The sequence below is a fragment of the Agrobacterium sp. D14 genome, assembly GCF_001526505.1.
GTDB lineage: Bacteria > Pseudomonadota > Alphaproteobacteria > Rhizobiales > Rhizobiaceae > Agrobacterium > Agrobacterium leguminum.
In genome coordinates this window covers 1-55946 of the sequence record NZ_ASXX01000010.1, presented here as the reverse complement: position 1 = coordinate 55946, position 55946 = coordinate 1, and the positions used below count along the sequence as shown (strand labels likewise).

55 protein-coding genes and 1 tRNA gene (1 of these 56 running past the window's edge) are annotated in these 55946 nt (G+C 59.3%); 23 read left to right on the top strand and 33 right to left on the bottom strand.

Translation table 11 applies throughout. The features are described 5' to 3' along the window. Positions 1-681: the 3' portion of a sulfite exporter TauE/SafE family protein gene (locus L901_RS08625; protein ID WP_059755587.1), read on the top strand. 126 nt of this gene lie to the left of the window's left edge; the window shows 681 of its 807 coding nt (coding positions 127-807); its start codon lies off the left edge, out of view; the stop codon is at positions 679-681. Positions 682-693: 12 nt separating this feature from the next. Here the strand turns inward: L901_RS08625 and arsH are convergent, their stop codons facing one another. Genes arsH through L901_RS08595 form a run of 6 tightly spaced genes read right to left on the bottom strand, consistent with a single transcriptional unit; the run spans position 694 to position 4215 of the window. Continuing rightward, a complete protein-coding gene (arsH, locus tag L901_RS08620) occupies positions 694-1470 on the bottom strand; it encodes an arsenical resistance protein ArsH (RefSeq protein WP_059755584.1) in 777 nt (258 codons plus the stop codon). Then, positions 1397-1819, bottom strand: a complete 423-nt coding sequence (gene arsC / locus L901_RS08615) for an arsenate reductase (glutaredoxin) (protein ID WP_059755583.1) — start codon at positions 1817-1819, stop codon at positions 1397-1399. Before arsC ends, arsH begins: the two co-directional genes overlap by 74 nt. A gap of 2 nt (positions 1820-1821) precedes the next feature. Then, complete coding sequence (gene arsB / locus L901_RS08610) at positions 1822-2880, bottom strand: ACR3 family arsenite efflux transporter (RefSeq protein ID WP_059755581.1); 1059 nt, start codon at positions 2878-2880, stop codon at positions 1822-1824. A 1-nt stretch (position 2881) separates the two neighbouring features. Then, the gene (locus L901_RS08605; RefSeq protein WP_059755579.1) at positions 2882-3409 is read right to left on the bottom strand and encodes an arsenate reductase ArsC; all 528 of its coding nucleotides are present in this window, start codon (positions 3407-3409) and stop codon (positions 2882-2884) included. Positions 3410-3424: 15 nt separating this feature from the next. Beyond that, positions 3425-3865 (bottom strand): arsenic resistance N-acetyltransferase ArsN2, encoded by a 441-nt coding sequence (arsN2, locus tag L901_RS08600; RefSeq protein WP_059755575.1) that lies wholly within the window; start codon positions 3863-3865, stop codon positions 3425-3427. Then, the gene (locus L901_RS08595; protein ID WP_059755572.1) at positions 3862-4215 is read right to left on the bottom strand and encodes a helix-turn-helix transcriptional regulator; all 354 of its coding nucleotides are present in this window, start codon (positions 4213-4215) and stop codon (positions 3862-3864) included. The genes arsN2 and L901_RS08595 overlap by 4 nt, the downstream gene beginning before the upstream one ends. Before the next feature lie 233 nt (positions 4216-4448). Here L901_RS08595 and L901_RS08590 point away from each other — a divergent pair, with 233 nt between their 5' ends. After that, positions 4449-5066, top strand: a complete 618-nt coding sequence (locus tag L901_RS08590; protein WP_059755570.1) for a hypothetical protein — start codon at positions 4449-4451, stop codon at positions 5064-5066. Positions 5067-5110: 44 nt separating this feature from the next. After that, positions 5111-7081, top strand: coding sequence for an AAA family ATPase (locus L901_RS08585; RefSeq protein WP_059755568.1), 1971 nt, complete (start codon positions 5111-5113; stop codon positions 7079-7081). On the opposite strand, the gene L901_RS26975 is transcribed toward L901_RS08585, so the two are convergent. Next, the gene (locus L901_RS26975) at positions 7037-7612 is read right to left on the bottom strand and encodes a type II toxin-antitoxin system VapC family toxin (protein WP_065656321.1); all 576 of its coding nucleotides are present in this window, start codon (positions 7610-7612) and stop codon (positions 7037-7039) included. The genes L901_RS08585 and L901_RS26975 overlap by 45 nt on opposite strands. Before the next feature lie 509 nt (positions 7613-8121). Between L901_RS26975 and L901_RS08570 the strand changes: the two genes are divergently transcribed. Together L901_RS08570 and L901_RS26970 are read left to right on the top strand one after the other, a co-directional pair. Next, entirely contained in the window at positions 8122-13686 is a 5565-nt protein-coding gene (locus L901_RS08570; RefSeq protein ID WP_059755559.1) for a DUF3320 domain-containing protein, read from the top strand. Between the two features lie 209 nt (positions 13687-13895). Then, the gene (locus L901_RS26970) at positions 13896-14408 is read left to right on the top strand and encodes a hypothetical protein (RefSeq protein WP_147401530.1); all 513 of its coding nucleotides are present in this window, start codon (positions 13896-13898) and stop codon (positions 14406-14408) included. Here the strand turns inward: L901_RS26970 and L901_RS26965 are convergent. The 5 genes from L901_RS26965 to L901_RS08550 all read right to left on the bottom strand — a co-directional run bounded on the left by L901_RS26965 (position 14390) and on the right by L901_RS08550 (position 18743). Continuing rightward, positions 14390-15118, bottom strand: a complete 729-nt coding sequence (locus tag L901_RS26965; RefSeq protein ID WP_147401532.1) for a hypothetical protein — start codon at positions 15116-15118, stop codon at positions 14390-14392. The genes L901_RS26970 and L901_RS26965 overlap by 19 nt on opposite strands. 343 nt (positions 15119-15461) lie before the next feature. After that, positions 15462-16025 (bottom strand): hypothetical protein, encoded by a 564-nt coding sequence (locus tag L901_RS08560; protein ID WP_059755553.1) that lies wholly within the window; start codon positions 16023-16025, stop codon positions 15462-15464. Positions 16026-16274: 249 nt separating this feature from the next. Next, positions 16275-16922, bottom strand: a complete 648-nt coding sequence (locus L901_RS08555; RefSeq protein ID WP_059755851.1) for a DUF2161 domain-containing phosphodiesterase — start codon at positions 16920-16922, stop codon at positions 16275-16277. A gap of 248 nt (positions 16923-17170) precedes the next feature. Next, positions 17171-17267 (bottom strand) — tRNA-OTHER (locus tag L901_RS26960). 312 nt (positions 17268-17579) lie between these two features. Continuing rightward, positions 17580-18743 (bottom strand): M20 aminoacylase family protein, encoded by a 1164-nt coding sequence (locus L901_RS08550; RefSeq protein WP_059755551.1) that lies wholly within the window; start codon positions 18741-18743, stop codon positions 17580-17582. Between the two features lie 224 nt (positions 18744-18967). Here L901_RS08550 and L901_RS08545 point away from each other — a divergent pair, with 224 nt between their 5' ends. Beyond that, positions 18968-20023, top strand: a complete 1056-nt coding sequence (locus L901_RS08545) for a D-alanyl-D-alanine carboxypeptidase family protein (protein ID WP_052025775.1) — start codon at positions 18968-18970, stop codon at positions 20021-20023. Positions 20024-20215: 192 nt separating this feature from the next. Beyond that, positions 20216-21361 carry a GTP-binding protein gene (locus L901_RS08540; RefSeq protein WP_059755549.1) on the top strand — a complete coding sequence of 382 codons (1146 nt, stop codon included), beginning with the start codon at positions 20216-20218 and terminating at the stop codon, positions 21359-21361. Between the two features lie 243 nt (positions 21362-21604). On the opposite strand, the gene L901_RS08535 is transcribed toward L901_RS08540, so the two are convergent. The 5 genes from L901_RS08535 to L901_RS08515 all read right to left on the bottom strand — a co-directional run bounded on the left by L901_RS08535 (position 21605) and on the right by L901_RS08515 (position 25508). Further along, positions 21605-21841 carry a sulfurtransferase TusA family protein gene (locus L901_RS08535; protein WP_059755545.1) on the bottom strand — a complete coding sequence of 79 codons (237 nt, stop codon included), beginning with the start codon at positions 21839-21841 and terminating at the stop codon, positions 21605-21607. Next, positions 21838-23136, bottom strand: coding sequence for a murein L,D-transpeptidase family protein (locus tag L901_RS08530; protein WP_059755542.1), 1299 nt, complete (start codon positions 23134-23136; stop codon positions 21838-21840). The genes L901_RS08535 and L901_RS08530 overlap by 4 nt, the downstream gene beginning before the upstream one ends. A 190-nt stretch (positions 23137-23326) precedes the next feature. Next, on the bottom strand, positions 23327-24280 hold the full coding sequence (locus tag L901_RS08525; protein ID WP_059755539.1) for an acetyl-CoA carboxylase carboxyltransferase subunit alpha: 954 nt from the start codon (positions 24278-24280) through the stop codon (positions 23327-23329). Positions 24281-24342: 62 nt separating this feature from the next. After that, entirely contained in the window at positions 24343-25338 is a 996-nt protein-coding gene (xerD, locus tag L901_RS08520) for a site-specific tyrosine recombinase XerD (RefSeq protein ID WP_059755536.1), read from the bottom strand. Continuing rightward, positions 25335-25508, bottom strand: a complete 174-nt coding sequence (locus tag L901_RS08515) for a hypothetical protein (protein ID WP_035239639.1) — start codon at positions 25506-25508, stop codon at positions 25335-25337. The genes xerD and L901_RS08515 overlap by 4 nt, the downstream gene beginning before the upstream one ends. A gap of 188 nt (positions 25509-25696) precedes the next feature. Here L901_RS08515 and L901_RS08510 point away from each other — a divergent pair, with 188 nt between their 5' ends. Both L901_RS08510 and aroB read left to right on the top strand, forming a co-directional pair. Beyond that, positions 25697-26278 (top strand): shikimate kinase, encoded by a 582-nt coding sequence (locus tag L901_RS08510; protein ID WP_035262338.1) that lies wholly within the window; start codon positions 25697-25699, stop codon positions 26276-26278. Between the two features lie 5 nt (positions 26279-26283). Further along, on the top strand, positions 26284-27417 hold the full coding sequence (gene aroB / locus L901_RS08505; protein ID WP_059755533.1) for a 3-dehydroquinate synthase: 1134 nt from the start codon (positions 26284-26286) through the stop codon (positions 27415-27417). A 224-nt stretch (positions 27418-27641) separates the two neighbouring features. Here the strand turns inward: aroB and L901_RS08500 are convergent, their stop codons facing one another. After that, positions 27642-27923: a BolA family transcriptional regulator gene (locus L901_RS08500; protein WP_059755531.1), complete on the bottom strand. Its 282-nt coding sequence runs from the start codon at positions 27921-27923 to the stop codon at positions 27642-27644. A 114-nt stretch (positions 27924-28037) separates the two neighbouring features. Between L901_RS08500 and L901_RS08495 the strand changes: the two genes are divergently transcribed. The 4 genes from L901_RS08495 (at position 28038) to L901_RS08480 (ending at position 32758) form a co-directional block, all read left to right on the top strand. Beyond that, positions 28038-28673, top strand: a complete 636-nt coding sequence (locus L901_RS08495; protein WP_059755848.1) for a J domain-containing protein — start codon at positions 28038-28040, stop codon at positions 28671-28673. Between the two features lie 68 nt (positions 28674-28741). After that, positions 28742-29731, top strand: coding sequence for a cobaltochelatase subunit CobS (gene cobS / locus L901_RS08490; protein ID WP_004445672.1), 990 nt, complete (start codon positions 28742-28744; stop codon positions 29729-29731). A 107-nt stretch (positions 29732-29838) separates the two neighbouring features. Next, positions 29839-31743 carry a cobaltochelatase subunit CobT gene (gene cobT / locus L901_RS08485; RefSeq protein WP_059755528.1) on the top strand — a complete coding sequence of 635 codons (1905 nt, stop codon included), beginning with the start codon at positions 29839-29841 and terminating at the stop codon, positions 31741-31743. Between the two features lie 37 nt (positions 31744-31780). Then, a complete protein-coding gene (locus L901_RS08480; RefSeq protein WP_059755525.1) occupies positions 31781-32758 on the top strand; it encodes an esterase-like activity of phytase family protein in 978 nt (325 codons plus the stop codon). Between the two features lie 2 nt (positions 32759-32760). On the opposite strand, the gene L901_RS08475 is transcribed toward L901_RS08480, so the two are convergent. From L901_RS08475 to rpmB, 3 genes are all read right to left on the bottom strand, one after another. Next, positions 32761-33099 (bottom strand): pentapeptide repeat-containing protein, encoded by a 339-nt coding sequence (locus tag L901_RS08475; RefSeq protein WP_026364030.1) that lies wholly within the window; start codon positions 33097-33099, stop codon positions 32761-32763. Positions 33100-33189: 90 nt separating this feature from the next. After that, positions 33190-33834: a queuosine precursor transporter gene (locus L901_RS08470; protein WP_059755523.1), complete on the bottom strand. Its 645-nt coding sequence runs from the start codon at positions 33832-33834 to the stop codon at positions 33190-33192. A 162-nt stretch (positions 33835-33996) separates the two neighbouring features. Beyond that, on the bottom strand, positions 33997-34287 hold the full coding sequence (rpmB, locus tag L901_RS08465) for a 50S ribosomal protein L28 (RefSeq protein WP_003509888.1): 291 nt from the start codon (positions 34285-34287) through the stop codon (positions 33997-33999). A gap of 252 nt (positions 34288-34539) precedes the next feature. Here rpmB and L901_RS08460 point away from each other — a divergent pair, with 252 nt between their 5' ends. Next, positions 34540-35313, top strand: a complete 774-nt coding sequence (locus L901_RS08460) for a DUF3108 domain-containing protein (protein WP_059755520.1) — start codon at positions 34540-34542, stop codon at positions 35311-35313. A gap of 5 nt (positions 35314-35318) precedes the next feature. On the opposite strand, the gene L901_RS08455 is transcribed toward L901_RS08460, so the two are convergent. Further along, the gene (locus tag L901_RS08455) at positions 35319-35759 is read right to left on the bottom strand and encodes a cupin domain-containing protein (RefSeq protein ID WP_059755519.1); all 441 of its coding nucleotides are present in this window, start codon (positions 35757-35759) and stop codon (positions 35319-35321) included. After that, on the bottom strand, positions 35759-36529 hold the full coding sequence (gloB, locus tag L901_RS08450) for a hydroxyacylglutathione hydrolase (RefSeq protein WP_003523305.1): 771 nt from the start codon (positions 36527-36529) through the stop codon (positions 35759-35761). Before gloB ends, L901_RS08455 begins: the two co-directional genes overlap by 1 nt. A gap of 106 nt (positions 36530-36635) precedes the next feature. Here gloB and L901_RS08445 point away from each other — a divergent pair, with 106 nt between their 5' ends. The 3 genes from L901_RS08445 to L901_RS08435 all read left to right on the top strand — a co-directional run bounded on the left by L901_RS08445 (position 36636) and on the right by L901_RS08435 (position 39517). Beyond that, positions 36636-37397, top strand: coding sequence for a class I SAM-dependent methyltransferase (locus tag L901_RS08445; protein WP_003523306.1), 762 nt, complete (start codon positions 36636-36638; stop codon positions 37395-37397). Positions 37398-37481: 84 nt separating this feature from the next. Next, entirely contained in the window at positions 37482-38588 is a 1107-nt protein-coding gene (gene hisC / locus L901_RS08440) for a histidinol-phosphate transaminase (protein WP_059755516.1), read from the top strand. Further along, on the top strand, positions 38588-39517 hold the full coding sequence (locus L901_RS08435; RefSeq protein WP_059755513.1) for a prephenate/arogenate dehydrogenase family protein: 930 nt from the start codon (positions 38588-38590) through the stop codon (positions 39515-39517). Before hisC ends, L901_RS08435 begins: the two co-directional genes overlap by 1 nt. A 171-nt stretch (positions 39518-39688) precedes the next feature. On the opposite strand, the gene L901_RS08430 is transcribed toward L901_RS08435, so the two are convergent. Then, positions 39689-40690: a DUF2125 domain-containing protein gene (locus L901_RS08430; protein WP_020808960.1), complete on the bottom strand. Its 1002-nt coding sequence runs from the start codon at positions 40688-40690 to the stop codon at positions 39689-39691. Positions 40691-40739: 49 nt separating this feature from the next. Between L901_RS08430 and L901_RS08425 the strand changes: the two genes are divergently transcribed. Next, positions 40740-41291, top strand: coding sequence for a gamma-glutamylcyclotransferase (locus L901_RS08425; RefSeq protein ID WP_059755846.1), 552 nt, complete (start codon positions 40740-40742; stop codon positions 41289-41291). Here L901_RS08425 and L901_RS08420 read toward each other — a convergent pair. The 4 genes from L901_RS08420 to ftsE form a co-directional block, all read right to left on the bottom strand. Next, a complete protein-coding gene (locus L901_RS08420) occupies positions 41264-42061 on the bottom strand; it encodes a 1-acyl-sn-glycerol-3-phosphate acyltransferase (RefSeq protein WP_059755511.1) in 798 nt (265 codons plus the stop codon). The two genes, L901_RS08425 and L901_RS08420, sit on opposite strands and share 28 nt — an antisense overlap. A gap of 115 nt (positions 42062-42176) precedes the next feature. Further along, positions 42177-42893, bottom strand: coding sequence for a YdcF family protein (locus tag L901_RS08415; protein ID WP_059755508.1), 717 nt, complete (start codon positions 42891-42893; stop codon positions 42177-42179). A gap of 128 nt (positions 42894-43021) precedes the next feature. Beyond that, complete coding sequence (locus L901_RS08410; protein ID WP_059755506.1) at positions 43022-44029, bottom strand: ABC transporter permease; 1008 nt, start codon at positions 44027-44029, stop codon at positions 43022-43024. Then, positions 44022-44681 carry a cell division ATP-binding protein FtsE gene (gene ftsE / locus L901_RS08405; RefSeq protein WP_003497447.1) on the bottom strand — a complete coding sequence of 220 codons (660 nt, stop codon included), beginning with the start codon at positions 44679-44681 and terminating at the stop codon, positions 44022-44024. The genes L901_RS08410 and ftsE overlap by 8 nt, the downstream gene beginning before the upstream one ends. 195 nt (positions 44682-44876) lie before the next feature. Here ftsE and L901_RS08400 point away from each other — a divergent pair, with 195 nt between their 5' ends. The 3 genes from L901_RS08400 to L901_RS08390 all read left to right on the top strand — a co-directional run bounded on the left by L901_RS08400 (position 44877) and on the right by L901_RS08390 (position 46669). Continuing rightward, positions 44877-45554: a DUF3426 domain-containing protein gene (locus L901_RS08400; RefSeq protein ID WP_245289626.1), complete on the top strand. Its 678-nt coding sequence runs from the start codon at positions 44877-44879 to the stop codon at positions 45552-45554. Between the two features lie 70 nt (positions 45555-45624). After that, positions 45625-46167 (top strand): hypoxanthine phosphoribosyltransferase, encoded by a 543-nt coding sequence (gene hpt, locus L901_RS08395; RefSeq protein WP_035222581.1) that lies wholly within the window; start codon positions 45625-45627, stop codon positions 46165-46167. Positions 46168-46309: 142 nt separating this feature from the next. Next, a complete protein-coding gene (locus L901_RS08390) occupies positions 46310-46669 on the top strand; it encodes a response regulator (RefSeq protein ID WP_003497441.1) in 360 nt (119 codons plus the stop codon). A gap of 262 nt (positions 46670-46931) precedes the next feature. Here L901_RS08390 and L901_RS08385 read toward each other — a convergent pair whose 3' ends face one another. The 4 genes from L901_RS08385 to argH all read right to left on the bottom strand — a co-directional run bounded on the left by L901_RS08385 (position 46932) and on the right by argH (position 52778). Continuing rightward, positions 46932-49619, bottom strand: coding sequence for a TIGR02302 family protein (locus L901_RS08385; RefSeq protein WP_059755504.1), 2688 nt, complete (start codon positions 49617-49619; stop codon positions 46932-46934). 178 nt (positions 49620-49797) lie between these two features. Continuing rightward, positions 49798-51066: a diaminopimelate decarboxylase gene (gene lysA, locus L901_RS08380; RefSeq protein ID WP_059755501.1), complete on the bottom strand. Its 1269-nt coding sequence runs from the start codon at positions 51064-51066 to the stop codon at positions 49798-49800. Between the two features lie 13 nt (positions 51067-51079). Next, entirely contained in the window at positions 51080-51283 is a 204-nt protein-coding gene (locus L901_RS08375) for a lipoprotein (RefSeq protein WP_003497438.1), read from the bottom strand. Between the two features lie 94 nt (positions 51284-51377). Beyond that, positions 51378-52778 (bottom strand): argininosuccinate lyase, encoded by a 1401-nt coding sequence (gene argH, locus L901_RS08370; RefSeq protein WP_059755498.1) that lies wholly within the window; start codon positions 52776-52778, stop codon positions 51378-51380. 24 nt (positions 52779-52802) lie between these two features. On the opposite strand from argH, the gene L901_RS08365 reads away from it, so the two are divergent. After that, complete coding sequence (locus L901_RS08365) at positions 52803-53471, top strand: TlpA disulfide reductase family protein (RefSeq protein ID WP_059755494.1); 669 nt, start codon at positions 52803-52805, stop codon at positions 53469-53471. A gap of 136 nt (positions 53472-53607) precedes the next feature. Beyond that, positions 53608-54855, top strand: coding sequence for an MgtC/SapB family protein (locus tag L901_RS08360; protein WP_059755841.1), 1248 nt, complete (start codon positions 53608-53610; stop codon positions 54853-54855). 18 nt (positions 54856-54873) lie between these two features. Here the strand turns inward: L901_RS08360 and L901_RS08355 are convergent, their stop codons facing one another. Next, the gene (locus tag L901_RS08355; protein ID WP_003523331.1) at positions 54874-55755 is read right to left on the bottom strand and encodes a 3-hydroxybutyryl-CoA dehydrogenase; all 882 of its coding nucleotides are present in this window, start codon (positions 55753-55755) and stop codon (positions 54874-54876) included. Between the last annotated feature and the right edge of the window lie 191 nt (positions 55756-55946).

The window sequence follows — 55946 nt, the reverse complement described above, 5'->3', positions numbered from 1 at the left end:
ATCGGCGCATTCAACTTCGCGGCTCTCGAGGCGGTGATCCTGAACAAAGCAATGAGCCTTGTCGTAGTGTCTTCCGCCCTGCCGTTTCGAGCCGGCACGATCCCTTTCAGCCAGATCGCATCGAATTGGCCGATCGTGCTGAACCTTCTTGCAGGGAGCCTGATCGGTGCTTGGTTCGGCGCAGGATGGGCCACCCGATTGAAATCGGAGACCCTCTACAGGGTGATAGCCCTTCTTCTCGTCGCAATCGCCGTCGTGCTGGTGCTTGGCCACGGCACCTCGGTCGGCCAACCGCTGCTGACGGGAAGCTGGCAGATTGTCGCGGGAATATCCGTCGGCTTCGTGATAGGCATCGTTGCGTCGCTGCTGGGCGTCGCCGGGGGCGAGTTGCTCATTCCGACGTTGGTTCTGCTCTTCGGCGCGGACATCAAGCTCGCCGGGAGCCTTTCACTGGCGGTGAGTCTTCCCACAATGCTGGTGGGCTTTACCCGCTACAGCCGCGACCAGAGCTTTTCGGTTCTGGGCTGCAACAGGGTATTCGTTCTCGTAATGGCCGCGGGATCAATCGTGGGGACGTTTGTGGGCGGCCTACTCCTCGGCATCGTCCCGAATTCTGTCCTTCTTCCCGCGCTCGCCGTGATCTTGTTGCTGTCAGCCGTGAAGGTTTGGCGACACGGCTGACAGCATTCATCCCTAGATCGATTTGAGCTGGACGCGCTTTTCGAGTTCGGCCGCCTGTTCCTTCCGCTCACTGTATCGGTCTGTCAGGTGGGCCGAGGCGTCCCTTGTCAGCAGCGTAAACTTCACCAGCTCCTCGCAGACGTCCACGACGCGGTCGTAATAGGAGGAAGGCTTCATCCTGCCGTCGGCGTCGAACTCCTGGTAGGCCTTGGCGACGGACGACTGGTTCGGGATCGTGATCATCCGCATCCAGCGGCCCAGCACGCGCATCTGGTTCAGCGCGTTGAAGGACTGGCTGCCACCGGAGACTTCCATGATCGCCAGCGTCTTGCCTTGCGTCGGCCGGATCGATCCGAGCGACAAGGGAATCCAGTCGATCTGCGCCTTCATGATGCCCGTCATCGCACCGTGGCGCTCGGGGCTAACCCAAACCTGGCCTTCCGACCATTGCGACAGCTCGCGTAGCTCCTGCACTTTCGGATGGCTGACCGGAGCCTCGTCGGGAAGCGGCAGTCCCCTCGGATCAAACATCCGCACCTCGCACCCCAACCGCTCGAGCAGACGTCTGGCTTCATGCGCGAGCAGCCGGCTGTAGGACACCTCCCGGAGCGAGCCGTAGAGGATTAGCATACGCGGCTTGTGAGTCGAAAACGCTGGACGCAACGCGTCGAGGTCAGTTTGGCGAAGATGCCGCTCCTGCAAAGCGGGAAGGGTCTCAGACAATGCGCTTTCCCTCCTGGTCGAGGACCTGCTCGCCGTCTTCCTTGAAGAACGCTCCCTTGAAGCCATCCGGCAGGATGTCGAGGACGACCTCGGAGGGTCGTGCAAGTTTGGTGCCGAGCGGTGTCACGACGAACGGACGATTGATGAGGATAGGGTTCTTCAGCATGGCGTCGAGCAGCTCATTGTCCGTCAGTTCCAGATCGTCGAGACCCAATTCAGCGTAAGGCGTGCCCTTCTCGCGGATCGCCTGTCGGACTGTCAGCCCAGCATCGGAGATCATCCTTGCCAACTCGTTGCGCGACGGCGGCGTCTTGAGATACTCGATGACGGCCGGTTCGATCCCGGCTGCGCGGATCATCTCCAGCGTGTTGCGGGACGTGCCGCAGGCGGGGTTGTGATAGATGGTGGCGTCCATTGTCATGTCCTTTCAGTGATGGTGTTCCGGGAGACAGCGGGAGCTGCCTCGTACCAGCCCTTGGTGCGGTTCACGGCCCAGACGACCGTGAGCATCACGGGGACCTCGATGAGTACGCCGACGACTGTCGCCAGCGCCGCGCCGGACTGGAAGCCGAACAGGCTGATGGCAGCCGCGACCGCGAGTTCGAAGAAGTTGCTAGCCCCGATCAATGCCGAAGGCCCGGCGACGCAATGGCGCTCCCCCGACATCCGGTTCAGGAGATAGGCCAGCCCGGAGTTAAAGTAGACCTGGATCAGGATCGGGACGGCCAAGAGAGCAATAATTGTCGGCTGCGCGATGATCTGCTCACCCTGGAAGCCGAAGAGGAGAACGAGCGTAGCGAGCAGGGCGACAAGCGAAAGCGGTTGCAGCTTCGCCAGCATGGCGTCCAGCGCCTTCGTCGTGCCGTCGGTGGTCAGCCGCCCTCTCAGGACCTGGGCGATGATGACCGGGACCACGATATAGAGGACGACCGACAGAAGGAGCGTGTCCCAGGGCACGGTGATGGCCGACAGCCCGAGCAGCAGCCCGACAATCGGCGCGAAGGCGACGACCATGATCGCATCGTTGAGGGCGACCTGGGAGAGCGTGAATAGCGGTTCGCCGCGCGTCAGGTTGCTCCAGACGAACACCATCGCGGTACAGGGGGCGGCCGCGAGGATGATCAGGCCAGCGATATAGGAGTCGATCTGGTCGGCCGGCAGATAGGGACGGAAGAGCCATCCGATGAACAGCCATCCCAGCAGCGCCATGGAGAACGGTTTGATGGCCCAGTTGATGAACAGGGTTACACCGATGCCGCGCCAATACGTGCCCACCTGCACCAGCGAGCGGAAATCGATCTTGATGAGCATTGGGATGATCATCAGCCAGATCAGGACGGCGACGGGCAGGTTCACCTTCGCGACCTCAGCCGCACCAATGATCTGGAATACATCGGGCATCAGATGGCCAAGGGCGACGCCAACGACGATGCAGAGGAACACCCAGATGGTCAGATAGCGTTCGAAGGTAGACATCTCATTCGGCCTTTGCGGACTTGGCGGAAGCGCCTTCGAGCGAACCGATCCGGCGGACGTGCTGCTCGAGCGCCAGGCGATCGATGGAAGCCAGAGGCAGATTGATGAAGGCCATGATGCGGTTCTTGAGGAAGCGCGCGGCCTGTGCAAACGCCCGCTGGATTTCGACTTCGGAACCCTCGACGGCTGCGGGGTCTTCGACACCCCAATGTGCAGTCATCGGATGTCCGATCCAGACCGGGCAAGCCTCGCCGTGCGCGCTGTCACAGACGGTAAAGATGAAGTCCATTTCGGGCGCGCCCGGCTGTGCGAAAACGTCCCAGCTCTTCGACGAGAAGCCAGTCGCCGGATAGCCGAGGACGTCCAGTTCCTTCAGGGCATGTGGATTGACTTCGCCCTTAGGCTGGCTGCCCGCGGAAAACGCCTGGAAGCGCCCGCCGCCCTCTTTGTTGAGGATGGATTCGGCGAGAATAGAACGTGCGGAGTTGCCCGTGCACAAGAAGAGCACGTTGTAAGTCTTGTCAGTCATGGTCGTTTTCCGTGGTTAGGTCGGAGTTCTGTTGAATTGCATGATCGTTGCCGATGCCGGGCAGATGCCCGACAACTGACGGGTCGCGAGAACGGCGGGCGGCACATCTGCGCGCTCGACCACAGCGAAGCCAAGGCTTTCGAAGAACGGTGCGGCGGAGGTCGTCGCCAGAAAGACCGCCGAATTTACTTTGACGGCCTTCAGCGTTTCCCTGGTTAGCGATGTTCCAAACGCCTTGCCGCGACGCTCAGGCAATATGACTATCGATCTGAGAAGCACGTCGTCGCCGCACGCCTCGATGCCAGCATAACCAACCGTGCCGCCATCTGATGAAACCGCCCTGAAAAACGAGCGCCCAGTGTCTTCGAGGTCTTCGGTTGGAAGACCGGAAGCCGACAGCGCCAGTTTCAGTTCGAGATCGCTCCCCGTGACTGGCTCCAGCCTAATGTTGCTCATGACACTTGCACCCCGGGAATGCAGCAGGGCGTGAGTTCGGCGATCAGCGGTGCGCAGAGGTCGGTTGAGCCGCCGCAGCAATCTTTTAAAAGGAAGAGAGTCAGATTACGTAGCCCCTCCAGATCGGCTCGATAGATGATCGAGCGGCTTTGCCTCTCATTTGTCACGAGGCCCGCTCGCGTCAGTGTGGCGAGATGAGCGGACATGGTATTTTGCGGAATGTCGAGAAGTCGTGCGAGTTCGCCAGCCGGTACGCCATCTGGCTCATGCCTGACAAGGAGCCGGAATGTATCCATCCTGGTGGATTGTGCGAGGGCAGCAAGCGCCGTAATTGCTGAATCTTTTTCCATATATCTACAATGCTGGATATATGGATTTTTGTCAAGGCCTTTAAACTACGATCTTCTGAAGTGCTTTCGTCTTATATTTTTGCCTAAGTCATTGCTGGAAGTTGACATTATCAAATCTGTTCTCTAATTGTTCACACATGAAAAATCTTACCCGCCTCATACGAATAGGTTGATCTCCGCCCGCCGTGACATTCGCGGCGACGAGCAACTGTGTTTTGTTGAGGTTTTAGAAAATGGGTATCGCACAGCGCGCGAAGTCGCTCCGCGCAAGCCGTCATTCTGCTTCCATCCGTACGCTCTATCCAATGGCCACCGTTAAATGCGATGGCCCCCCAGTCTTCCGATCACAGGCGGCGCGTGATGCTGCCTGCCTGTTTGACGTTAACCCATCAATCACGTCATGGCACTGCATGCCACTCTCGCTCGATTACGGTGGTGGCGTCCACGTCCCTGATTTTGGTATTCTCGACGATGATGGCGGGCGCTTGTTAGTCGATGCGTCCGACAGGGTGATGCTGGTCGACGTAGGCAGGATCGAGGCCGCAGCCCAAAACCATGGCGTCAGATATCGACGTCTGGTGACCGATGAAGTCTACGATGGCCCGCGTCTTCAGAATGCCAAAGACCTGCTTCGGTATGGCGGTACGGTTCTAGCGCTCGGTGACCGTTTGCGATTACTCGCCGTCTTGGAAGAGCACGGCAATCTGACTGTCGCCGAATGCCTGACAGTTTTTACCGAAACCAAGCCAGTTGCCGGACTGGCCCAGATGATCTTGCGCGGTTTCGTCGAAGTCGATCTCGATACGGAATTACTCGGCCCCGAGACAATGGTGCGGCGGATACGGACCTGACCGCCCGTAATCGTCATCATCATTCCCCGTGTTCCGAGGCATACATGCAGTCTTATAGCGATAACCTGATCGCCAATCGCGATCCGTTCCATAGCTCGAAGTACGAGCTTACCCTGCCGACCCATCTAGCCATCATCGCAATGTCGAGATCGATCCGCCAGTTCCTGAAAAGGCGATCGTCGTTCGTCGCGGTTTTCGTCATGCCGCCGAAGGCAGACATCCATGCCTACAAGATGGCCGCGAAATGGTTGCTTGAGGGGACTGTGCCGGTTGGCGGCGAACACGGGAACAACTACGTTCTGTTCGTCGGTGAAGAAACTGAAGTTGCCGACGAGTTCGCTGGCTTCAGGAAATTGAGAGAACTCAAGCGGGCGATCATTCTTCTCCATGACGATGAGCTTCTATCGGATGAGGTCCGCATTGCGGCCGATATCGTTGTTCGTTTGCCGTTACCGGCTCCAAACGATTACCGAATTGCGGGACAGCGAATGGGTTTCGGGACTATCACGAATGCCGATGCCGATTTTTTGGCGAAGCAATCTCCCAAACGGGTCGAACTCGGTTGGCGGCGCGGACGATCCATGGCAGTCAGCATTGGGCGTCTCCGTCGGTATCCACATATCGAAAAAGGAAAGCCCTTCTCCGACCCGTCGTCGGCGGGACCGACACTGCACGACCTGTCCGGATATGGTGAGGCCAAAGCCTGGGGTCTCGAACTTGCCGAGGACATCACGGCATGGAAAGCGGGAGTTCTCACCTGGGATGATGTCGATTGCGGCGTCCTGCTTTCCGGCCCTCCGGGGTCGGGTAAGACATCTTACGCGGCTGCGTTGGCGAGGACCTGCGACGTACCGCTCGTATTGGGTTCCGCAGCCCGTTGGCAGGCAACCGGTCACCTCGGTGATATGCTCAAAGCCATGCGGAAAGCGTTCTCCGAAGCCGCAAGACAGGCACCTTCGATCCTGCTGATTGACGAGTTCGACAGTTTTACCAGCCGCGATGATCGGACCGGTAGCAACGACAACTATCATCGTCAGGTCGTCAACGCGCTCCTGGAATTGTTAGATGGCACCCAGTCGCATGAAGGCGTCATCGTCATCGGCGCAACGAACTATCCAGACATCATTGATCCGGCGCTTCTTCGAGCGGGTCGGCTTGAACGCCACTTTTCCATTTCGCTTCCGGATGAGGACGCGCGTCACGGCATCTTCCGTTTCTATCTCCGGGGAGACCTTGCCGACGAAGTGCTGGATGGTGTCGTGACGGCAAGCGACGGTTGGTCTGGTGCGGACATCGAACGGTGCGTCCGGGATGCACGACGTAACGCGCGACGGACGAAGCGACCAATTGCCCTCGTTGATCTCATCGCCGCAGTGCCGCAAGTGATGCCGGTTCCGTTGGCGGTACAGCGTTGCGTCGCCGCGCACGAGCTCGGCCATGCCATCGTCGGTGTTCTACTGGAGGCCGACGCGCTGGTGTCAGTCTCGATCCAGAGAACCATCCGGGTCGGCAGTCGATCACAATCTCTGGGGCACACGGCGTTCGAGGAGCGACTGTTCAGTCGAAGGACTTCGACGTATTTTCGAAACAAGATCGCCACGCTTCTGGGTGGTATCGCGGCCGAAGAAGTGTTGTTCGGGGAATTCGGTAGTGGTGCTGGTGGCGATCCATCGGCCGACCTCAATCGGGCAACTGATCTAGCGACGATGATGGAAACTAGGTGGGGTCTTGGGAAAACGCTGTCTGTCGAACCTGGCGACAGTCCACGTGAATTGTCTGCATTCCGTCACCGCCGCAAGGCTCTCAGCAAATCAGTCGAGGCGACATTGCAGGTGGAGTTTCGGCGGGCGAAATCCCTGCTCGAAGAACATAGGGATGCCCTTCTCGATCTTCATGTCGGTCTTCTGCGGGAGGGCAGTTTGGCCGCCGCGGTGGTCAGAGCTGCCGTAGAAAGGAGCGAGAGCTTCGGTCTATCTCATAAAGCCAAAACCGCTGGATACGAACTCGGGCAATGAACGCGGCGTCATTCCGTAATCGTCGTCGGGTATCACAGCGTGGCATGGAACGTGCCATTGAACTTCAACGGGGTGAAAAACGCCCGGCAACGGAAAGTACCTGTCTACCAGGACGAAGTCTTTCACATTAAATGTGGCTATAGGCATCTGATGGGCGATCGACAGGGCCGCGAACAGGAGATCATGCCCAATCTTATCCCTCTTCTGCTCCGGGCTAGGGACATAGAGATGGCGAAGCGGACCGACGGTCGTCATTTCGGCATAAAGGTCAGCAGCCTTGGACGTAAGTTCAGCGAACTGGAAGTCCACGGAAAGAATGTCATCGATCCAATTTTGGAGTCGCATTGCTTTTTGTGGATCGTGTTTCAAGGCCAGATGGGCACCTCGCCTCAACTCTGCTATAGCGGGAAACGAGATGGCGAGTGAATCTGCTCCCATGGCTCTCATCCAGGCACGTAACCCTGGCGGAGGTCGTTGCAAACCGGCATTGCTCAGGATGTTCGTATCCATCAGAAAAATGAGGTCTGCCATTTCGAAACCCTCGGATGCAGGTGAAAGCACCAAGGGTCGTAATCGGCATGTGCCGGTTTTTGGTAAAAATTGGGTTGAAAAATATCATAGTCGATAATTGGAGGAAGGGGACGATGTCACGAAACTGGACCATCGATGAGGCATCTGCCGACCTGTCGAGTCTACTTGAAGCGGCACGGACGTCGTCGCAATATATTGTTGCTCCCAATGGCAGGTTTGAGGTGTCGTTCAGGCAAACTGGAGGCAAATCCCTAGATAATATCCTGGATAAGGAAGGGCCGCTGAAACCGGGAGATATCGCACCTCAAGTGTAGTCTAGGCCGAAGGTGCTTGCATAGCATTTTTTCGGGCATCACGCCTTGGTGCCTTCAATATCAGATTTGCGCCGGCGGCCTCTGACATGCTGTGAAAAAGTCAGAGGAATACTGCAAGTTGTTATCGTCTTTCCGGTATTGCTACTAGACGTTCTAAATCGATTGTGCATTCTCACTGGAAGCAGGGGGCATGCCATGACAAATTTGATTTCTGACACAGACCAAAACGCTGAGAATTCGGTTTTCCAGAGCTCGCTTTCAGTTGAGGCCAAGATTGAGCGGGCACGAACTGAATTGCTTGACTTTTCGGCGCGTAATCGCCTGCTGAATGTCCCCCGGTTCTCAAAAAGCGCGAAGACCGTCGATATCGTCGACGAGCGTTCCTCTGAGGTCTTCCGTATTCTTGTGAGCGAAGGCAAGGCGATGACCTTTCTCGCAGGCGCAAAGGGCCGCGACTCCAAAAACGGGGAGGGCTCGGAAGACCTGATCGAACTCGCGCTGCCTGAGGACGATGACAGAGATGAGAACGGTCGCCTCGTAAGGCATGGTGACACCAAACTCCAGACAAGGATGACTCCGAACGCGCTTCAGAAGCGCCTCCTCGATCTATATTTCGACGCGAGGACCCTTGAGGAAGAGCAGGGGGTTAACATCCTCTATCTCGGACTCGGCACGTTAAAATGGATCGATCCAAACAACTCCGAGAACATCCGATACGCCCCTCTCATCCTTGTTCCGGTTATGCTGGAGCGCGGCAGCGCAGCCGAGCGGTTCAAACTGAAAGCGCGGCAGGAGGACTATGCTTCCAACTTGTCACTCGAAGGTTTTCTGGATCGCGTCCACAAGATCACGATGCCGGCGTTTGAAGCAACCGATCAATTTTCCTTTGACGATTACGCCGCGCAGGTAGCTGCGGCGATCTCCATTAAGCCGAATTGGTCTGTCCAACCCGACGACATCGTCCTTGGCTTCTTTTCATTCGCAAAATTTCTGATGTACCGCGACCTCGACCCAAGCCTTTGGCCGCAGAACGCCAAGTTCACCGATCGCCCACTTATCACCTCCCTGGTTTCGAACGGTTTCACCACGGGTGAGGAGTTATTGTCTGAGGACGCGAATATCGACGCGCACATATCTCCGAGTGAGATGACGCACATCGTCGACGCGGATAGTTCACAGACAGCAGCGATCCACGAAGTCCGCAGGGGACGCGACCTCGTTATTCAGGGGCCTCCGGGAACCGGCAAGTCCCAGACCATTGCAAACATTATCGCTGCTGCGGTGGCAGATGGTAAGACTGTCCTCTTCGTGGCTGAAAAGATGGCCGCTCTTGAGGTTGTCAAACGTCGCCTTGATAACGCCGGAGTGGGAGACGCCTGCCTTGAGTTGCATTCGAACAAGGCGAACAAGCGTGCTCTTCTCATGGAGCTTCAGCACACCTGGGAACTGGGTGCTCCCCGGGGCGAGTCCGCGGACGCGCTGAACAGGAGCCTGGTGGACGCGCGTGATAGCCTGAATAGTCACCCCGCGCGTCTCCACGAAAAGTACCAACCGTACGGTCTGACGCCGTTTCAGGTGATTGGGCATCTGTCGCGGTTGCGACGGATCGGAATGCCGCCATCGGACATTGAGCTTGCAGATGCAGTCAACTGGACGCCTGACTATCGCGAGCGGGTTGTCGCGCTGTTGACTGAACTTGCGCAGCGTATCGATGATATCGGGCTTCCTTCGACCCATCCCTGGCACGGCGTCGGCCTTACAGGAATTACTCCTCTCGATCTCGAACGATTAGTCGTGAGATTAAATGACGCCAAAACTTTTTCCGAGCGTGTAAGCGACGGGATGAGATCAGTCACGGATGCGCTGGAAACTGAACCTTCGAAAACCTTCACGGCATTTGCTGCAAGCGTGAAGGTTGCTGAACGCCTGGCAACGAGACCTGAAGCCGCGGACTATGAGGCGCTTGGAAATGGCGTGTGGTTAGATGCGTTACCCGGCGTAGATCGCCTGATCAAAGACGGTGCTGAATATAGCCGGCTCGCCGCGGAAGTTGATAAAACGATGGTTGCAGCCGCTTGGGATGCTGATCCGGCTTCACTAATTAGCATATTCCGGCGTCTACCTTCGGATTTCCCGCAGCCAGGGTTTGGGACCATCGCTCAATTGAACGGGCTAATCCCGCGCTTTTTAAGCGCTGCGATGTCGTTGGGAACGACGCTCGGGGTGAAGGCATCACCGACTCTCGGATCAATTTCACGATTGGTTACGATTGGCGAACGCGTTGCCGAAGCACCTGATGTCAGCCCAGACGCTTTCGTAGCCGCAATCTGGGAACGGGGGTTGGAACAGGCGGGTGATCTCGCCGAGGCGGTAGCAACCTACCGCAATATCCAGACGGAATTGGCGGGAAAAATCGCCGACCAAGCCTGGGATATGGATTTCGGGGCCATCCGCACCGCGGTAGCAATGCACGGGGACCGTCTCCTCAAATTCCTCAGCGGCGATTGGAGAAGAGCGAAGGCGCTGCTAAAAACTGTGATGCCGGAGACGCCGCCCGCAGAAACCGTCCGCATTCTCGATCTCCTTCAGAAGGGTAAAGACGCCCGCAATACGATCAGAGAGGGTGACGGTCTTGGACGCTCGGCATTTGGAGCCGACTGGCGTGGCGAGAAATCTGATCCACGTCCACTTGAGAGCCTGGTCCTTTGGATGAGAAGCCTACGAGGTGTGGGATCGGAAGCTCGGGCGATCGCGGGTAGGCTGACAGATAAATCAGCGGTGGCGTCTCGTTGTGAGCAGGTCCGGGCTTTGCTTGATGAAACCCGTCGAGTGCTTCTTTCTCTTTGGACAGATATGGGGTCGGGTAATGCCGAATTTTTCGGTGGTTCGTCGGACGTCGACGAGATATCTTTGCTCCAGGCCGCGCCTGCAATTACCGATCTGACGAATGCGGATGCGGCGTTTTCGGATTTGCTTCATCTGCCGCTTACCGATGCCGCAGCCCGGGTGAAAGCCCTTGGGACCCTCGCGACGGCGCAGCGTTGCAAGCAAACGCTGGAAACCAGCGGCGTCATTGGCGTCGCTGCGTTCGGATCACTTTGGTCAGGAGCTACGTCAAACTGGCCGAAACTCTCTCAAATCTATGCTTGGTCGACCTCAAACGCTGACATTCGCAGGTTGGCGTCTCGGGTCAATGACCCAAGTTCGATCTACGCTCATGCTAAAGAAGCCTCCGCCCTCGGAAGAGAGTTCCTCGATCGGATGACCGAACTCTTGGCGATTCTGAAATCGGATACCGAGACGCTGTTCGGCGTGGGCGTGGTAGCTGATGCTCCACTTGATGAAATGATCCGAAAGCTAGGCGATTGGATTGCCAACGAGGAGCAGCTTTCGAAGTTTGCGGCGTTTAATGGCCGAGCAAATGAGGCCGCAGAGGCCGGGGTTGCGGAGATCGTTGCTCGTCTGGAGGATGGACGTCTAACAACGGCGAACGTCATTCCGTACTTTGAAATGGCTTACTACGAGGCGTTGCTCAGGGACCAGCACGACAGGACGCCGGAACTCGCGCGTTTCGACGGAGAAGTACACAATCGCCTCGTCGCCGATTTTGCCAACCTTGATCTCGGTCGTATGAAGCACTCGAAGCTGGAGGTCGTCCGCGCCCACCACCGCAAGATTCCTTCTGTCAGCGGTATCGGGCCAGTAGGTGTCCTACGCGGTGAAATGGCCCGCCGTCGAAACCATATGCCGATCCGGCAACTGATGCAGCGGGCGTCTCCCGCAATTCAGGCGCTCAAGCCCGTCTTCATGATGAGCCCGCTTTCCATTGCGCAGTTTCTTCCCCCAGGTGTCATTGAGTTCGACCTTCTCGTGATGGACGAGGCAAGTCAGATACAGCCCGTTGATGCATTGGGTGCTGTTGCGCGTGCGAGACAGGTTGTGGTCGTCGGCGACGAGCGTCAGCTTCCGCCAACGATGTTCTTCTCGAAAATGACATCCGACGGATCGGAACAAGATGACGAAGATGACGGCGCAAAGGTGTCGGATATCGAAAGTATCCTCGGGCTGTTCTCCGCGCGAGGTCTTCCGAGCCGTATGCTGCGGTGGCACTACCGTAGCCGCCACCAATCGCTGATCGCAGTGTCGAACAGCCAGTTCTATGAGAACAAGCTTTTCATCGTACCCAGCCCTTATACGGCGGAGGCCGGTATGGGGCTACGCTTCCACCACGTCCCAGGTGGCGTGTTCGAGGACAGCGTGAACAAGGTCGAGGCGAAGGTGGTTGCCGAAGCTATCATCAGGCATGCGCTCGAGACACCACATCTCTCGTTAGGCGTAGCCGCATTTTCGATAAAGCAGCGTCGAGAAATCCAGGACCAACTGGAACTGCTTCGTCGTCTCAATCCGGAAACGGAGCCCTTTTTTCATTCACATCCGACAGAACCCTTCTTTGTCAAAAACCTCGAGAACGTGCAGGGCGACGAGCGCGACGTCATCCTAATCTCGGTGGCTTACGCGAAGAATGCCCAGGGCTACATGAGCATGCGCTTCGGTCCGCTTGGCGCAGAGGGTGGCGAACGCCGGCTCAACGTGCTCATCAGCCGTGCAAAGCAGCGCTGTGAGGTCTACGCCTCGATTGCGGACGAGGATATCGATCTCGAGCGCGGTAAGGGTAAAGGTGTGTTCGCATTCAAGCTGTTCCTTCACTATGCGCGTACGGGGCGGCTATCAATGGCTGCTCGGGCTGACCGCGGAATGGATAGTGTGTTTGAAGAGCAGGTCATGGCCGCACTTCAGGACAGGGGTTATCAGGTCCATCCGCAAGTCGGTATCGCCGGGTTCTTCATCGATCTGGCGGTTGCAGATGATCAAGTGCCGGGTCGCTATCTTGTGGGGATCGAGTGCGACGGTGCGTCGTATCACAGCGCGCGATCGGCCCGCGAGCGTGACCGCCTACGTCAGGCGGTACTTGAGGACCACGGTTGGAATATTCACCGTATCTGGAGTACCGATTGGTTCCAGCGACCTAAGGCGGAACTCGAACGGCTTATTGAAACAATAGAGCGAGCAAAAGCCGATGCGATTGCGGGAGGTAGTGGTCCGGCAGCGAGGAAGCGTGCTGTGCCTGTTGAGGTCGTTACAATTGATCGAGCGGACGTTACTGAAATAGGGCTGCAGGAGGTGGGTTCGGCTGTAGACGTCAACACTCCCTACGAAGAAGTCTCTTTGTACGTCAATACGTCTTCGGAACTGCATGAAGCCCCTCTGTCGGTGTTAGGGACGCTGGTGAAAAATACGGTAAGAACTGAGAGCCCAATCCACAGCGGTGAAGTCATCACCCGTATCCGCACCGCGTGGGGTCTGCAGCGGGCAGGTGGGCGAATTGAAGCGCATGTCAATCAAGCTATCAAGCTTTTGGTTGACCGTAGAGAAGTCGTTCGGTCCGGTGATTTTCTTCTTGAACCCGATTCCGAAATCAGACTACGTGATCGTAGCTCTGTTTCCTCTGCTAGCCTTCGTCGGCTTGAGTTGCTTCCCCCGATGGAAATCGATCACGGTCTCAAAGCGATTATTGATCAAAGTCTCGGTGGTACCGAGGAGCAGGCAATCAACGCTGTTGCTCGTGGACTCGGCTTCAAGGCGACAAGCGCGCAACTCCGGGAGATCATTCGCGGGCGCATTGAGGTCCTCGTTACACAAGGCGAGCTTGAAATGGGGGATGGAATGTTGGTGCCTGTGCAGAAGAATCTGGCTGGGTGATCGACGACGAATACACGCGTTGGCATTGTAGAAGACGCGACGCAAGTTAGCTCATCGGCGCTCAGCTCTTTGACCGGCTGTCTTGTGCGTATGGCGCATAGGACAAAAAGTGCACAAGCTTTTATTGTCTGATGAGCGACGCTTTGTCTCTTGCAAGGATTTCCGGGAACAATGTTTCCGAAAAAGTTCAAGCACGACGAGTTTAATCCATGTGTTCGGGGAAATCAGAAGAACGTGATGTTGGTCGATATTTCAAAGAGTCTGCTTGCTTGTCATGCCGCTCCCTCTTCGTCACGCCCGCACTACGATGGGTTGAACAAGGCCCCACTGGTGGCCCCGAAGCGCTCTGCTTATTGGACAGTAACGCCGCCAATCAGGGTTTTTGGTACGGCTATGTTTGTCGCCACCCCAAGCGGCTGACTTTTGTCAGTGTCATCGTCTTCACAACTGCATTCGTCGATGCTTTTGAAGATGCCATTCTGTTTGCACGGTTCGATTACTGGGTAAGAAAAAGACTGAAGTACGACCCTTGTTCCGCGGACGGATTTTCCGAAATTTACCGCGAGAACGCAGATTTTGCTGCCGCTGTATCCGCTCTTGAAGAAATGGCACTAGCTAGGCAACTAAATTCTCCACCCGGTGATCCAGATTTAAGGATAGTTGATGTTTTCGGGATGACGTCCTTCAAAGACCAGGACGGTGTTTATCCGATATGTCCATGAAATTGCTGCAACCGGGCGGCTAGCGCGTCCGCAACCCAAACTCCTCTCCCCTCTGCCTGGTGAATGAATGTCTCTTCAGTTACCATTAATCTTGGGGTTCGGGTTTCGCGCCCGCTGTCGGAGAAGTATTTTACCAGTTCGCTAGTACGTGCATGTTCCCAAATCATTTCAGCCGGTCCGCGTGGCTTGACGAAGCCGAAATGGAAGCTGAAGTTTGGGGCCTCAAATTGCGCAAGCGTCATGAGTATGAACGGAACACACCATAAAGGCAGGTCGGAGTACGCCCATATTCTGCGACGGTCTGCGCGCTCGATTATCCGACCAAAGAGTTCTACAGGCAATTGGCCCGGTCCCCCTGCTACTCTGTGCATGAATTGATAGGCTAGCCGGATGTTCGGTTCGGCGAAAAATTGGTCACGTAGTGCTTGTCCGTGGGCTTCGTCAAATCTCCTTGGCGTTACGCCAACGAAACGCCGTGCTTGTCGTCTCGCAGCAGGGCAATCGTCATAGGGGTCAGCCCCGATAGGAAAATTTGGATGATGGAAGCATGACGGGATGCCAGGATTGTGGACCCCATGTGGATCGACTGCCTCTTGACATTGTTCGCAGTACGGCAAAATTCCTTGTTCGCGAAAATTTGGTCCAGCAAGCTGGTGAAACTCATCAGCTGTTACTCGGCGATCCGTTCCGTTGTAGAGGGCGTATTCCATGCTGTCTCCTGTCGCGCTCCCTTAAATTGCAAGAAACATTAAACGCACGTTTAAGAAATTGATCTGCCTCATACTGAATGGCAAATCGCGGTTCGCCGTTGTTCAAAAAAATTACCGGAGACTTCAGGTGATCACGTTGCTATTCCCGCAGCCGTTCGGCTATCGAAACTGTGGGCACCTAAATAATAACACCGCCGGTGTTTTGTTAAGGTTTGCCGGCCATAAACACTTCTCAAGGCGAGCATGCGCTTGCGCGATGCCCGCCTTGAAGATCATCAGCCATTCCAGTGGCTGCTGATCGGATATTGATGACTAAATTGGATTGGGCGGTCTAGCGGTTTGGTTAGGCCGCCCGTCTTTCAGGCGTTTGTCGACCATCCAAAGATTGGCGCAACTGCGTCCTGACCTGTTTCCAATCGACAGCGCGGCATTCAATTGTAGCCGATCTCCAGCTCTCGTCTTTTAGGTCGAATATGCCGGGTAGGCTGAAATAGCGATCAATCTGCAGGAAGGTATCGATTCCAAAGCCTGCAAGCGGAAGCTCGTATGTAATCGCCGCCGCCGCGATTGACACATGGTATCCGAAACCAGGATGTGCTGCCCGCGGTTGAGGGAGCCAAATATTCTTCAGTTCGCGGCACTCGAGCATGGCCGCGACTAATTTTGCCTTCTCCTGCTCTCGGCCAGATACGAGGGGCCAACTGCTGCTGACTGAGGAAAGCCATTCGCGAAGCTCGGCTGCCTTCTGAGGATTCGTCCTTGACGTCCTAAGGATTCCGCGTTGAACGTCAATCAGGGTTTCGGGCGAGAACACGAATGTGTTCGTAGCAATGAATTCCAAGACGTGGGGCTTTTGGCGCGGTTTAGAAACCTCGCTTACAAGGCAGGTCGTTGCCAGATATTTCAATGGCTTGCTCCATTTTTTCGCAGTCAACGTTGACTGCGAAAGCGAAGATGCCCGAAAGAGGCCGGTTAATTATTAACAGTCCGGAATTTCTTGCCGAACTCTTGATTTTTTTGATCACGAAGTGTGGCCGTCGAAGAATGGCGTGCGGGAGGGCTCTGTTCCAGAGATTGGTAAACGAATGATGTCATCCCACACGATTTTATACCGCCTTGGTATCTTGGTCCCATCAACAGCGATTAATTCGCCAATTCATATCGGCCAACGCATCAACGCTTCGCGGCCCGCGTCGGTCAGGCCATAGATGCCTCGGTCAATCCGCTCGAACCAGCCATACACATTCGAGAGCAATATCTTGCCCGCATCGGGGGCGTTCGATCTCACGTCGCGAACGCGAAGCGGCCCTTCGGTCAAGGCTCTCGCACATCCAAGTGCCTGCTGGCGATATGCCGTCATGAGAGGCGTACGCGTGCTACCGCCGAGGACGGGATCACCCCTGCGTCTCTGGTGTTCGCGTACAAGCCGCGAGCGTCGTTTGGGATTTGTCCGCGGCATCGGGGATACCGAACTCACGATGACGTCGACATGGCCGCCTTCCGAGACGGCGAGCATTCCTATCCCCAGCCGTCGGCAAAGATCGCGATAACGCTTGTCTGTTTCCCGTCCTTTACCGCGGGTAGACATTTTCGCTGCGATCCACACCTCGTCCGATATCGATGCTCGATCAACCGCCTGGAGGATCAACTCGAGGTTAAACGCCAGCTTCAGTTCGCAAACCAGGATGACGGATGGATCGTCGTCACGTATGCCCACGAGGTCGCAACCCCCGATCTCCCCCTTCACCGTATAGCCGGCCTTTTCAAGAAAGGCTTTCACAGGTTGATAAAGGGAGGTTTCCATGGCGGCACTCAGAAAAAGAATCGTCTGCCGACAATACATGGAAGACCACTCGGGATCACCATTCACCTTGGCATCGCCGATTCTGGGCCAAATGGAACGTAGCTAGAGAGGTACTTGGCCGAATTGTGCCCTTTCTCGATTGAGGACAAACCTATCGGAGCATTTCGACCCGACCAAGAGAAATAGCGACAAACCTACGGAGCGCAATCATCATCTATCCTATTGTTTTTAAATATATTTCAGGAAAATGGCGTCCACGAGAGGATTCGAACCTCCGACCCCAGGATTCATACCGCTTCGGCTTTCGCCGCCGTCCCGCCGTTTGCCGGCAAGACGTTCGTGGTCTGGACTGTCCCTTCACCATGGGCCTTGCGGCCTTTAGGTGCTGCCCATCCAGTCTCTACACCTTCACCGGATTTCTCCGGAGCTTGGCTCGGGATTGGCATGCTGGAAGACCAGCGAAGCTTTCCCCGACTTTGAGCAGATCGATTGCGTCGTTTCCGGGCGCAACCCCCAATTTGTCTTAGGAATCCTGTGCTCTATCCTGCTGAGCTACGTGGACACTGAATTGCTCTTTAACCTGACGATGCCTGCGGATCAACCGCGTTCTTCATCGCGGTCGATCTCTTCCTCGGCTTTCTTCGCGTCAGTCGGCAATCAGTTCGGCAGGCGCTGTTCGGCCAGTTTCACCCAGTAGGAAATGCCGTAAGCGATGGCCTCGTCGTTGAAATCATAGCCCGGATTGTGAAGCCCGGCCGAATCGCCGTTGCCGATGAAGATGAAGCAGCCCGGTCTTTCCTTCAGCATGAAGGAGAAATCCTCTCCCGCCATGGAAGGATCGACATCGGGGTCGACATTCGGTTCGCCTGCCACATCGCGGGCAACACGGATGGCGTGGTCGGTCTCGGCGGCGTGGTTGAAGGTTACCGGGCAATAACGCTCATAGACGACTTCCGCTTCCGCGCCGTTGGCAAGGGCAATACCTTCCGCCATCTGCTTGATGCGATCCTGCGCCAGATCGCGCACCGTTTCATCGAGGCTGCGCACCGTGCCGGCGATCAATGCCTCGTTGGGGATGATGTTGTGGCTGGAACCGGCCTGAAAGCGGGTGACGGAGACGACCACCGAACGGATGGGGTCGGCATTGCGTGAGGCGATCATCTGCAGATTGCCGACGATCTGCGCGCCGATGGTGATGGGATCGACGGTGCGGTGCGGCTGCGCCGCATGGCCGCCACGGCCCTTGACGGTGATCGAGAATTTGTCCGGTGCCGCCATGATGCCGCCCTTGCGGATGGCGAAGGCGCCAAGCGGAATTCCCGGCATGTTGTGCATGCCATAGACCTCGTCAATGCCGAAACGCTCCATCAGGCCGTCGTCGACCATGGCAAGCGCGCCGGCACCCCCTTCTTCCGCCGGCTGGAAGATGACGGCAATGGAGCCGGCGAAGTTGCGGGTCTCGGTAAGATATTTGGCCGCGCCAAGCAGCATGGCTGTGTGGCCGTCATGGCCGCAGGCATGCATGGCGCCCGCGGTTTTGGAGGCCCAGGGCTTGCCGGTTTCCTCTAAAATTGGGAGAGCGTCCATATCCGCGCGAAAGCCGATGGTGCGATTGCCCGGAAGATTGCCCCTGATGATGCCGACCACACCCGTGCGGCCGAGACCGGTCACGATTTCGTCAACGCCGAAAGATTTCAGCTTCTCCGCAACGAAGGCCGCGGTGTTGTCGACATCATACAAAATCTCGGGATTTTCATGCAGGTGACGCCGCCATTCGCTGACTTCCTGCTGGAGTTCGGCGGCTCTGTTCAAAATCGGCATTCGTTCATTCCTGGGTTCATCGGTGCGGGGTGTCGTAAAATCCTATCCTCCGTGGTGGATAGTGCGCCGCATAATTGACGTAATCAATGTACTTTGCCATTGCTAGGACATATATGGTGAATATTGCCATTCCCCGACCGAAGACGGGAATTCGAGGACAAGCCTTGCCACAGATATTTAAATCGCCAAACGCCGCCAGACGGCTCTCCGCAGCCGTTGCCATCATGACCGCAGGCCTCGTTGCCGCAGCACCCGTGGCAAACGCCAATCCGAAAATGGTGGTCGATGTCAAAACCGGCAAGGTGATTTCCCATCAGGAAGCCTTCCGCAAGTGGTATCCCGCTTCGCTCACCAAGCTGATGACCGCCTATATCGCCTTTTCGCAGATGAAGGCCGGAAAGATCAGCCCGCAGACGGAAGTAGTGATGAGCAAGAAGGCCGCCGATCAGCCGGCCTCGAAAATGTATTTCAAGCCCGGTCAGAAGCTGACGATGGATAGCGCTTTGAAGCTGCTGCTCATCAAATCCGCCAATGACATCGCCGTGGCGATCGCCGAGACCATCGGCGGCACCAGCGACAATTTCGTGGCGCAGATGAATGCGCAGGCGCAGCGGCTGGGCATGAGTTCCACCCGTTACATCAACGCCAATGGCCTGCCCGGCAAGGGACAATATACGACCGCCCGGGATCTGGCGCTGCTGGCGCTGATCATCAAGCGCGAGTTTCCGGAATATGCCCATTATTTCTCGCTGGAAGGCGTCAGCACCGGCAAGAAGAACTACGCCAATTTCAACATGCTGGTCGGCCGTTTCGATGGCGCGGATGGCATGAAGACCGGCTTCATCTGTGCCTCCGGCTTCAACCAGGTGTCGTCGGCCGTGCGCAATGGCCGCTCGGTCATCACGGTCGTGCTGGGCGCGGACAGCCTCGCGGGGCGCACCGACCAGTCGGCCGATCTGTTGCAGATGGGGCTGACGGCGCCCTCGGGCCAAGGCGTCTCGCTCGCCGCGCTGGCGCCCTATGGCGATACCGGCGATGTCAACGATGTCAGCGCCGAAATCTGCAACCCGAAGGCCGCCAAGGTGCGCAGCGAAAGCCGCGACGAGGCTGGCCGCATGGTCATCCATTCGCCCTATGTGCAGGAAATGACCCGCCCGCCGGAATATTCCTTCGCCGGTCTCATTCCGGGCAGCGAGACGGTGGCGGTGAATGCCACCAAGGGAGCCGGCAAGGGCGAACTCGCGAACGTGCCGATCCCGATCCCGCGCCCGACATTCTGATGATCGGTGACAATCTCGAGGGAGAGCCTCGCGGTTGCAATGCGGTTTGTGTATTCGCAGGTCGATGATGTTATGATATTACAGTGTCGCTCGCGGCTTCCAGGCGCGGGCGATTTCTTTTAGCTCCATGCGGCTCCGGGTTTCGTGTCGTCCAGTGACCTGCCGGAGCGGCCATCAACACACAGGCAAGTCATGTCTCGCGATCGCATCCCGGTTTCCATCATCACCGGATTTCTCGGCGCCGGAAAATCGACGCTGCTCAACCGGCTCCTCAAGGATCCGGCGATGAGCGATGCGGCGATCATCATCAATGAATTCGGCGATGTCAGCATCGATCACATGCTCGTCGAAAGCGCGGGTGAGGGCATCATCGAGCTGGCGGAGGGCTGCCTCTGCTGCACGGTGCGCGGCGAGCTGGTGGATACGCTGGCGGAATTGATGGACGGCATCCAGACAGGCAAGCTGAAGCCGGTAAAACGGGTAGTGATCGAGACCACGGGCCTTGCTGATCCCGCCCCCGTCATGCAGTCGGTCATGGGCAACCCGGTCATCGCGCAGAATTTCGTGCTGAACGGCATGATTACGGTGGTGGATGCCGTGAACGGCCTTTCCACGCTCGACAATCATCAGGAGGCGGTGAAACAGGCCGCCGTGGCTGACCGTCTGGTGATGACCAAGCGCGCGCTTGCCGATGCCGCCACGATTTCCACGCTGACAGCCCGTCTACAAGTGCTCAATCCGCGTGCGGCCATCGAGGATGGCGACAAAACCGAGTGGAGCGCTGCGGGGCTTCTCGACAACGGCCTTTACGATGCCGGCAGCAAGAACGCCGATGTCGGCCGCTGGCTAGGCGAGGAGGCGGCACACGATCACCACGATCATGATCACGACCATGGCCATCACCACCACCATCATGGCGATCACGACGACCATCACCATCATCACGATGTGAACCGGCACGATGCGTCTATCCGGTCCTTCTCGATCATTCACGATCAGCCGGTCAGCCCGATGGCGATCGACATGTTCGTGGATCTGCTGCGCTCGGCACATGGTGAAAAGCTCCTGCGCATGAAGGCCATCGTCAAGCTGTCGGATAATCCGGCCCGCCCGCTGGTGCTGCATGGGGTGCAGAATATTTTCCACACGCCGGAGCGCCTTGCAGCCTGGCCGGACCCGGCTGATCAGCGCACGCGCATGGTGCTGATTACGAAGGATTTGCCGGAGGCTTTTGTGCAGGACCTGTTTGCGGCCTTCACAAGCGCACCGGGCATCGACCGGCCGGACAGGCAGGCGATGACGGATAATCCGCTGGCGGTTTCGGGGTTGCGGTTTTAGATCACGCGACGGCGTTGAAATCAGTGGGTGGGGTTACCCCCCTCTGCCCTGCCGGGCATCTCCCCCTCAAGGGGGGAGATCAGTTGCAGCGGCCGCTCGTTTTCTCACAAGCTCTGCACTTCGGGCTGCTGCATCGATAAGGATGTTCGGAGCAAGCCGCTTGTCGATCTCCCTCCTTGAGGGGGAGATGCCCGGCAGGGCAGAGGGGGGTAACCACGGCCGAGAACGTTGAAACGTCGTGTACTACGGCCCCTTCACAATCCGAAACCGATGCCCCTTATCCAGCGCAGTGGTTTCCACCAGCCTATGCCCATCCTCATTGCACATATGCGCAATATCGATCACCGCCAGCGGATCGGTCGTCTCGACGGTGAGAATATCGCCTGCCTTCAGGGTTGAGAGTTTCTTGCGGCTTCTCAAAACCGGAAGGGGGCATTTAAGCCCCCTCAAATCATAGACGATCTCGGCCGTGTCGCTCATTCCTTGGCCCAGAACTTCCAGAACGGCTTCTTCTCCGGCGCTTCCGGAGCAGGCGCTGCGGAATAGGCAAGCGGGTTCATGGTCGGAACCGGGATGCTCTGGGCGGCAGCTCCGGTCTGGCCGGCTACTGCGGGGGCAGCCGAGGCAACCATCGTCGGTGCTGCCGGGGCCGGGTTCGATTGCGGTGCGGTGGCGGGCTGGACAGCCGAAGGGCGCGGGCCGCGCAGGGCCGAGGCAGTTGCGGTCGTGGCCGGAGAGGACGACGTTACCTGCTGCGCCTTCTTCTCCATCAGCGCGGCATATTCCGTTTCCTTCATCAGCTTGCCGGCCTTCAGCGCGGAGCCGGTCGGGGCGTAGGCGGGCTCGCGGCCCTTGCGCTTTTCGGCGACCAGCGCCTTGCGCTCGGCTTCGCTCGGGTCGTACCAGGCCATGCCGTCATATTTCTTCATCGCCTTTTCATAGGCGAGATCGTAGGTCTTCTCATAGCTCGAAAGCGCGCTGACGAGCGCCGGTGGGGTGCTCATGGCCGGGCATTGGGCGGAGGCGTTGAAGCTGCCGCCTTCGGTCTGCTGGTTGAAGACATATTTCTTCTCGCAGACATTCACTTCCGGAGGGCGCTTGGTCACTTCGAAATTGTCGTAACCGACCTTCAGCATCTTCCAGAATTCGAGATGTTCGCTCTGGCGATGGCGGGCCATGTTTTCCGCCGTCATGCGGAACGGGAAGGCCTGCAGCTGCACGGTCTTCTGGCCGCCCTTGAAGGCGTCACGGGCAAAACCGTAGATTTCAAGAATCTGCGCATCCGTCATCGAATAACAGCCGGAGGACGAGCAGGCGCCATGGATCATCAGATTGGTGCCGTTGCGGCCATTGGCGGCATCGTAGCGGTTCGGGAAGCCGGTATTGATGGCGAGATAATATTTCGAGTTCGGATTGAGATGCGCGGGCGTCAGGTTGTAGAAACCTTCCGGCGCCTGCCGGTCGCCTTCCTTCACCTTCGGGCCGAGTTTGCCGGACCATGCGCAAATCTCGTAGCCGGCAATCTTCTCGAAACGGTTGTCGCGCCTGGCTTTCCAGATTTCCAGCGCACCTTCTTCCTTGAAGATGCGGATCATGATCGGCGAGGTGCGGTCCATGCCCCTTTTGTCGATCTCGGCCAGAATGGACGGAGACAGCGGGTAATCGACCTTGTTCTTGACGTGGGAAACGTCGCGTTCAACGGTTTCGAGCGTATCGTTACAGCCGGCAAGAACGAGCGCGGTGCAGGCAAGAAGTGCAAAATGTGTCAAACGCATGATCTGATCCGAAAGACGATGGCACGAAGCGGCGGCAGTTCTACACCGTCCGTGTGTATTTTAAATACGGTATTAACCGTTTACATCTTCTTAACTCAAATCGGATCCGCCCCGCGGCCGCCGATACATCTTTTGATGTGACCGGACTATGGCCGAGTTGGGGCGATATTCAAGGAAAATAAGGCCGGACTTAAAGGTTCCGGCCGATATCCAGGAATTTCTGGCGGCGTTCGGCGCGCAGCTGTGTGCCGGAACGCTGGGAAAGATCGGCCAGAGCCTTGGCGATGACGTCACCGGTTGCACTGATGACGGTTTCCGGGGCGCGATGCGCGCCGCCGATCGGCTCCGGAATGATTCCGTCGATGACGCCGAGCGATTTCAGATCTTCCGAGGTGATTTTCATGTTGGTTGCGGCTTCCTTGGCGCGGGTCGAATCGCGCCAGAGAATGGAGGCGGCACCTTCCGGCGAGATTACCGAATAGATCGCATGCTCGAGCATATAGACGCGGTTGCCGGTGGCGATCGCGATTGCGCCGCCCGAGCCGCCTTCGCCGATGACGACGGAGACGATCGGCACCTTCACGTTGAGGCACATTTCCGTCGAGCGGGCGATGGCTTCGGCCTGGCCGCGCTCTTCCGCGCCGACGCCGGGATAGGCGCCTGCCGTATCGATGAGGGTGATCACCGGCAGCGAGAAACGGTCGGCCAGTTCCAGCACGCGGATCGCCTTGCGATAACCTTCCGGCCGAGGGCTGCCGAAATTATGCTTCAGGCGGCTTTTGGTGTCGTTGCCCTTTTCCTGGCCGATGATGGCGACGGGCTGACCGTTGAAGCGGCCGAGGCCTGCCTGAATGGCGGCGTCTTCGGCAAATTTGCGGTCACCGGCCAGCGGTGTGAAATCGGTGAACAGCGCCTTGGCGTAATCGACGAAATGCGGACGCTGCGGATGGCGCGCGACCTGCGTTTTCTGCCAGGCGTTCAGCTTGGAATAGATGTCCTGCATCGCGTCGTTGACGCGCGATTCCAGACGGTTGATCTCCTCCGAGGTGTCTATGCTCTCGTCTTCATCGGCAAGCTTCTTCAGCTCGATGATCTTGCCCTCAAGGTCCGAGATAGGTTTTTCGAAGTCGAGATAATTGTGCATGAGATCCGTTTCCGATCGTTTTGCGCAAGGTTTGACCGGATTATCCGGCGGTTCCGGTCGCTCTAATCAAGGTTTTTGCCCTGTTTGGCAAGGGGGTGATGTGTTTGTACCAGCTCTTGCAAGCGTTCTTCCAGCACATGTGTATAGATTTGTGTCGTGGAAATGTCGGAATGGCCGAGCAGTTCCTGTACCGCGCGCAAATCCGCGCCGTTCTGCAGAAGGTGGCTGGCAAAGGCGTGGCGCAGCACATGCGGCGATATCGCAGACGGGGTCAGGCCCGCACGGATGGCGATGTCCTTGAGGTCGCGGGCAAAGACCTGGCGGGGCAGGTGGCCTTCCTTGCTGTTGGAAGGAAACAGCCACGGGCTCTCCGGCGTCTCCGGTTTTTTCTGCGAAGCGGCCGCCTTGCTTTTCTCCGACGCAAGCGCCTTTCTGACAGCCTCGTATTTTTCCATCGCCTCGATGGCGGCGCGGGAAAGAAGAACCATGCGGTCCTTGTTGCCCTTGCCGCGTATCATCAGGAAGCGGCCTTCCTGACGCAGCACCTTGAGCGGCAGCGAGACGAGTTCGCTGACACGCATGCCGGTTGCATAGAGCAGCTCGAGCAGCAGATGCATGCGGATGCGCGCCATCTGGCCGGGACCGGATGTGGCGGCTTCCTGCGCCGCGAGGCTAAGAAGCCTGTTCACATCGGCGACGCTCATCGTTTTCGGTAAGGCGAGACCTTTCCTCGGCGCATCGATGATGCCGGTCGGGTCGTCGCCGCGCAGCCCTTCCGAATAGAGAAAACGATAGAATTGCCGCATGGTGGAAAGACGTCGCGCCTGTGAGGTTGCGGCAAAACCCTGAGCGGAAAGATGGGTCAGATAGGCGGAAAGGTCAGGCGTCTGCGCCTCCGTCAGCGACTGGCCGCGCTGACCGAGAAATTCGTGCAGATCGGAAAGATCGCGCTCATAGGAAGAGAGCGTGTTGGCGGCTGCCCCGCGTTCGGCGCTCATCATTTCCAGAAAACTTTCGAGCCGCGCGCCGTCGCGTCCTGCCGTCGGCTGTCCGCTCATGGGGTGCGCCTTGCCGGTTCGGTCGACGGCGGGTTCAGCCGCTCGGAAGGAATGCGTACCGTCACTTCGCGGTCGCGCGGTTTGACGACCATGACGAGCAGCACCATGCCGCCATAGATCAGCCCCGCGATGGTCGCCAGTATCATCGTGAAGCGGAAGAGGGTGGGCATGGCGGCTCCGTGAAGGTGGCGGTCGAAACGTATATGCGGTGCGGCGAAAGCGGCGACAAGATCAAAATGCCCGCTCCGCTCCATGCCGCATGCGGCGATGATTGTGATTCACCGCAATTCAGTCAGCAATTTGGCTTGACGCTTCGTAAACATTTGCAGATATCCATGCCAAACGGGCTTTCAAATCTATGAATGAAACGAATTTATCCGTCCCGGCCACACTCGGGGAGCAAGCGCGGGCAAAGCTCGGACGGCGCAACATCGTCTTCGTCGGGCTGATGGGGGCTGGAAAGTCGGCGGTAGGCCGCATGGTCGCCCAGCAGCTCAGGGTGCCGTTCATCGATACGGATGTCGAAATCGAGCGCGTTTCGCGCATGACGATATCCGAACTTTTCGCCACCTATGGCGAGGAGGAATTCCGGGCGTTGGAAACGCGGGTCATCAAGCGGCTGCTGCGCGGCGGCCCCAAGGTCATCTCCACCGGCGGCGGCGCCTTCATCAACGACAATACCCGCCGGCACATCACGCGCGGCGGTATTTCATTGTGGCTGAAGGCCGATCTCGAGGTGTTGTGGGAAAGGGTCAACAAGCGCGACCACCGCCCGCTTCTCAAGACCGAAAACCCCAAGGCTACGCTGGCGGCCCTGATGGAGAAGCGCTATCCGATCTATGCGGAAGCGGATCTGACCATCGAATCCCGCGATGTCCGCAAGGAAATCATCGTGACAGAAGTGCTGGCCGCCATAGCCGGCATCGAACAGAAAGACTGATCCCCATGACGCCTTCCGAAATCCACGCCGATGAACGTCTCGTCCATGTGCCGCTCGGCGAGCGCGCCTATGACATTCTGATCGGGCCGGGCCTGATCGGCCGGGCGGGCGGCGAGATTTCGGCGCGGCTGAAGGGCCGGCGCGCGGCGATCATCACCGATGAACATGTCGCCCCGCTCTACCTCGAAGGCCTGATGGACGGCCTGCAGACCGATGGCATCGAGGCCGTCTCGCTGACCCTGCCGGCCGGCGAAAAGACCAAGAGCTTCGAGCATCTGGTCACCGTCTGCGATGCGGTTCTGGCAGCAAGGGTGGAGCGCAACGATGCGGTGATCGCGCTTGGCGGCGGCGTGATCGGCGATCTCGCCGGTTTCGCAGCGGGCATCGTGCGCCGTGGCGTGCGCTTCGTGCAGATACCGACCTCGCTTCTGGCGCAGGTCGATTCCTCCGTCGGCGGCAAGACCGGCATCAATAGCCGCCATGGCAAGAACCTCATCGGCGTATTCCACCAGCCCGATCTGGTGCTGGCGGATACGGCCGTGCTGGATACGCTGAGCCCGCGTGAATTCCGCGCCGGTTATGCCGAAGTGGTGAAGTACGGGCTGATCGACAAGCCGGACTTCTTCTTCTGGCTGGAAAAGAACTGGGATGAAATCCGCACCGGCGGACCCGCCCGCATTCAGGCGATTGCAACGAGCTGCCAGGCGAAAGCCGATGTGGTGGTGGCCGACGAGAAGGAAAACGGCGTGCGTGCCCTCCTTAATCTCGGCCATACATTCGGCCATGCGCTGGAGGCGGCGACCAATTACGATAGCAAGCGGCTGGTGCATGGCGAAGGTGTCGCCATCGGCATGGTGCTGGCGCACCAGTTCTCCGCCCGCCTCAACCTCGCAAGCCCGGACGATGCCGCCCGCGTCGAGGCGCATCTGAAGGCCGTCGGTCTGCCGACGACGATGAAGGATATTCCCGGCGAGTTGCCGCCGGTCGAAACGCTGATGACGGCAATTGCGCAGGACAAGAAGGTCAAGGGCGGCAAGCTCACCTTCATCCTCACCCACGGCATCGGCCAGTCCTTCGTGGCCGATGATGTTGCGGCGTCCGAGGTGCAGTCCTTCCTGTCGGAAAAGCATCCGGGGTGAGATGTTGAGCGATACGGTGAGGGCGCCCCCTCATCGCCTCGCTTCGCTCCGGCACTTCTCCCCGGCGGGGAGAAGAACAAGCCGTGATGGCAATGCCATACGAGACAGCGTTGGTTCAGCTTAGATTGAGGTCAGAGCTTTGAGCACGGGGCTGCCGTCCGGTTTCTTCTCCCCGCCGGGGAGAAGGTGGCCCGCAGGGCCGGATGAGGGGGCTTGCTCGAGGTTTAAAACCGCACCGCTTCCCCCGGCGCTGCCGCCTCTATCGCCAGCGCATGCAGGCCGGCATCGAGTTCCGGCTTCAAAAGCGTGTTGATCGCCCGGTGGCGCTCGACGCGAGACTTGCCGGAAAAGCTTTCCGACACTATCTGAACACGCATATGCGTCTCGCCCGTGCCGGTCATATCCGGCTGGTGGCCGGCATGCATCAGGCTTTCATCGACGACCCTCAGGCGCTCCGGTGAAAAGCTTTCCCGAAGCTTCGTTTCTATGCGTTCTCGCAGGGACATGCGACGGGCTCCATTCTCGTTGGCTGGTCTTGAAGGGGGCTACCTAAAAGCCAGCAACATTCCGCTTTGTCAATTCTTGTTGTGCGGCTTTTCGCACCCCATAATCAGGGCATCATGAAACTGGATTCGAAATATTTCGATCGCATCCGCACGCGCCGGAAAAGGGAGAGGGAACCTGAGGTTCAGGCCCCGACCTGCCAGTGGGACGGATGCGACAAGCCGGGTATTCACCGGGCACCCGTCGGCCGCAATGCCGAGGGGCAATTCTTCCTGTTCTGTTTTGAGCACGTGAAGGAATACAACAAGGGCTATAATTATTTTTCCGGCCTGTCCGACAGCGAGATCGCCCGTTACCAGAAGGAAGCGATCACCGGCCATCGCCCGACCTGGACGGTGGGCGTCAACAAGACGGCGCGCGACAGTCCGCTGCATTCCACGCTGCGTTCCGGCACGGCGAGCGGCAACGCCCGTATCCGCGATCCTTTCGGCTTCGCCGGCGGTTTTGCGGGCGGCGCAAGGGCAGGCGGCACCCGCATGCAGCAGGACCGAAAATTGAAGACGCTGGAGGCAAAAGCCTTCGATACGCTCGGTCTTTCTTCCACCGCAAAGCAGGAAGACATAAAAAGGCGCTACAAGGAGCTTGTCAAAAAGCACCATCCTGATGCTAATGGTGGCGATCGTGGTTCGGAAGAGCGTTTTCGGGCTGTTGTTCAAGCATATCAATTGTTAAAGCAGTCAGGTTTCTGCTAAGCCAACTTATGTGTTTACCGCCTGATTGATGATGTGGCCGGGTGGCTGCCGCCCGCCTTGGAGACGTGATGAGCAAAATCGACCTTGATATTTCCAACCTGCCCGACACGACGGTGTCCGTGCGGGAGGTTTTCGGCATTGATACGGATCTGCGGGTTCCCGCCTATTCCCAGGGCGACGCCTATGTGCCTGACCTCGATCCCGACTATCTTTTCGATCGCGACACGACGCTTGCGATCCTTGCCGGTTTTGCTCACAACCGACGTGTCATGGTCTCCGGTTTCCACGGCACGGGTAAATCCACCCATATCGAGCAGGTGGCCGCCCGCCTGAACTGGCCCTGCGTGCGCGTCAACCTCGACAGCCATGTCAGCCGTATCGACCTCGTCGGCAAGGACGCCATCGTTCTGAAAGACGGCAAACAGGTCACCGAATTCAAGGACGGCATTCTGCCCTGGGCCTACCAGCACAATGTGGCGCTCGTTTTCGACGAATATGATGCCGGCCGCCCGGACGTGATGTTCGTCATCCAGCGCGTGCTGGAATCCTCCGGCCGCCTGACCCTGCTCGACCAGAGCCGCGTCATCCGTCCTCACCCGGCTTTCCGCATTTTCGCAACCGCCAACACCATCGGCCTTGGCGATACGACCGGCCTTTACCACGGCACGCAGCAGATCAACCAGGCGCAGATGGACCGCTGGTCCATCGTCACCACGCTCAACTACCTGCCGCATGAGCAGGAAGTGAACATCATCGCCGCCAAGGTGAAGAGCTTCGACAATCCGAAGGGCCGTGAAACCGTCTCCAAGATGGTACGCGTGGCCGATCTCACCCGTTCGGCTTTCATCAATGGCGATCTTTCCACGGTCATGAGCCCGCGTACCGTCATCACCTGGGCGGAAAATGCGGAAATCTTCGGCGATCTCGCCTTTGCCTTCCGCGTAACCTTCCTCAACAAGTGTGACGAGCTGGAGCGCACGCTGGTGGCTGAGCAATATCAGCGGGCTTTCGGCGTCGAGCTGAAGGAAAGCGCTGCGAACATCGTTCTCAGCGCCTGATAGTCCCCGGCTTGTCCGGGGAAGATCACCGATGACTTGAAGACGCCGGTGGGGCGCGCGATCTTCCGATCGCGTGCCGCAGGCGCCGACAAATGACAGGAAAGACAATGGCAGCGCGCGGCGACAATTCCAGAGCAAAACCGGGTACGGCGGTTGATACGGAGCCGTTGCGTCAGGCGATTGCCGGATGTGTGCGATCCGTCGCTGGCGACGCCGAAGTCGAGGTCGTTTTCGCCAATGAACGGCCGGGTCTTGCCGGTGAGCGCATGCGCCTGCCGGAAATTTCCAAGAAGCCGACTGCGCAGGAAATTGCGATTACCCGTGGTCTCGGTGATTCCATGGCGCTGCGTCTTGCCTGCCATGATGCCGATACCCACGCTGTGATGTCGCCGCAGGGCGCCGAAGCGCGGCTGATCTTCGATGCTGTCGAACAGGCGCGCGTGGAATCCATCGGCGCGCTGCGCATGCCGGGCATGGCTTCCAACATCCATGCCATGAACACGGAAAAATACGCCAAGGCCAATTTCGCCGGCATCAACAACAAGGACGATGCGCCGCTTGCCGAAGCCGTTGCGCTTTTGGTGCGCGAGAAGCTGACGGGTGAGAAGCCGCCGGAAAGCGCCGGCAAGGTTGTCGATCTGTGGCGCGATTTCATCGAGGACAAGGCGGCCGGCGACCTCAAGGATCTCTCCAGCGTCATCACCGATCAGAAGGCGTTTTCGCGGCTGGTGCGCAAGATGCTGACCTCCATGCAGATGGCGGAAGATTTCGGCGACGAGGATAACGAGCCGGAAAGCCAGGAAGCGGAATCCAACGAGGACCAGCCGCGCACCAACGAGACCGAAGAAGAACAGGTCGAGGAAGAGGCCGGTTCGGACGCAACGCCTGCCGATGAAAACGAGGCCTCGCAGGAGGAGATGGAAGAAGGCGAGATGGACGGCGCCGAGATGTCGGACGAGGAAATGTCCGACGATCTCGACGAGGATTCCGAAACGCCCGGCGAAACCCGCCGTCCCAACAGCCCCTTCGACGATTTCAACGAGAAGGTCGATTACCGCATCTTCACCCAGGAATTCGACGAGGAAATTCACGCCGAGGAACTGTGCGACGAGGCCGAGCTTGACCGTCTGCGCGCTTTCCTCGACAAGCAGCTCGCTCACCTCCAGGGCGCCGTCGGGCGCTTAGCGAACCGGCTTCAGCGCCGTCTGATGGCGCAGCAGAACCGTTCCTGGGATTTCGATCTGGAAGAGGGCTATCTCGATCCGGCCCGGCTCGTCAGGCTCATTATCGATCCGATGCAGCCGCTTTCCTTCAAGAAGGAGCGCGACACCAAGTTCCGCGATACTGTGGTTTCCCTCGTCATCGACAATTCCGGCTCGATGCGCGGCCGTCCCATTACCGTGGCTGCCACCTGCGCCGATATTCTGGCGCGCACGCTGGAGCGCTCGGGCGTGAAGGTGGAAATTCTGGGCTTCACCACCAAAGCCTGGAAGGGCGGGCAATCGCGCGAACAGTGGCTTGCCAATGGCAAGCCGCCATCGCCGGGCCGTCTCAACGATCTGCGCCACATCATCTACAAGTCGGCGGACGCTCCGTGGCGACGCGCACGGCGCAATCTCGGCCTGATGATGCGCGAGGGCCTGCTGAAAGAAAACATCGACGGCGAAGCGCTGATGTGGGCGCATAACCGCCTGATCGGCCGCCCCGAGCAGCGCAAGATCATGATGATGATCTCGGATGGTGCGCCGGTGGACGATTCGACCCTGTCGGTCAATCCGGGCAATTATCTGGAGCGGCACCTGCGCGCCGTGATCGAGCAGATCGAAACGCGCTCGCCGGTGGAACTGCTGGCAATCGGTATCGGCCACGACGTGACGCGCTATTATCGCCGCGCCGTGACCATCGTAGATGCGGACGAGCTGGCCGGCGCGATGACCGAGCAGCTTGCGGCGCTCTTCGAGGATACGAGCGGCGCTTCCGGTTCGTCCCGCAGGGTTCGCCGTGCGGGATAAGCGGGGCCGGGCTTCTTCCGCCTGCAAAACGCTTGCGATGGCCGCCATTCTGGCGGCCGCATCGTTGTGTCCGGTTTCCATCGGCGCTTCCACCATCGATGTGCCGGTGAGCGTGCGTTTGCTCTCCTCTTTCGAAGTCGGCACCAGCGAAAAACGTTTCGGCAAGCTGGAATTTATCGGCGGCATGGTGATGAGCGCGCCGGAAAAGCTGTTCGGGGCGATATCCTCCATCCGTTTCCGCCCCAATGGGGAGGATTTCGTTGCGGTGCTGGATACCGGCCATTGGCTGACCGGCAGGGTCTTGCGTGACGCTCGCGGTGCTTTGTCCTGGCTTGCCGATGTCCGCATCACCCCCATGCTGGACATGAGCGGGCGCGAACCGCCGCGCAAGATGGAGATGGATGCGGAAGGGCTGGCGCTGCGCGACGGCAAGGTTTTCGTCAGTTACGAGCAGCGCCACAGGATCGATATCTATCCCGATCCGGGCTTCGCCACCGCAAAGCCGCTAGACCGCCTACCATATCTCATCCCCAGCAACGAGTTGCGCCATAATGGCGGCCTGGAGGCTCTCGCGGTATCGCCCGCCGATTCGCCGCTCGCCGGCGCTCTGGTCGTGGTGGCTGAAAAAAGTATCGACACGGACGGCAATCTTCTCGCCGCCATACTGGAAGGTCCGCGCAAGGGCACATTCGCCGTTACGCATCATCCGTCATTCGACGTGACGGACGGCGCATTCCTGCCCAATGGCGACCTGCTGCTTCTTGAGCGCCGCTTCAATTTCGCCGAAGGCGTGGGCATGCGCATCCGTCGCATCCGTGGGGCCGATATCCGGCCGGGTGCTGTGGTGGATGGCGAAATTCTCATGGAAGCCGGCATGGCCTACCAGATCGACAATATGGAAGGCATGGATGTGGTAAAGGGGCCGGACGGCTCGACGCGCCTCATCATCGTTTCCGATGACAATCACTCGTTCCTCCAGCGCAACCTGATGCTGGAATTCAAGCTGGTGGAATAAAATCAGGCCTGCTGCTGCTGTGCCGCCTTGTAGGCTGCCATCAGGTCCTCGACGGGAATGCCGTCGATCTTCATGCCGGTCATCCGGCATGACGTTATCTGCGCACCGGACAGGTTGGAGTTGCTGAGTTTCAGACCGGAAAAATTGACGTCATCGATCGACCAGCCGGACATGTTGTTATCCGTGAACGACGCGCCTGACAAATTGATATTGTTGAAGCTCGCCCCGGAAAGATTGACATTGTCGAAGACCGTGCCGGATAGATTGACGTCGTTGAAGGTTGAGCCTGAAAGCGTGGCGCTGGCGGCCTCCACGATGTCTATAACGTCCTTTATCTGCATGTCGACCTGCCTCCGCGCTGTGCCACGGACGACAGACTGCAATGCTGGCGGCTGGCTTGCAAGCGCGATTTGATCCGCGCTTGCCTGGCCTCAAACGCGGCCCGTTTTGACGGCGCCCGGCATCGGCTTCAGCGTGTTCATCAGAGCGCCGTAAGGCAACAACATGATGAGGCCGACGAGAACCTTCACCGAGAGATCACCCAGCGCCCAGGAAATCCAACGGGGCGCTTCCACGGCGAAGACACCGAGAATGGGAGCGTTTTCGATGGCGAAGGCATCGTTGGGGCCGACGAAGGAGAAGCTTGCGGCAAAGGCGATGGAGAAGAACAGTGCGGTATCCAGCACCGATCCCAGCATGGAGCCGGCAAGCGGCGCGTGCCACCAGCGCTGGCGGCGCAGGCGGTTGAAAACGGAAATATCCAGCAGCTGGCCGATCAGATAGGCGGTGCCGGAAGCGACCGCGATGCGCGGAATGGATGTCCAGAAGGACAGCGTGACCCCGACGACGAAGCCGGCAAGCACGACGCGGCGCGCGATGGAGGGGCCGAACTGGCGGTTGGTCAGGTCCGTGACGAGGAAGGCGATCGGATAGGTGAAGGCGCCCCAGGTCAGAAGGTCGCCGAGATTGACGCCGAACAACGAGCCGGAAAGCGGGTATTGCACCAGAATATTGGAAGCGACGACGACGAGCGTCATCAGCAGAACATAGATGAGCGTATAGCGCAGATAGGGCATTTTTTTATCCTGGGTGATGCCACCAGTTGGAGCCAAGCATCGGAGGAAAACGTCTCAAACGGTTTTCGCAAAACCCGATGCAACTAAAATCTGGAACAAACAAAAGGCTTGAGCGGCAAAGCCATTCAAGCCTTCTGAATTCAGATGATGTCGAAACCGCTATTAAGCAGCTTCGGCCGTCTTCTTGGCGATCTGGCGGCGGAGGAGACGAGCGCGCATGCTCAGTTCGTTTTCGCCGGACTTCAGAAGGAAGGCATCGAGGCCGCCACGGTGTTCAACGGAGCGCAGAGCGGCTGCGGAAACACGCAGGCGGAAACGCTGGCCGAGAGCATCGGAGATCAACGTGACCTGGCAGAGGTTCGGAAGGAACCGGCGCTTGGTCTTGTTGTTGGCGTGGCTGACGTTGTTGCCCGTCTGGACGCCCTTGCCGGTCAATTCGCATACACGGGACATGGGTACACCTATTTCGTTTCGTCTGTTTCACCACTGGCTCGCCACCGGCAAAACCGGGGTGGCAATCCAACTGGCCATGATTGGAAAGTTGCGGTTCTATAGTCAGACGAGACTTAACAGTCAAGCCGCTCGCGATCAAATGAAAGGAAATTCCGGCGTTTTCAACCGGCATCCGCTTTTTTATTGCCACAAGTCAGCGTATATGATCGCCCGATAAGGCCGCTTCCGCGCCTCTTTTAAGGTGATATCGAAATGATTGCCAGAGGAAAAAGCATTTTCGTGGCCGCGACAATAGCGTTAGCGGGCGTCTCCCCCTCGCTCGCCGCCGAAGCGCGCCACACAAGCGAATACAGCATCAATCTCGGCATTTTGCCGATTGCCAGGGCAAGTTTCTCGACTCGCATGGATGGACCGAATTATTCGATTTCCGGTTCCTTCAGCGCCGCCGGCCTTGCCAGCATCCTCAAGGATATTTCCGGCAAGACGACCGTTTCCGGCGCCAAGCGCGGCCATCGGCTGCAGGCCAACGAATATTCGCTGGTCTACAAGGACGGCAAGCGGGTGCGCACCTATGACGTTGTCTATCGCAACGGCAACGTCACATCGACGACGGTGAAGCCTGAGCCGAAAGCCCGGCCGGACAACTGGGTGGATGTGAAGGACCGCGACCTGCGCTCGGTTCTCGATCCGATTTCCGGCCTCATCATTCCCGCGGGCGGGCGCATCTGCCCCACTCGCCTGCCGATCTACGACGGCGAATCGCGGCTCGATCTGGTTTTGAGCTCCAGCGGCACCAAGCCGTTCAAGACCAACGGTTTTAATGGCGACGCCATCGTCTGCAAGGCGCGGTATGTGCCGAAGTCGGGTTACAGGCAGGGGCGCAAGGATATCGAATATCTGAAATCCATCTCCATGGAGATCTGGTTCGCCAAGTCGAACAACATGGATGTCTATGCGCCCGTCTATGCCATCATTCCGACCCGGGTGGGGCAGGTCTACATCACCGCCACGAAATACGGCGGCTGAGGCGATTACGGCGCATCACCCGGCGACCAGCCGGGTTCGGCCATAACGAAGCTCGAAAAGGCAAAGCCCGGCGAGACGGTGCAGCCGACGAGCGTGAAGTCGCCGAGGCTTTCGGCCGATTGCCAGCAATTGGCGGGAACGATGACCTGCGGGCGCTCGCCTTCAAGAATGGCGGGGCCGAGCGTGAAGGTCTGCACTTCCCGGCCGTCCTGCGAAAGATGCAATGCGATCGGTGCGCCGGCATAATAGTGCCAGACCTCCACCGCATCGGTGACCCGGTGCCAGTGCGAGCGGTCGCCCTTTTCCAGAAGATAATAGATCGCCGTCGAATGACCGCGCTCACCGCCTGCCCTGTCGCGGAACGTCTGATGGTAAAAACCGCCCTCGGGATGCGGCTCCAGCCCCAGTTCGCGAATGATCGCCTGCGTCGATATTTCCGTTCCCATCAGAAATTGTCCTTGCGTGTGCGGATTTCCGCGAAAACATCGGCATCGGTGGCGCTTTCAAGGCCAAGATATTTGCGAATACCGGCATCGGCCACCCGCATATAGGGATTGGTCTGTTTTTCGAGCCCGATGGTGGTGGGAATGGTGAATTCATTCGCCTGCCGCGCCTTCTCGATGTGGGCCGCGCGCTCGCTCAGCACAGCGTTCTCCGGGTCGACGGTGAGGGCGAAACGGGCATTCGTCAGCGTATATTCATGGCCGAAATAAACCTTGGTCTCATCCGGCAGCGCCATGAGTTTCTGGAAGGAATGCCACATATCCGCCGCCGGACGTTCGAACAGGCGGCCGCAGCCCATGGCAAACAGCGTATCGGCGGCAAACAGCAGCCCGTCATCGGGCAGATAATAACAGATATGTCCAGCCGTATGGCCGGGGGTAGCGATAACCTGTACGCGGCGGCCGGCGAATTCGAATTCGTCGCCATCTGCCTGCGAACGGTCGAGACCGGGGATCGCAACCGCTTCGTCGTAGGGGCCGTGAATTTCGCAGCGGAACTTGTCTTTCAGCGCCAGATTGGCTTCCACATGGTCCTGATGGTGGTGCGTGGTGAAGATGTGGGTGAGCTTCCAGCCGTGGCCGTCGAGCGCCTGCAGGATAGGTCCTTCTTCCGGTGCGTCTATGGTGGCTGTCGCGCCGCTTTCGGGATCGTGCAGGAGAACCCCGAAATTGTCGCTGCGGCAAAGAAAGACGTCTATTTCCAAAGGTTTCATCTTATCCTCTCCATTTGCCGGCCAAAACCGGCGCATTCGCCCGCCTGACCTTCTATGTAAGGGCAGATGCCTTGAAGTCCAACCGCCTGATGCTACATTCTCGCCCATGAATACCGATATCGTCGATCTGCGCGAATTCTATCATTCTCCGCTTGGCCGCTCGGCCGAGCAGGCGATCACCATGGCGCTTTCGACGCTGTGGCCGCCTTTGCCGGAAGAGCGGCTGGTCGGCCTCGGTTACGCTGTGCCGTTTCTGGAGCGGTTCCGCCGCGATACGGAGCGCACCTTCGCCTTCATGCCGGCGGGGCAGGGGGCGGTGAACTGGCCGGCGGGCGAGCTTTCCTCAACGGCGCTGGTCTTCGATGAAGAACTGCCGCTACCCGATGCGTCGATAGACCGGGTCTTGATGGTGCACGCGCTGGAATTTGCCGAAAATCCGCGTGAAAGCCTGAAGGAACTGTGGCGGGTGCTGGCGCCCGGCGGTCGTCTGGTGATCGTGGTGCCGAACCGGCGCGGCGTCTGGGCGCGCATGGAACATACGCCCTTCGGTTCCGGAAGGCCCTATTCACGCGGACAGCTGACGGCGCTTTTGCGCGAAACCAATTTTACGCCGGGCGCTACCGCCGAGGCGCTGTTCTTCCCGCCCACCACCAGCCGGCCGATACTGAAATTCCGCCGCTATCTCGAACATACCGGCCGCCGGCTGTGGCCGCTTTTTTCCGGCGTCATCGTGGTGGAAGCCCAGAAGCGTCTCTATCAGGGATTGCCCGTCACCCAGCGCGCCTCGCGCCGCGTTTTTGTGCCCGTGCTGGCCCCGCAGGGGGTGCCCACCACCCGCACTGCCGCAAGCCAAGGAAAGCCGCGCTGACCCTCGACAAAGCGACCATTCCGGTCTAATGCCTCCGGCATTGCTTTTGCCGGGTTCTCCGGCGCTTTTCCAAAGGTCGATCAAATGAGTGCAGAGCTTAGCCAACCTGTTCCGCGTCCGGGTATTCTGGATATCGCCGCTTATGTTCCGGGCAAGGAACATGTGGACGGCGTCGCGAAGGTTTATAAGCTCTCCTCCAACGAAACGCCGCTTGGGCCGAGCCCGAAGGCGATAGAGGCTTTCGGCACGGCTGCCAGCCATCTGGAAATCTATCCGGACGGTCAGGCGATCGCGCTGCGTCAGGCGATTGCCGACGTGCACGGTCTCAACATCGCGAACATCATGTGCGGCAACGGTTCGGACGAGCTTCTCGGCCTGCTTTGCCACGTCTATCTCGGCGCGGGCGATGAGGCGATCATTACCGAACACGGTTTCCTCGTTTACAAGATCCAGATCATGGGTGCGGGCGCGACCCCGGTGACGGTGAAGGAAAAGGATTGTGCGGTGGATGTGGATGCGATCCTCGCCGCCGTGACGCCGAAGACCAAGATGGTTTTTGTCGCCAATCCGGGCAATCCCACCGGCACCTATGTTCCCGTGGCGGAAATCCGCCGCCTGCAGGCCGGCCTGCCGAAACATGTCGTGCTGGTGCTGGATGCGGCTTACGCAGAATATGTTCGCAAGAATGATTACGAGGCCGGTCTCGAGCTGGTCTCCGGCAACCGCAACGTGGTGATGACCCGCACCTTCTCCAAGGTATACGGCTTGGCCGCCCTGCGCGTCGGCTGGATGTATGGCCCTGCCGCTGTCATCGATGCGCTGAACCGTGTGCGCGGCCCGTTCAACATGAGCGCGCCGGCTATCGCGGCGGGTGCTGCGGCAATCCGCGATCAGGCCTTCGTAGAGAAGGCCGTGGCGCATAACGCGCTGTGGATGGAAAAGCTGGTCACGACCTTTACCGGCCTTGGCCTCACCGTCACGCCTTCGGTCACCAACTTCATCCTCATCCATTTCCCGGATCAGGACGGCAAGCGTGCGACGGATGCGGACGAGTTCCTGAGTCGCCGCGGTTACATTCTGCGTGCGGTACGTGGTTACGGTTTCCCGAATGCGCTGAGAATGACGGTCGGTTCGGAAGAGGCCAATCTCGGCGTCATCGCGGCCCTCACCGAGTTCATGGGGCAGGCGTGATGGCTGAGATCATGTTTGAACGCATCGCGCTGATCGGCATCGGCCTGATCGGCTCGTCGATTGCCCGCGATGTCAGGGAACTGGGGCTTGCCCGCCATGTGACCATTTCCACCCGCAGCGAAGACACGCTGAAACGGGCGGAAGAACTGGCGCTTGGCACGGATTACACCGTTTCGGCGGCGGAGGCGGTAAGGGATGCCGATCTCGTCATCGTCTCGGTGCCGGTCGGAGCGTCAGAAAGTGTGGCGCAGCAGATCGCCCCGCATCTGAAGCCGGGCGCCATCGTTACCGATGTCGGCTCCACCAAGGCTTCCGTCATCGCGCAGATGGCGCCGCATATGCCTGACAATGTGCATTTCATTCCCGGCCATCCGCTGGCGGGTACTGAAAAATCCGGCCCGGATGCCGGTTTTGCCGGTCTCTTCCGCGACCGCTGGTGCATCTTCACGCCGCTGCCGGGCACGGATGCCGAGGCTCTGGAAAGGCTGAAGGATTTCTGGCGGGCGCTCGGCTCCCGCGTCGATGAGATGGATGCCGAACACCACGACAAGGTCTTGGCGATCGTGTCGCATCTGCCGCACATCATCGCTTACAATATCGTCGGCACGGCGGACGATCTGGAGACGGTGACCGAATCGGAAGTCATCAAATATTCCGCCTCCGGTTTCCGCGATTTCACCCGTCTCGCCGCCTCCGACCCCACCATGTGGCGCGATGTCTGCCTGCATAACAAGGATGCGATTCTTGAGATGCTGGCGCGGTTTTCCGAAGATTTGGCGTCCCTGCAAAGGGCGATCCGCTGGGGAGAGGGCGACAAGCTGTTCGAACTGTTTTCCCGCACCCGCGCCATTCGCCGCTCTATCGTGCAGGCGGGCCAGGATGTCGACGCACCGGACTTCGGCCGTCACGCGCTGGACCAGAAGAAGTAAATCGCATTTAGCTTAGGTCGTGATGGGATTTGATCCTGCCCATCGCGCCCGCCGGCAAAGTGCCAAAGCCTCCCCGGCGTCATCCTCGGGCTTGACCCGAGGATCCACGATCCGACGCCCCATGGATCCTCGGGTCAAGCCTGAGGATGACGCTGAGTATAAATCAATCCTTCAGATCGGCGGGATTTTCCCAAGCGGAATAAAGCCGCTGACCGTGGCGCGGCCACGATCTACCACGAGATCGACGGATGCCCGGTCACCGCCGCCGGCCAGCGCGCCGAGCAGTTTGCGGGCCGTATCGATGGTGGACTGCAACTGCGGGAAGACCTGCTTGGCATTGTCCGACCATGCGCCGAGCTTTTCTATTTCCAGCTTGAACTGGCCGGAGAGATAGCCCTCATTGTCGAAGGAGAAGGGGCCGCTGATGCGCATGGTTCTGCCTTCGCCAATATCTGCCACCAGCCGGCGAAGCTCGCCGCTCGCGCCATAAAGGCCCGATCTGTCGCTGCCATCCACCATGCCCGCCTTGCCGGCAAGCGTGACATCGGCAATGGCGTTGAGGCGCGGCAGAAGCTGCGGCCAGTCCTTGATGACGGTTGCGGAGTCGGTGAGCGTGATGGCCCCGTCGAGATCGGCGCCGTTCTGGCGCAGATGCATTTCCGTTTTTACCGCGTCGAAATCGATGGTCTGGCCGGTGACGGAAGAAACCGCCTGCGCCTTCAGCCCGTCGATGACGAGCGAGCTGCGGTCGATGCCCTTCAGCTTGGTGACGATGCTGGACTGCATATTCTGCCAGGCGGCCGAAATCGTCAGGCCGTGGGCGGAACGAATTTCCGCCGGCGAATCGAGTTCCCAGACGATGTGGCCGGGATTATAAACCTGCGCCGCCGAGCGAAGTTCGCCGAAGGAAGCGGAAACGCCGTTCTCTTTGTCATCCACCGTCACTTTGGAGCAGAAGAGGCCGATGCGGAAGGGATAACCCTTGAAGGCGATATCGCCGCATTCGCCGCTGACGCTGCGGGCCTGCGAGGGGGCAATGACGTTCAGAACCGTCTGCTTCAGCCTGTCGGCGGCATAAAACCACCCGGCGGTATAAAGTCCGATGACCACGAGGATGGCGATGGCGAGCCAGAGGAATTTTTTGGCGGTGCCGGATTGGCTTGACGCTGCCATATTGATCTCCGATGAACAGACTTCAGACAATTTCGATTTGGCTTGGGATATGGACGATTTTTGGGTCTTTGGCTACGGTTCGTTGATGTGGAACCCCGGCTTCGCCTTTGAAGAGCGGCAGCAGGCGCGGCTGCACGGGTATCGGCGCTCGCTTTGTATCAGTTCCAACTTTTATAGAGGCACCGAAGAAAAGCCCGGTCTCGTTCTCGGCCTGGAGCGCGGCGGCTCCTGCCTTGGCGTCGCTTTCCGCGTGCGCGGACAGGACCGCGAGCCGGTCATGATCTATCTGCGCGAGCGCGAACTGGTGACGAATGTCTATAAGGAGCGGCTGGTTTCCATCGCGCTTTCCGATGGCAGACGCAGCAGCGCGGTGACCTATGTGGCCGATCCCGCGCATGAGCAATATATCGGCGGTCTCGGCGTTGCCGAATCGGCGACCATCGTCGCAGCCGCATCGGGCCGATCCGGGCCGAATACGGATTATGTCTTCAACACCGTGCAGCATCTGCAGGAGATGGGCATTCGCGATTCCCTGCTGGAGAGCATCGCCAAAAATGTCGGCACGCTCGCCGCTCAGCCGGCGACGGTTTCCTTGCCCTGAAGTTCGGCGATCCGCTTCACGGCGGTCGGCGGCAGCGGCAAATGCGGGTTGTTGCGCACGGTTTCCAGCAGCAACTCGTCGCTCGCCTTTTCCGTTACATCGATCAGGCGCTTGAAAAACAAGTCGGGGTCCAGCCCCGGCTCGATGGCCGGCAGGATACGCACCTTGAAATGGCCGGGATAGCGCATGGTGGAACGGCGCGGCCAGAAGAGGCCGGGATGCATGGCGACGGGAATGACCGGAACCTGCAGATCGCGGTAGAGCCTTGCGATGCCGTAACGATATTCGGGCTCGGCCCCCGGTGGGCGGCGCGTGCCTTCGGGATAGATGATGAGCTCGCGGCCGGCGGCCATTTCCTCTTTCGCCCGCTCCATAACTTTCAGCATCACCTTGCCGCGTGCGGCGCGGTTGACCGGGATCATGCGCTGTTTCATGGCGTACCAGCCAAACAGCGGAATCCATAAAAGCTCGCGCTTCAGAATATAGACCGGATCGGGAAGATTGGGCAGCAGCGCATAGGTATCCCAGAAGGACTGGTGCTTGGGTGCGAAGATGCAGCCGGTTTCGGGAATGTTTTCCAGCCCTTCCACCTCGAAGGTGGTACCGACGATGGTTTTCATCAGCCAATGGTTGGATCGCGCCCAGTTCTTGGGAATTTCATAGGCGATCTTGCGCGGCAGAATGAAATAGATCGGCGTCAGCACGATCATGCGGACAATCAGGTTGAGATAAAACAGCGTATTGAAAAGAAAAGAGCGCAGCTTGAGCATCAACAGCCTTCCCGGAGCGCAGCCGTTCCGAAGCCTTGGACAGGCTTCGATGCCGGATGCCGATGCCAGACGCCTACACGAAAACAAGGGGCCGCAGCAAGCGCGTTCTCGCCGGTCAGGACGAAGCGGTTGTCGTCTTTATCCGGGAATGATCGGCGGCGGCCTTGCGCAGACCGTCGCCCTTGCCGAAGCCGGTGAGGTCGCGCCCCGCCGCCGCCACGAACTTCAGATATTCGTAAAGCATGGTTCTCACCACATCCGGCTCCACGAACCAGTTGGTGCGGGCGAGATCGGCGCTGATGACGGGATAGGCGATGAATTGCGTCTGCGGGCTGGCGCTGCGCAATTCATGCAGGCTGCGATGCATATGATAATTATTGGTGACGACGACGATGGATGAATAATTGTGATCGCGTATCCAGCTTGCCGCCTCATTGGCGTTGCCGATCGTGTCTATCGCCTTGTAGCCCATATCCACGCAGCAGGAAAACATGTCGGATGACCCTTGCGTCATCTTGCGGATCTGCGAGCGGGTGGTGGCCGGGTTGACGCCGGAAATCAGAAGCCGCTTGCCCACGCCGTCTCTCAGCAGGCCGACCGCCTGTTCGATGCGCTGATAACCGCCGGTAAGCACGATGATGGCATCGCCTCTTGCCCCCTCCGGCGGACGCATGGAGGCGACGGAATCGGCAAACCACAGGAAACCGCCGGAAAATGCGCCGAGCACAATGACGCAAAGCAGGATGAGGCCGCGAATAAAACGGCGCAGAGGACCGCGCCGCGACAACAGGCCCTTTCTGGCCGGTCGCGCTGTCGTCTGATCCTGGTCCATCCGACTCACAAACATTCCTCCTGAATACTCGCCGATTAAGGCAAGGAACAGGCATTTTTGTCCACCGTCTGCAGGTTACATCCGGCTTATGACGGTTTCAGTTTTACCGCAGGATTCCGGGGGTGTTCTCACGATGCAAGACCGTCGCTTTTCGATGGATCGGAGCGGACGCGGTCGATATCGTCGATGGTGCGGATGACGGTCATGCGCGCCGTGATGGTGGTCAAAAGCGCGATGATAATCATCGTCATGGCAATGCCGAAATAGCCGCCGAGACCGACCGAAAACGAACCGAAAAGCGCGCTCGCCTGATCGCTCTGCGGCGTGGCGACCGTGCTCGATTGCCAGAAACCGGCGACAAGGAAAACCGCCGCGGCCAGTGCACTGCCCGCCGCCGCCCCCTTGAGGCTGATCTTCAGGAAGTGTTTCTGGAATTCGCGCGCCACAAAACTGCTTTCCGCGCCGACGAAATGCAGAACCTCGACGATATGCCGGTTGCCGGAAAGCGCGCCGCGCGTCGCGAACACCACCGTCAGCACCATGGCGGTGAAAACGAGGATAAGAACGCCGACGCCGATCATGACAGTGGTTCTCGCCATGGAGACCAGCCTGTCGACCCAGGTGCGGTGGTCGTCCAGAAATGCCTGCGGAATCTCGGCCTTCAGCATATCCCGCATCGCCTGGAAATCGGGCGGATTGTTTTCGTCGATGGTGATGACGACGAGACGCGGCACCGGCAATTCGGAAAGATCGAGACCGCTGCCGAGCCAAGGCTCCAGCAGGCGCGATGTCGCCGCATCGTCGAGGATGGTGCCATCCCGCGTGCCGACGAAGGTGAGCGCCAGATTGCGCGCCTTGTTGAGCGCCGCATCCATGTCCAGCCCGTCCTCGGGCTTGATCTGGATGGTGATCTCACGGGAAATCTGGCTCTGCCAGGTGGCGGCGGTGGCGCGCACCATGGAGACGGCGCCCAGCGTCAGGCAGGCGAGAAAGGCCATGATGGCGATGACCACCATCAGCGCATTGCCCTGAATATTGGAGGGCGGCAGAATCGGCGCCATCGGGCGGATGCGCATGGGCGGGCGCTTCGGCTGCGCCGCTTCCGGCTTCAATTGTTTGCGGTGGATCTCATTCATAGATGTCGAGCCGCCCTTCGGTCAGGATCATCCGGCGCGCATCGATCTGGTCCATCAGGCCGAAATCATGGGTGGCGATGACGACGGCCGTGCCCAGCCGGTTGAGTTCCAGGAAAAGGTTGAGAAGGCGCTTGGCCATCGGCGGATCGACGTTGCCGGTCGGCTCGTCGGCCAGCAGGATTTCGGGCTGGTCCATCAAGGCGCGGGCAATGGCGGCGCGCTGCTTTTCCCCGCCGGAAAGAATGGCCGGCAGCACATTGATGCGCTCGCCGAGCCCCACCCACTTCAGAAGCTCGATCACATCGTTGCGATAGGCGCTCTCTTCCTTGCCGCGTACGCGCAGCGGCAGGGCGACATTCTCATAGGTCGTCAGGTGATCGAGCAGCCGGAAATCCTGAAACACGATGCCGACGCGGCGGCGCAGCATCGGCAACTCGCTGCGCGGAATGCGCGATACATCGCGGTTGAACATGCGGATATTGCCGCGCGTCGGCTGCAGCGACATCAAAAGCAGGCGGAGCAGCGTCGTCTTGCCGGCGCCCGACGGGCCGGTCAGAAACTGGAACGAACCCTTGGGGATATCGAAGGTCATGTCCCTCAGGATCTCGGGTCCCATGCCGTAACGCAACCCGACATTTTCGAAATGGATCAACGGACTTCCAGTCTCTTCGTTTCGTGGTGGTTCGCAAGCCGCTGGCGCATGGGGTTCGGATGTCGGGGTTTAACCCGGATCCGGCAGCCTGTGCGAGCCGTTTTTGCGAAGCATTAACCAATTAAATTTAAAACTTGGCAGGATTCGTTGCAATGCCCAGTTTTGCGGGCCGGAAAACCTCACCCAAGGAATTCTATGGCTATATTCCGTTCATCTCGCCGGCAAGCGGCATTCGATTTCGACCTCCTGATGCCGGAAACGCCGGTGCGCCGAACGGCGCGGGCGGCAAATCCCGACCGCGATGTGGTAGACGCGGAATTTGTCACCATCAAGGAAAACCGTTCGCGGCAACCCGGAAACGACAATCGCGGTGCAGCGCGTCGGCAGGCGGCAAAACCACCCGTCACCATCGGTGTGCTCGGCCTCGCCTTCGTCGGCTGGCTGGACCGCAGATTGTCCCGTCTTTCGGCTGATGCCTATTCGGCGCTGGTGGCGGGGCTCGCGATTTTCGTCTTCGTCTGCTCGGGCGGTCTCTCGGTGGTCGTGCCGGAAAAGCCGGCTGTTGCCGCTTCGGTGAACCCGCTCGCCATTTCCCATGTCACCGTGACCCCGATGGAGGCGGACGGCATGGATACTTTGCTCATCAATGGCATCGTCGAAAATAATGGCGGCAATCTCGAAGAGGTGCCGGCTCTCCGCGCCGATCTCTTCGCCGCCAAGGGGCAACTGGTGGCCAGCATGGTCATCGAACCGCCGGTGAACGAGATGCAGCCCGGTTTCAGCCACGGTTTTTCGGCAAAGTTGCGCCATCCCGGTGGAAAAACGCCCGAGATCAAGCTTTCCTTCGTCGAGGCGGGTGCGTCCGAACGCTGACTGTGCTAACGCGTGGTCTTCGTATTTTTACTGAAAGGTAAAATCGGCAAGGCGCAGCACAGGAGTAAGAATGCCCGTCGTCCGTGGAAAAAACATCGAGCCGCTTTATACCGCCGAGCAGATCGCCGAGCGCAATCGCGACATGGCCAAACACATCGCCAGCGGCCCGACCAAGGATCTACTGGTCATTGCCGTGCTCAAGGGATCGTTCATTTTCGCGGCCGATCTTATCCGCGCGCTGCATGACAGCGGCCTTGCCCCTGAAGTCGAGTTCATCACGCTGTCGAGCTATGGCGCCGGCACGGTTTCGCAAGGCGTCAGGATCGTCAAGGATATCGACAGCGACGTGAAGGACCGCGATGTCCTCTTGATCGACGATATTCTCGAATCCGGCCGCACGCTGCGTTTCGCCAAGGAACTGCTCTACGAGCGTGGCGCCCGCAACGTCACCATCGCCGTTCTGCTCGACAAGAAGGTGAAGCGCAAGGAAGATCTGGAGGCCGATTATGTCGGTTTCGAATGTCCGGATTATTTCGTTGTGGGTTACGGCATGGATGTCGCTTATGCCTTCCGCGAACTGCCCTTTGTCGGCGTTGTGACCGGCGACGCCTGAGCGATTTTTCCGTGCCGGAACGGCACAGCGCGGAGACGCCTCATTAACCATTCACCCAGCCAAAGCCTGGGTGTTTACCTCTTGAAAAGAGGAGCCTGCGATGTTGCTCACGGCTGGAAATGATGCCCAGGAGCAATGAGTAATGGCGAAGATTCTGATTACCGAAGACGAGGATGCATTGCGGGCTTTCGTCGCTCGCGCGCTGCGTCTCGACGGTCACGAGACCCATGAGGCGGCGGATGGCGAGCAGGGGCTGGAAAAGCTTCAGGAAACCAGTTTCGATCTTCTTCTCTCGGATATCCGCATGCCGGTCATGGATGGCATTGAGCTGGCGCACCGCGCCGCCGAACGCTTCCCGGCCATGCGCATCCTGCTGATGACGGGTTATGCCGAGCAGCGCGAACGGGCTGACGATCTGGCGGAGAAGATCGTGGACGTCGTCTCGAAGCCCTTTGCGCTTCCGGATATCCGCAAGGCTGTGGCGCGGGCGCTTGCAGCCTGAGTGGCGAAATTACAGAAATTGAAAGGGCGGCCGTTGGGCCGCCTTTTTTGTTGGCCAGACATCACCGCGGTCGTTGTTGCGCTATTCCCACCTTCCGTCATTCCGGCCTTGAGCCGGAATCCAGCCAGCCCAAGTCCTTGGGCTGAAAGAACTCTTTCCGCCGCGCAGACGCGCGTCAGCTGGATGCCGGATCAAGTCCGGCATGACGGAAAAGTTTAGGCGCTGAGGATGTAACGAGGCGCGCCATTACCTGTGCGAACCCTCACTGTATATCCAGCAACCGCTCCAGATACCGCCGCTCGATTTCACCGGGCGGATTGTTGCCGAGCTTTTCGCGGATCGCCTCGAGGATTTCGCGGGCGCGCTGTACGTCGATTTCATCGGGCACCTTCACCTGATCGCCGAAATCCGGGCCGGTGGTGCTGCGCGGACGGCCGAGCGGGTCGCGGCCGTTCTGGCCGCCCTGTCCGGCCATGCCTTCCTGGCCCTGTCCCGGCTGCTGGCCCTGCTGGCGCATGGCCTGCATGATCTGGCCCATCATGTCCTGTGCGCCCTGGCGCAGCGCATTCAGCGCATTGCCCTGACCTTCGACAGCCTGCTCGCCCTGGCCCTTGCCCAGCGCCTCACCGGCTCCTTCCATTTCCTGTTGCGCCTTGCCGAAGTTTTCGCCCGGTTCCATGCCGAGATCGCGCAGCCCCTGCTGCAACTCGCCGAGCTGCTTGCCGAGCGCATCCTGCTGCGCCCGCAGGTTTTTCAGCGCCTCGCGCAATTGTTCGGCGGTCATCTGATCGCTTGGCTGTCCGCCCTGCTGGCCATTTTCGCCCTGTTGACCCTGCTGTCCCTCTTGGGGCTGCTGGCCGTTTTCACCCATCTGCTGCTCGTCGTCGCCTTGCTGCGGGTCGCCGCGCTGCATGCGGTCGCGCAGCGCCTGATCCAGCTTGAAGGTCTCGTCCATCAGCTTCTGCTGCTGTTGCAGGATTTCGCCCAGCTTGTCGATCTGCTGGCGCATCTTGCTGCTCTGCTGCTGTCCCTGCTGGCCCTGACGCTGCGGCCTGCCTGCCTGCAGGTTGTTCATCATGCGCTGCAGCTGCGAGAGCATTTCCTGCGCCGCGTCGCGATTGCCGGAGCGGGCGAGGTTCTCGATCTGGTTCATCATGTTTTCCAGATCGCGCTGGCGCAATACGTTCTGCGCTTGGCTGTTCATGTTGGCCTGCGGCGCATTCTGCATGCGTTGCGCAAGCTCGCTCATGAATTGCTGCATGGCTTCCCGCAATTCCTGCATCAGCTTGGCGATTTCCTCGTCGGAGGCATTGCGCTGAAGCGCTTCGGAAAGCGCATTTTGCGCATCGCGCAGGCGTCTTTCGGCTTGCGAAAGATCGCCGTCCTCGATGCCGAGCGCGATTTCCCAAAGATAATCGGCCGTATCCTTCAGCATCTCCTCATTATAGGCGAGCCGCATGCGGGTCTGCGCCGATTGCAGCAGGAGATAATGCGTCGTGTTGGGAATGGTCTCTTCCGGGCGCAGGCCCACCGCCTCGTTATAGGCAATCGCCTTCGGCATCTGGCGCGTATCGAGCGAAAATATCTGCCGCTGCTCGGCAATGGAGGCGGCCAGCGGTTCGGAGAAATTGCGGCCCGGCAGCACCATTTCATGCGCGGGGCTGCGGCCGGTCTGGCCGGCGCCATCCGTCGCCACCAGCGTGATGCGCACGCGTTTTCCCGCCATCGGATGTTCGGTCAGGTTACGGCTGGTCAGGCCCTTGATCTCGCGATTGTTCTGCCGCGGCAGATCGAGCTTGAATTCCGGCGGCGGGTAAAGCGCGGTCGCACCTTCCGCGACACCAATCGGCTCGATGATGGCATGGGCTTCTTTAAGCCCATAATCGTCCTTGGCGGTAAAGCCCACTTCCAGCGCGCCATTGACGGCGCGTCGCGGCATATTGTCGAAGGCGATGCTGGGCGGCTGGTCGGGGATGACGTTGAACACCCATTGTTCGCCATTCGCGGTAATCATGCCGCTTTCGATAACATCCATGGCGAAGGTGCGCGGCGCGACGGGCTGATCCGCCGAACGAACCGGCGTTTGAAGGGCGATATCGCCGCTTGCGCTATCGGCACGCACCGTTTCCGGCGAAAGCTTTTGCAGCGCGCCTGCCATTTCCGGTTCGAAAGTCACTTCCTCGCCGCCATCGCCGCCGGTCATGCGGATCGTCAGCTTGGAGGATTGCGGCACGGAAACCGCGTCACGGTTGGTTGCATCGCGTCCGGTCAGGAAAATCGGCGCGCGGCCGGTATAGGATGGCGGCGTGACCCAGGCGTCGAGACGGATATCCGGATTGAGCGGACCGACGGCCGGCCGGCTACGGAAAGCATCGGCAATCGTGCCCGCGCCATTGGAATAGGAAAAACCGAAGGCGGCGGCCAGAAGAAGGGCGGGAACGGCGCGCAGCGCCAGACGGTCATAACGGGCGATATCGGGTTTCGGCAGGCCGGCATTCAGCGCGGCGATGCGCTCCGCCATGCGGATCTGGTGTTCTTTCCACAGCGTTCGGGAAAAAGGCGTATCGAAGGCCGGTTCGTCCTCCTGCACGCCAACCGGCTGGTGCGCGAGACCGTTGCGATCTTCAAGCAGACGGGACGCATCGTGGTCCGTCGGCCATTTCTGCCGCACGATTGGCAGGAGAGTGGCGATGAAGGAGAAGACGAGCACGAAAACAACGCCGAGCCGCAGGAAATCCGGCATGTGCCGGTAGAGGCCGAACCAGGCAAGCGCCAGAAACACGGCGGCGATGGAGAGAGGCCACAACGTTTTCGGCGCAATTTTTTCCGAAAGCAGCACGATTTTCGCGAAGAAGCGCTTGGCGGCAACCCGGCGGGCAAGGTCCGGCCGCTGCGCGAATGCGCCGGTCGGGCGCTTTCTGCCTGTCCTGTCCTCTCCGGCTGTGGTCATCAATCCGTTCTCCCGGTTCTGGCCACGTCGAACGCCATTCCCGGAACGGCGCGCTGTTTATATCACGGGAGCAAGGATAACATTCTTTGTGGCGAAGACGAGGGCACCCAAGCCCTCACCCCCATTTTTTAGGCAGCTTCGCTTGATTGTGATCGACCAACCGGTGATGCGGGCGAGATCAATCGAGCCAGGCGGGTACGGAATCGAGCGCGATCAACTCTTCATAGGTGCCACGCGGGCGGATAACGTGAAACTTGTCATCCTTTACCAGCACTTCCGGCACCAGCAGGCGCGAGTTGTAGGTGCCGGCCTGCACCGCGCCATAAGCACCTGCGGAACTGACGGCGATCAGGTCGCCCGGCTGCGGGGCGGCCATCTCGCGGTCCAGCGCCAGATAGTCGCCGGTCTCGCAAACGGGGCCGACGATATCGGCCTTGATGCGCGGCGTGTTCTCGGCCGGCTGCACCACCGGGCGAATGCCGTGATAGGCCTCATAAAGCGTCGGTCGGATGAGGTCGTTCATCGCGCCGTCGACGATCACGAAGGTCTTTTCGCCGCCGTCCTTCACATAGATTACTTCCGTCACCAGAATGCCGGCATTGCCGACGATCAGGCGGCCCGGCTCGGTGACGATCTTGCAGTTGAGGCTCTTCAGCTCGTTCTTGACGATATGGGCATAGGCATCCGGCAGCGGCGGCGGATTATTGTCCTCGCGATAGGGGATGCCGAGACCGCCGCCAATATCGACGTGGCTGATCGTGTGGCCGTCGGTGCGCAGCGCCTCGACAAGCTCGCGCAGCAGCCGGAAGGCATCCTCGAAAGGCTGCAATTCGGTGATCTGGCTGCCGATATGCATGTCGATGCCGGTGACTTCGATGCCGGGCAGGGTGGCGGCATGGGCATAGACCGCGCGGGCGCGCTCATAGGAAATGCCGAACTTGTTCTCTTTCTTGCCGGTGGAAATCTTGGCGTGGGTGCGCGCATCCACATCCGGATTGATGCGGAAGGAGACATGCGCCCGCTTGCCCACTTTCACGGCGCGCAGGTTGAGGACTTCCAGTTCCGGCTCGGATTCGATGTTGAAACAGTAGATGCCGGCTTCCAGCGCATAATCCATTTCCGCAACCGTCTTGCCGACGCCGGAAAACATGATGCGGCTTGCCGGAACGCCGGCTGCGAGTGCGCGGCGCAATTCGCCGCCCGAGACGACGTCGATGCCCGCGCCGAGCTTTGCCAGCGTCTTCAGCACCGCCTGGTTGGAATTGGCCTTCATGGCGTAACAGACCATGGCGTCCACATCCGCAAAGGCACCGGAAAACACCTTGTAGTGGCGCTCCAGCGTCGCAGTCGAATAGATGTAGAATGGCGTGCCGACCGTCTTGGCGATCTCGGGCACGGGCACGTTTTCGGCGTGCAGCACGCCGTCGATATAGCCGAAATGGTTCACAGGCTTTTATCCGTCAGAGAAGCTTGTCGAGAATGAACGGCCGTTCCGCCGTCGCCGGCTTTGTCTCCGTTCCGTCGGCATTGCGCTTGTTGCGCATTTCGACCGGCGTGCTCGGCGGGTCGATGTCGCCCTTACGCCCGCAGGCGCTGAGAACAAGGCTGACGGCGAGCGTCATGCCGATGGGAACGATAAGTTTGCGCGCGGTTTTTGAAAGCATGGGCCTGTCCAAAGGAAATATGTGCCTCTCTGATAACGAAAAACAGGGCGCTTGTGCACCCTGTTTCTTGTGATCGCAGCGTAACGCGATTTTATCAGTTGCGTCCGCGCCACCAGGCGATCTGCTTCTTCACTTCGGAAGGGGCTGTGCCGCCGAAGCTCACGCGGCTGGCAACCGATGCCTCGACGGACAGAACGTCGAAAACACCCTTGGTGATGCCGGGGTGGATGGCCTGCAATTCCTCCAGCGAAAGATCGGCGAGATCGCAGCCCTTCTTTTCCGCCAGTGCCACGGCATTGCCGGTCACATGGTGGGCATCGCGGAAGGGCAGGCCCGCTTCGCGCACCAGCCAGTCGGCAAGATCGGTAGCGGTGGAATAGCCCGAACCGGCGGCGGCGCGCATGCGGTCCTTGCGCACTTCAAGGTCGCGGATCATGCCGGTCATGGCGGCAATCGCCAGTTCCAGGCTCTCGGCGGCATCGAAAACCTGTTCCTTGTCTTCCTGCATGTCCTTGGAATAGGCGAGCGGCAGGCCCTTCATGACCGTCAGAAGAGCGATCAGCGAGCCGTTGATGCGGCCGGTTTTGGCGCGCACCAGTTCGGCGGCATCAGGGTTCTTCTTCTGCGGCATGATCGAGGAGCCGGTGGAGAAGGCATCCGACAGGCGGATGAAGCCGAATTGCGGCGTCGACCAGATGACGATTTCTTCCGCGAGGCGCGACAGATGCGTAGCGCAGATGGAAGCGATAGACAGGAATTCCAGCGCGAAATCGCGGTCGGAGACGGTGTCGATGGAATTGCGGGTCGGCTCGCGGAAACCGAGCGCCTTGGCCGTCATGTGGCGGTCGATGGGATAGCCGGTGCCGGCAAGGGCGGCCGCGCCGATCGGGCTTTCGTCCATATGCTCGATGGCGTGGCGCACGCGGGCGCGGTCACGGCCGAACATTTCCACATAGGCCATGCAATGATGGCCGAAGGTCACCGGCTGCGCCGTCTGCAAATGAGTGAAGCCAGGCATCACGGTATCGGCATTTTCTTCGGCGCGGTCGAGGAAGGCGGCGATGAGGGTGGTCAGCATACCCTCGGTTTTCTGCAGTTCTTCCTTGACCCACAGGCGGAAATCGAGCGCCACCTGGTCGTTGCGCGAGCGGGCGGTGTGCAGGCGGCCGGCCGCCGTGCCGATCAGCGTTGCAAGCCGCGCCTCGATGTTCATGTGAATGTCTTCGAGCTTGCGTGAGAATTCGAAGCTGCCGGATTCGATCTCTGACAGGATCGTGTTCAGGCCATCGGTGATCTTGTCTTTATCTTCCGGCGAAATAATGCCTTTAGATGCCAGCATGGCGGCATGCGCCATAGAGCCGCGGATATCCTGAGCGTAAAGCTTCTTGTCGAAGCCGATGGAGGCATTTATCTCTTCCATGATGGCAGATGGCCCGGAAGCGAAACGCCCGCCCCACATCTGGTTGGAGGATTTCTGATCTGTGCCGTCAGCCATGTTCGCAGTGCCCTGGAGTATTCGATGACAGAAAAAAGGCCGTTCAGGCTTCCTTCCGCCAAGTTGGTTGCAATTGCTGCCGTTGCCGGTGTCTTAAGCGGCGCGGGCGCGGTCTGGTTCAGGCATATTGGGTCTGAGAGCCCGGTTCAAGGGGCAGCGGTGACTGACGCCGGTTTATGTGAGGGGGCGGCGAACCGCATCGCCTCGCTGAAGCCGTTTCTGAAGGGGCAGGTGGCGGCCATGTCGGCGGTGGACACGCCGCGCATCATTCCTCTCTCCTTCAAGGGGCCGCAGGCGCAGGACATGACGCTTGCCGATCTCAAGGGCAAGGCGGTTCTTCTCAACCTCTGGGCCACGTGGTGCGTGCCCTGCCGCGAAGAGATGCCGGCGCTGAACGCGCTTGAAAAGGAAAAGGGCGGTAATGCTTTCGAGGTCGTGGCCGTCAATATCGATACCGGCGCGGATGAAAAACCGAAAGCCTTCATGGATGAATACAAGATCGATGCCCTGAAGCACTACCGCGACAGTTCCATGGGCGTCTTCAACGTTCTGAAAAAGGAAGGTCTCGCCTTCGGCCTGCCGGCAACCCTGCTGCTGGATGAAAACGGCTGCCTGCTTGCGGCAATGAACGGCCCAGCGGCGTGGGACAGCGAGGATGCCAAGGCGCTGGTGACAGCCGCGACTGGAAAATGATGCCGGCGGCTGGATATTGAGGGCTGTAGGCCGCAACCGCCTTCAAAGCCAGCCTTTCCAGCGGACGGGCCGGTGCAGACAAGCCAGTGCCCGCCTCGTATAATGATCCTGGCTTCCGCCATGAATGGGTGCCGATATGGAGTTGCTTATTCCCCGGCTTGGTCTTGCCCTCGCCATCGGCCTGCTTGTCGGTCTTGAGCGCGGCTGGCGGGAGCGCGATGCGCCGGCGGGCAGCCGCACCGCCGGGATCAGGACCTATGGCATTGCCGGTCTGCTGGGTGGCGTCTTCGGCGTATTGGCCGCCGAGCAGAACAGCGCCTTCGCCTTCGCGGCGGGTTTTCTGGGGTTCGCATTCAGTTTTTCATGGTTCAAGCTGCGCGAGGCGCGCCATGACAATGATTTCAGTGTCACTGGCGTGGTTGCGGCGCTCTGCGTCTTTGCCCTTGGCGGGCTTGCGGTAACGGCGCAATATCAGGCGGCGGCGGCTAGTGGTGCTGCCCTTGCGGCATTGCTCGCTGGCAGGGAAGTTCTCCACCGCCTGCTGAAACGGCTGACATGGATCGAACTTCGCTCCGCGCTGGTGCTTGCCGTGATGACCGCCGTTGGCCTGTCGATCCTTCCAAACCGGACGATAGATCCGTGGGGCGGCTTCAACCCCTGGGAAATATGGTTGTTCACCGTGATCAGCGCCACGATTTCCTATTGCGGTTATATTGCCGTGCGCCTCCTCGGCTCAACCCGTGGCCTGCTGGTGACCGGGCTGGCGGGCGCCCTCGTTTCATCGACCGCCGTAACCGCCAGCTTCGGGCAGAAGGCGAAAAGCGGTGAAAACGTTTGGCCTCTGGCCGGTGTGGCGGCGCTGGCCGCGGCCGTATCGCTGCTCCGGGTCCTCGTTATCGTTCTTGCCCTGTCACTGACGACGTTTTCCCTTATCGCACCGGCAACGCTGGCCGCTGCACTGGTTCTCGGGTTGAGCGGCGCCGGCCTGATAAGGCTGCAGGATATGCAGCCCGGACAGGAAATCGACGCAAAGAACCCGTTCGAACTGGTGCCGCTTGCCATCTTCGCCACGCTCTTTGCCGCGACGAGAACGCTGAATGCCGTTCTTCTCGTCTGGATCGGCGCGGGCGGCTTCATCGCCCTCACGGCCTTATCGGCCATATTCGATGCCGATGTCGCCGTTCTCAGTGCGTTGCGAACCAGCGCACAGAATCTGTCGCCGGATATCGTGGCGAGCGCGATCCTCGCTGCACTCGCCGCCAACGCGGTAGGGCGCGTATTCGTCGCCGCCGTTTCCGGAACGCTCGTTTATTGCGGGTTGCTCACGGCTACATCCGTCGTCGCCGCCGGCGTCGGAGCGATCATTTACCTGCTCATTGCCTGAGGGTTCAGGTGAAGGGGATCAGCGCGTCGGAACCGGCGTCTCGCCGCGATAGTCGTAGAAGCCGCGGCCGGATTTGCGGCCGAGCCAGCCGGCCTCGACATATTTGACCAGCAGCGGGCAGGGGCGGTATTTGCTGTCGGAGAGGCCGTCATGCAGCACCTGCATGATCGACAAACAGGTGTCGAGACCGATGAAATCGGCAAGTTGCAGCGGTCCCATCGGGTGGTTCGCGCCGAGCCGCATGGCGGTGTCGATGGCTTCCACCGAGCCGACGCCTTCATAAAGCGTATAGATCGCCTCGTTGATCATCGGCAGCAGGATGCGGTTGACGATGAAGGCCGGGAAATCCTCGGCGACGGTGATCGCTTTTTCCAGCGTCCGCACATAGTCCTTGGCCGCGTCGAAGGTCTTTTCATTGGTGGCGATGCCGCGCACCAGTTCCACCAGCTTCATGACCGGCACTGGATTCATGAAGTGGATGCCCATGAACTGTTCGGGACGGTCGGTGGCGGAGGCGAGCCGGGTGATGGAGAGCGACGAGGTATTGGTGGCGAGCAGCGCCTCGGGCTTCAGGATCGGGCAGACCTGCGCATAAATCTTGCGCTTGATCTCCTCGTTTTCCGTCGCGGCCTCGATGACGAGATCCATGGCTGCCAGATCGTTGATGTCGGTCGAACCGCTGATGAGCGCCAGCGCCTGCTTGCGGGCGTCGTCGGAAAGCTTGCCGTTGGTGACCTGGCGGGCGAGATTGCCGTTGATCGTGGCAAGACCGGCCTCGATGCCTTCCTTGGAAAGATCGTAGATATGGACCTTGTAGCCGGCAATGGCGGAGACATGCGCGATGCCGCATCCCATTTGACCGGCTCCAATGACACCGATGTTCTTAAAGGGGGCGGTCATAGGCTGGTCTCCTCTCAGGGATTTTGTCTGCGTTATTGCCGGCGATGTTACGCATATCGCCGAAAAAGAGAAGGCGGCGCGTTTAAAAAACGCGCCGCCTCCAATTTATGCTTAAACTACAGCGCCTTCTCGAGTTCCGGCAGCGCCTCGAAGAGGTCCGCGACGAGGCCGTAGTCTGCCACCTGGAAGAT

Excerpts from the sequence above, each read along its gene's own strand:
- arsH (WP_059755584.1), bottom strand. The coding sequence starts at position 1,470 with ATGGCTTCAAGGGAGCGTTCTTCAAGGAAGACGGCGAGCAGGTCCTCG.
- arsC (WP_059755583.1), bottom strand. The coding sequence starts at position 1,819 with ATGGACGCCACCATCTATCACAACCCCGCCTGCGGCACGTCCCGCAAC.
- arsB (WP_059755581.1), bottom strand. The coding sequence starts at position 2,880 with ATGTCTACCTTCGAACGCTATCTGACCATCTGGGTGTTCCTCTGCATC.
- L901_RS08605 (WP_059755579.1), bottom strand. The coding sequence starts at position 3,409 with ATGACTGACAAGACTTACAACGTGCTCTTCTTGTGCACGGGCAACTCC.
- arsN2 (WP_059755575.1), bottom strand. The coding sequence starts at position 3,865 with ATGAGCAACATTAGGCTGGAGCCAGTCACGGGGAGCGATCTCGAACTG.
- L901_RS08595 (WP_059755572.1), bottom strand. The coding sequence starts at position 4,215 with ATGGAAAAAGATTCAGCAATTACGGCGCTTGCTGCCCTCGCACAATCC.
- L901_RS08590 (WP_059755570.1), top strand. The coding sequence starts at position 4,449 with ATGGGTATCGCACAGCGCGCGAAGTCGCTCCGCGCAAGCCGTCATTCT.
- L901_RS08585 (WP_059755568.1), top strand. The coding sequence starts at position 5,111 with ATGCAGTCTTATAGCGATAACCTGATCGCCAATCGCGATCCGTTCCAT.
- L901_RS26975 (WP_065656321.1), bottom strand. The coding sequence starts at position 7,612 with ATGGCAGACCTCATTTTTCTGATGGATACGAACATCCTGAGCAATGCC.
- L901_RS08570 (WP_059755559.1), top strand. The coding sequence starts at position 8,122 with ATGACAAATTTGATTTCTGACACAGACCAAAACGCTGAGAATTCGGTT.
- L901_RS26970 (WP_147401530.1), top strand. The coding sequence starts at position 13,896 with ATGTGTTCGGGGAAATCAGAAGAACGTGATGTTGGTCGATATTTCAAA.
- L901_RS26965 (WP_147401532.1), bottom strand. The coding sequence starts at position 15,118 with ATGGAATACGCCCTCTACAACGGAACGGATCGCCGAGTAACAGCTGAT.
- L901_RS08555 (WP_059755851.1), bottom strand. The coding sequence starts at position 16,922 with ATGGAAACCTCCCTTTATCAACCTGTGAAAGCCTTTCTTGAAAAGGCC.
- L901_RS08550 (WP_059755551.1), bottom strand. The coding sequence starts at position 18,743 with ATGCCGATTTTGAACAGAGCCGCCGAACTCCAGCAGGAAGTCAGCGAA.
- L901_RS08545 (WP_052025775.1), top strand. The coding sequence starts at position 18,968 with ATGACCGCAGGCCTCGTTGCCGCAGCACCCGTGGCAAACGCCAATCCG.
- L901_RS08540 (WP_059755549.1), top strand. The coding sequence starts at position 20,216 with ATGTCTCGCGATCGCATCCCGGTTTCCATCATCACCGGATTTCTCGGC.
- L901_RS08535 (WP_059755545.1), bottom strand. The coding sequence starts at position 21,841 with ATGAGCGACACGGCCGAGATCGTCTATGATTTGAGGGGGCTTAAATGC.
- L901_RS08530 (WP_059755542.1), bottom strand. The coding sequence starts at position 23,136 with ATGCGTTTGACACATTTTGCACTTCTTGCCTGCACCGCGCTCGTTCTT.
- L901_RS08525 (WP_059755539.1), bottom strand. The coding sequence starts at position 24,280 with ATGCACAATTATCTCGACTTCGAAAAACCTATCTCGGACCTTGAGGGC.
- xerD (WP_059755536.1), bottom strand. The coding sequence starts at position 25,338 with ATGAGCGGACAGCCGACGGCAGGACGCGACGGCGCGCGGCTCGAAAGT.
- L901_RS08515 (WP_035239639.1), bottom strand. The coding sequence starts at position 25,508 with ATGCCCACCCTCTTCCGCTTCACGATGATACTGGCGACCATCGCGGGG.
- L901_RS08510 (WP_035262338.1), top strand. The coding sequence starts at position 25,697 with ATGAATGAAACGAATTTATCCGTCCCGGCCACACTCGGGGAGCAAGCG.
- aroB (WP_059755533.1), top strand. The coding sequence starts at position 26,284 with ATGACGCCTTCCGAAATCCACGCCGATGAACGTCTCGTCCATGTGCCG.
- L901_RS08500 (WP_059755531.1), bottom strand. The coding sequence starts at position 27,923 with ATGTCCCTGCGAGAACGCATAGAAACGAAGCTTCGGGAAAGCTTTTCA.
- L901_RS08495 (WP_059755848.1), top strand. The coding sequence starts at position 28,038 with ATGAAACTGGATTCGAAATATTTCGATCGCATCCGCACGCGCCGGAAA.
- cobS (WP_004445672.1), top strand. The coding sequence starts at position 28,742 with ATGAGCAAAATCGACCTTGATATTTCCAACCTGCCCGACACGACGGTG.
- cobT (WP_059755528.1), top strand. The coding sequence starts at position 29,839 with ATGGCAGCGCGCGGCGACAATTCCAGAGCAAAACCGGGTACGGCGGTT.
- L901_RS08480 (WP_059755525.1), top strand. The coding sequence starts at position 31,781 with ATGGCCGCCATTCTGGCGGCCGCATCGTTGTGTCCGGTTTCCATCGGC.
- L901_RS08475 (WP_026364030.1), bottom strand. The coding sequence starts at position 33,099 with ATGCAGATAAAGGACGTTATAGACATCGTGGAGGCCGCCAGCGCCACG.
- L901_RS08470 (WP_059755523.1), bottom strand. The coding sequence starts at position 33,834 with ATGCCCTATCTGCGCTATACGCTCATCTATGTTCTGCTGATGACGCTC.
- rpmB (WP_003509888.1), bottom strand. The coding sequence starts at position 34,287 with ATGTCCCGTGTATGCGAATTGACCGGCAAGGGCGTCCAGACGGGCAAC.
- L901_RS08460 (WP_059755520.1), top strand. The coding sequence starts at position 34,540 with ATGATTGCCAGAGGAAAAAGCATTTTCGTGGCCGCGACAATAGCGTTA.
- L901_RS08455 (WP_059755519.1), bottom strand. The coding sequence starts at position 35,759 with ATGGGAACGGAAATATCGACGCAGGCGATCATTCGCGAACTGGGGCTG.
- gloB (WP_003523305.1), bottom strand. The coding sequence starts at position 36,529 with ATGAAACCTTTGGAAATAGACGTCTTTCTTTGCCGCAGCGACAATTTC.
- L901_RS08445 (WP_003523306.1), top strand. The coding sequence starts at position 36,636 with ATGAATACCGATATCGTCGATCTGCGCGAATTCTATCATTCTCCGCTT.
- hisC (WP_059755516.1), top strand. The coding sequence starts at position 37,482 with ATGAGTGCAGAGCTTAGCCAACCTGTTCCGCGTCCGGGTATTCTGGAT.
- L901_RS08435 (WP_059755513.1), top strand. The coding sequence starts at position 38,588 with ATGGCTGAGATCATGTTTGAACGCATCGCGCTGATCGGCATCGGCCTG.
- L901_RS08430 (WP_020808960.1), bottom strand. The coding sequence starts at position 40,690 with ATGGCAGCGTCAAGCCAATCCGGCACCGCCAAAAAATTCCTCTGGCTC.
- L901_RS08425 (WP_059755846.1), top strand. The coding sequence starts at position 40,740 with ATGGACGATTTTTGGGTCTTTGGCTACGGTTCGTTGATGTGGAACCCC.
- L901_RS08420 (WP_059755511.1), bottom strand. The coding sequence starts at position 42,061 with ATGCTCAAGCTGCGCTCTTTTCTTTTCAATACGCTGTTTTATCTCAAC.
- L901_RS08415 (WP_059755508.1), bottom strand. The coding sequence starts at position 42,893 with ATGGACCAGGATCAGACGACAGCGCGACCGGCCAGAAAGGGCCTGTTG.
- L901_RS08410 (WP_059755506.1), bottom strand. The coding sequence starts at position 44,029 with ATGAATGAGATCCACCGCAAACAATTGAAGCCGGAAGCGGCGCAGCCG.
- L901_RS08400 (WP_245289626.1), top strand. The coding sequence starts at position 44,877 with ATGGCTATATTCCGTTCATCTCGCCGGCAAGCGGCATTCGATTTCGAC.
- hpt (WP_035222581.1), top strand. The coding sequence starts at position 45,625 with ATGCCCGTCGTCCGTGGAAAAAACATCGAGCCGCTTTATACCGCCGAG.
- L901_RS08390 (WP_003497441.1), top strand. The coding sequence starts at position 46,310 with ATGGCGAAGATTCTGATTACCGAAGACGAGGATGCATTGCGGGCTTTC.
- L901_RS08385 (WP_059755504.1), bottom strand. The coding sequence starts at position 49,619 with ATGACCACAGCCGGAGAGGACAGGACAGGCAGAAAGCGCCCGACCGGC.
- L901_RS08375 (WP_003497438.1), bottom strand. The coding sequence starts at position 51,283 with ATGCTTTCAAAAACCGCGCGCAAACTTATCGTTCCCATCGGCATGACG.
- argH (WP_059755498.1), bottom strand. The coding sequence starts at position 52,778 with ATGGCTGACGGCACAGATCAGAAATCCTCCAACCAGATGTGGGGCGGG.
- L901_RS08365 (WP_059755494.1), top strand. The coding sequence starts at position 52,803 with ATGACAGAAAAAAGGCCGTTCAGGCTTCCTTCCGCCAAGTTGGTTGCA.
- L901_RS08360 (WP_059755841.1), top strand. The coding sequence starts at position 53,608 with ATGGAGTTGCTTATTCCCCGGCTTGGTCTTGCCCTCGCCATCGGCCTG.
- L901_RS08355 (WP_003523331.1), bottom strand. The coding sequence starts at position 55,755 with ATGACCGCCCCCTTTAAGAACATCGGTGTCATTGGAGCCGGTCAAATG.